This window comes from Streptomyces lienomycini (assembly GCF_027947595.1).
In the GTDB taxonomy this organism is placed as follows: domain Bacteria; phylum Actinomycetota; class Actinomycetes; order Streptomycetales; family Streptomycetaceae; genus Streptomyces; species Streptomyces lienomycini.
The window spans coordinates 3,984,074-4,040,158 of record NZ_CP116257.1 but is presented as its reverse complement, the minus strand read 5'-3'; the positions used below and the strand labels follow the sequence as shown (position 1 = coordinate 4,040,158).

The 56,085-nt window shown below is 69.2% G+C and carries 49 protein-coding genes and 12 pseudogenes (2 of these 61 only partly in view); 26 read left to right on the top strand and 35 right to left on the bottom strand.

The window, feature by feature from the left end; translation table 11 throughout:
• The 3 genes and pseudogenes from BJ961_RS18320 to BJ961_RS18310 form a co-directional block, all read left to right on the top strand.
• A protein-coding gene (locus BJ961_RS18320; RefSeq protein WP_271413877.1) for a MerR family transcriptional regulator crosses the window boundary here: on the top strand, nucleotides 1–218 show its 3' portion. Its footprint begins 166 nt before the window's first position; 218 of the gene's 384 nt are visible here — the last part of the coding sequence; the start codon falls outside the window, past its left edge; it ends in the stop codon at nucleotides 216–218.
• 46 nt (nucleotides 219–264) lie between these two features.
• A pseudogene (locus BJ961_RS18315) lies at nucleotides 265–531 on the top strand (IS630 family transposase); the annotation flags it as partial.
• Between the two features lie 173 nt (nucleotides 532–704).
• Nucleotides 705–1,133, top strand: a complete 429-nt coding sequence (locus BJ961_RS18310) for a hypothetical protein (protein ID WP_271413876.1) — start codon at nucleotides 705–707, stop codon at nucleotides 1,131–1,133.
• Nucleotides 1,134–1,282: 149 nt separating this feature from the next.
• Here BJ961_RS18310 and BJ961_RS18305 read toward each other — a convergent pair.
• A pseudogene (locus BJ961_RS18305) lies at nucleotides 1,283–1,978 on the bottom strand (IS110 family transposase); the annotation flags it as partial.
• A 672-nt stretch (nucleotides 1,979–2,650) separates the two neighbouring features.
• On the opposite strand from BJ961_RS18305, the gene BJ961_RS18295 reads away from it, so the two are divergent.
• Nucleotides 2,651–3,271, top strand: coding sequence for a hypothetical protein (locus BJ961_RS18295; protein ID WP_271417084.1), 621 nt, complete (start codon nucleotides 2,651–2,653; stop codon nucleotides 3,269–3,271).
• A 1,436-nt stretch (nucleotides 3,272–4,707) separates the two neighbouring features.
• On the opposite strand, the pseudogene BJ961_RS18285 reads toward BJ961_RS18295, so the two are convergent.
• Both BJ961_RS18285 and BJ961_RS18280 read right to left on the bottom strand, forming a co-directional pair.
• Nucleotides 4,708–5,088 (bottom strand): annotated as a pseudogene (locus tag BJ961_RS18285) (hypothetical protein); the annotation flags it as partial.
• Between the two features lie 32 nt (nucleotides 5,089–5,120).
• Nucleotides 5,121–6,032 carry a LysR family transcriptional regulator gene (locus BJ961_RS18280; protein ID WP_271413874.1) on the bottom strand — a complete coding sequence of 304 codons (912 nt, stop codon included), beginning with the start codon at nucleotides 6,030–6,032 and terminating at the stop codon, nucleotides 5,121–5,123.
• Nucleotides 6,033–6,276: 244 nt separating this feature from the next.
• Here BJ961_RS18280 and BJ961_RS18275 point away from each other — a divergent pair.
• The 5 genes and pseudogenes from BJ961_RS18275 to BJ961_RS36000 form a co-directional block, all read left to right on the top strand.
• Nucleotides 6,277–6,375, top strand: a pseudogene (locus tag BJ961_RS18275) (dehydrogenase); the annotation flags it as partial.
• 131 nt (nucleotides 6,376–6,506) lie between these two features.
• A complete protein-coding gene (locus BJ961_RS18270; protein ID WP_271413873.1) occupies nucleotides 6,507–7,130 on the top strand; it encodes an NADPH-dependent F420 reductase in 624 nt (207 codons plus the stop codon).
• Nucleotides 7,131–7,199: 69 nt separating this feature from the next.
• Nucleotides 7,200–8,159, top strand: a complete 960-nt coding sequence (locus tag BJ961_RS18265; RefSeq protein WP_271413872.1) for an SDR family oxidoreductase — start codon at nucleotides 7,200–7,202, stop codon at nucleotides 8,157–8,159.
• 8 nt (nucleotides 8,160–8,167) lie between these two features.
• Nucleotides 8,168–8,827, top strand: a complete 660-nt coding sequence (locus tag BJ961_RS18260) for an NADPH-dependent F420 reductase (RefSeq protein WP_271417083.1) — start codon at nucleotides 8,168–8,170, stop codon at nucleotides 8,825–8,827.
• Nucleotides 8,828–8,937: 110 nt separating this feature from the next.
• Nucleotides 8,938–9,423, top strand: a pseudogene (locus BJ961_RS36000) (epoxide hydrolase family protein).
• A gap of 69 nt (nucleotides 9,424–9,492) precedes the next feature.
• Here the strand turns inward: BJ961_RS36000 and BJ961_RS18245 are convergent.
• The 5 genes from BJ961_RS18245 to BJ961_RS18225 all read right to left on the bottom strand — a co-directional run bounded on the left by BJ961_RS18245 (nucleotide 9,493) and on the right by BJ961_RS18225 (nucleotide 15,374).
• Entirely contained in the window at nucleotides 9,493–10,149 is a 657-nt protein-coding gene (locus tag BJ961_RS18245; protein WP_271413870.1) for a DUF5825 family protein, read from the bottom strand.
• Nucleotides 10,150–10,178: 29 nt separating this feature from the next.
• Nucleotides 10,179–12,098 carry a RiPP maturation radical SAM C-methyltransferase gene (locus BJ961_RS18240; RefSeq protein WP_271413869.1) on the bottom strand — a complete coding sequence of 640 codons (1,920 nt, stop codon included), beginning with the start codon at nucleotides 12,096–12,098 and terminating at the stop codon, nucleotides 10,179–10,181.
• Nucleotides 12,099–12,184: 86 nt separating this feature from the next.
• Nucleotides 12,185–12,313, bottom strand: a complete 129-nt coding sequence (locus tag BJ961_RS18235; RefSeq protein WP_265592416.1) for a hypothetical protein — start codon at nucleotides 12,311–12,313, stop codon at nucleotides 12,185–12,187.
• A 17-nt stretch (nucleotides 12,314–12,330) separates the two neighbouring features.
• Nucleotides 12,331–14,151, bottom strand: a complete 1,821-nt coding sequence (locus BJ961_RS18230) for an alpha/beta hydrolase family protein (RefSeq protein ID WP_271413868.1) — start codon at nucleotides 14,149–14,151, stop codon at nucleotides 12,331–12,333.
• Nucleotides 14,148–15,374, bottom strand: a complete 1,227-nt coding sequence (locus BJ961_RS18225) for an MFS transporter (RefSeq protein WP_271413867.1) — start codon at nucleotides 15,372–15,374, stop codon at nucleotides 14,148–14,150. The genes BJ961_RS18230 and BJ961_RS18225 overlap by 4 nt, the downstream gene beginning before the upstream one ends.
• Nucleotides 15,375–16,087: 713 nt before the next feature.
• On the opposite strand from BJ961_RS18225, the gene BJ961_RS18220 reads away from it, so the two are divergent.
• From BJ961_RS18220 to BJ961_RS18205, 4 genes are all read left to right on the top strand, one after another.
• Entirely contained in the window at nucleotides 16,088–16,942 is an 855-nt protein-coding gene (locus BJ961_RS18220) for an IS5 family transposase (RefSeq protein ID WP_271416969.1), read from the top strand.
• Entirely contained in the window at nucleotides 16,939–17,343 is a 405-nt protein-coding gene (locus BJ961_RS18215) for a hypothetical protein (protein ID WP_271320152.1), read from the top strand. The genes BJ961_RS18220 and BJ961_RS18215 overlap by 4 nt, the downstream gene beginning before the upstream one ends.
• 139 nt (nucleotides 17,344–17,482) lie before the next feature.
• Nucleotides 17,483–17,719: a hypothetical protein gene (locus tag BJ961_RS18210; protein WP_271413866.1), complete on the top strand. Its 237-nt coding sequence runs from the start codon at nucleotides 17,483–17,485 to the stop codon at nucleotides 17,717–17,719.
• A gap of 135 nt (nucleotides 17,720–17,854) precedes the next feature.
• On the top strand, nucleotides 17,855–18,220 hold the full coding sequence (locus tag BJ961_RS18205) for a hypothetical protein (protein WP_271413865.1): 366 nt from the start codon (nucleotides 17,855–17,857) through the stop codon (nucleotides 18,218–18,220).
• A gap of 222 nt (nucleotides 18,221–18,442) precedes the next feature.
• On the opposite strand, the gene BJ961_RS18200 is transcribed toward BJ961_RS18205, so the two are convergent.
• From BJ961_RS18200 to BJ961_RS18115, 18 genes and pseudogenes are all read right to left on the bottom strand, one after another.
• Nucleotides 18,443–18,682 carry a cupin domain-containing protein gene (locus tag BJ961_RS18200; RefSeq protein ID WP_271417081.1) on the bottom strand — a complete coding sequence of 80 codons (240 nt, stop codon included), beginning with the start codon at nucleotides 18,680–18,682 and terminating at the stop codon, nucleotides 18,443–18,445.
• 241 nt (nucleotides 18,683–18,923) lie between these two features.
• Complete coding sequence (locus tag BJ961_RS18195) at nucleotides 18,924–19,904, bottom strand: aldehyde dehydrogenase family protein (protein WP_271413864.1); 981 nt, start codon at nucleotides 19,902–19,904, stop codon at nucleotides 18,924–18,926.
• 280 nt (nucleotides 19,905–20,184) lie between these two features.
• Nucleotides 20,185–20,621 (bottom strand): annotated as a pseudogene (locus BJ961_RS18190) (transposase); the annotation flags it as partial.
• A 238-nt stretch (nucleotides 20,622–20,859) separates the two neighbouring features.
• Nucleotides 20,860–22,368 carry a sensor histidine kinase gene (locus BJ961_RS18185; RefSeq protein ID WP_271413863.1) on the bottom strand — a complete coding sequence of 503 codons (1,509 nt, stop codon included), beginning with the start codon at nucleotides 22,366–22,368 and terminating at the stop codon, nucleotides 20,860–20,862.
• Nucleotides 22,365–23,066: a response regulator transcription factor gene (locus BJ961_RS18180; RefSeq protein ID WP_271413862.1), complete on the bottom strand. Its 702-nt coding sequence runs from the start codon at nucleotides 23,064–23,066 to the stop codon at nucleotides 22,365–22,367. The genes BJ961_RS18185 and BJ961_RS18180 overlap by 4 nt, the downstream gene beginning before the upstream one ends.
• Before the next feature lie 51 nt (nucleotides 23,067–23,117).
• Nucleotides 23,118–23,999, bottom strand: a complete 882-nt coding sequence (locus tag BJ961_RS18175; protein ID WP_271413861.1) for an ABC transporter permease — start codon at nucleotides 23,997–23,999, stop codon at nucleotides 23,118–23,120.
• A complete protein-coding gene (locus BJ961_RS18170; RefSeq protein ID WP_271413860.1) occupies nucleotides 23,999–24,910 on the bottom strand; it encodes an ATP-binding cassette domain-containing protein in 912 nt (303 codons plus the stop codon). Before BJ961_RS18170 ends, BJ961_RS18175 begins: the two co-directional genes overlap by 1 nt.
• Nucleotides 24,911–25,240: 330 nt before the next feature.
• Nucleotides 25,241–26,053: a class I SAM-dependent methyltransferase gene (locus BJ961_RS18165; RefSeq protein ID WP_271413859.1), complete on the bottom strand. Its 813-nt coding sequence runs from the start codon at nucleotides 26,051–26,053 to the stop codon at nucleotides 25,241–25,243.
• A 16-nt stretch (nucleotides 26,054–26,069) separates the two neighbouring features.
• The gene (locus tag BJ961_RS18160; RefSeq protein ID WP_271413858.1) at nucleotides 26,070–27,626 is read right to left on the bottom strand and encodes an ABC transporter ATP-binding protein; all 1,557 of its coding nucleotides are present in this window, start codon (nucleotides 27,624–27,626) and stop codon (nucleotides 26,070–26,072) included.
• Entirely contained in the window at nucleotides 27,614–28,444 is an 831-nt protein-coding gene (locus BJ961_RS18155; RefSeq protein ID WP_271413857.1) for an ABC transporter permease subunit, read from the bottom strand. The genes BJ961_RS18160 and BJ961_RS18155 overlap by 13 nt, the downstream gene beginning before the upstream one ends.
• Complete coding sequence (locus tag BJ961_RS18150) at nucleotides 28,441–29,385, bottom strand: ABC transporter permease (RefSeq protein ID WP_271413856.1); 945 nt, start codon at nucleotides 29,383–29,385, stop codon at nucleotides 28,441–28,443. Before BJ961_RS18150 ends, BJ961_RS18155 begins: the two co-directional genes overlap by 4 nt.
• A gap of 6 nt (nucleotides 29,386–29,391) precedes the next feature.
• Complete coding sequence (locus BJ961_RS18145) at nucleotides 29,392–30,765, bottom strand: ABC transporter substrate-binding protein (RefSeq protein WP_271413855.1); 1,374 nt, start codon at nucleotides 30,763–30,765, stop codon at nucleotides 29,392–29,394.
• 579 nt (nucleotides 30,766–31,344) lie between these two features.
• Nucleotides 31,345–31,895 (bottom strand): annotated as a pseudogene (locus BJ961_RS18140) (ABC transporter ATP-binding protein); the annotation flags it as partial.
• Nucleotides 31,895–32,146 (bottom strand): annotated as a pseudogene (locus BJ961_RS18135) (5-methyltetrahydropteroyltriglutamate--homocysteine S-methyltransferase); the annotation flags it as partial. The pseudogenes BJ961_RS18140 and BJ961_RS18135, both read right to left, overlap by 1 nt.
• Before the next feature lie 78 nt (nucleotides 32,147–32,224).
• Nucleotides 32,225–32,716: a hypothetical protein gene (locus tag BJ961_RS18130; RefSeq protein ID WP_271413854.1), complete on the bottom strand. Its 492-nt coding sequence runs from the start codon at nucleotides 32,714–32,716 to the stop codon at nucleotides 32,225–32,227.
• Nucleotides 32,717–32,899: 183 nt separating this feature from the next.
• Nucleotides 32,900–33,403, bottom strand: coding sequence for a helix-turn-helix domain-containing protein (locus BJ961_RS18125; protein ID WP_271413853.1), 504 nt, complete (start codon nucleotides 33,401–33,403; stop codon nucleotides 32,900–32,902).
• A 321-nt stretch (nucleotides 33,404–33,724) separates the two neighbouring features.
• A complete protein-coding gene (locus BJ961_RS18120; protein ID WP_271413852.1) occupies nucleotides 33,725–34,171 on the bottom strand; it encodes an SRPBCC family protein in 447 nt (148 codons plus the stop codon).
• A gap of 298 nt (nucleotides 34,172–34,469) precedes the next feature.
• Complete coding sequence (locus BJ961_RS18115) at nucleotides 34,470–36,221, bottom strand: FG-GAP repeat domain-containing protein (protein ID WP_271413851.1); 1,752 nt, start codon at nucleotides 36,219–36,221, stop codon at nucleotides 34,470–34,472.
• Between the two features lie 131 nt (nucleotides 36,222–36,352).
• On the opposite strand from BJ961_RS18115, the gene BJ961_RS18110 reads away from it, so the two are divergent.
• The 5 genes from BJ961_RS18110 to BJ961_RS18090 all read left to right on the top strand — a co-directional run bounded on the left by BJ961_RS18110 (nucleotide 36,353) and on the right by BJ961_RS18090 (nucleotide 41,015).
• Complete coding sequence (locus tag BJ961_RS18110) at nucleotides 36,353–37,639, top strand: IS256 family transposase (protein WP_271321273.1); 1,287 nt, start codon at nucleotides 36,353–36,355, stop codon at nucleotides 37,637–37,639.
• Between the two features lie 46 nt (nucleotides 37,640–37,685).
• Nucleotides 37,686–38,276, top strand: a complete 591-nt coding sequence (locus BJ961_RS18105; RefSeq protein WP_271413850.1) for a hypothetical protein — start codon at nucleotides 37,686–37,688, stop codon at nucleotides 38,274–38,276.
• 1,093 nt (nucleotides 38,277–39,369) lie between these two features.
• Nucleotides 39,370–39,555 carry a hypothetical protein gene (locus tag BJ961_RS18100; protein WP_271413849.1) on the top strand — a complete coding sequence of 62 codons (186 nt, stop codon included), beginning with the start codon at nucleotides 39,370–39,372 and terminating at the stop codon, nucleotides 39,553–39,555.
• Entirely contained in the window at nucleotides 39,552–40,250 is a 699-nt protein-coding gene (locus tag BJ961_RS18095) for a restriction endonuclease (RefSeq protein ID WP_271413848.1), read from the top strand. Before BJ961_RS18100 ends, BJ961_RS18095 begins: the two co-directional genes overlap by 4 nt.
• A gap of 252 nt (nucleotides 40,251–40,502) precedes the next feature.
• Entirely contained in the window at nucleotides 40,503–41,015 is a 513-nt protein-coding gene (locus tag BJ961_RS18090) for a hypothetical protein (RefSeq protein WP_271417080.1), read from the top strand.
• On the opposite strand, the gene BJ961_RS18085 is transcribed toward BJ961_RS18090, so the two are convergent.
• On the bottom strand, nucleotides 40,948–41,763 hold the full coding sequence (locus BJ961_RS18085) for an IS5 family transposase (protein ID WP_271413847.1): 816 nt from the start codon (nucleotides 41,761–41,763) through the stop codon (nucleotides 40,948–40,950). The two genes, BJ961_RS18090 and BJ961_RS18085, sit on opposite strands and share 68 nt — an antisense overlap.
• 291 nt (nucleotides 41,764–42,054) lie before the next feature.
• Between BJ961_RS18085 and BJ961_RS18080 the strand changes: the two genes are divergently transcribed.
• The 4 genes and pseudogenes from BJ961_RS18080 to BJ961_RS18070 all read left to right on the top strand — a co-directional run.
• Nucleotides 42,055–43,422 (top strand): hypothetical protein, encoded by a 1,368-nt coding sequence (locus tag BJ961_RS18080; protein ID WP_271413846.1) that lies wholly within the window; start codon nucleotides 42,055–42,057, stop codon nucleotides 43,420–43,422.
• A gap of 302 nt (nucleotides 43,423–43,724) precedes the next feature.
• Nucleotides 43,725–44,231, top strand: a complete 507-nt coding sequence (locus BJ961_RS18075; protein WP_150157660.1) for a hypothetical protein — start codon at nucleotides 43,725–43,727, stop codon at nucleotides 44,229–44,231.
• 19 nt (nucleotides 44,232–44,250) lie between these two features.
• Nucleotides 44,251–44,373: pseudogene (locus BJ961_RS35995) on the top strand (Mobile element protein); the annotation flags it as partial.
• A 7-nt stretch (nucleotides 44,374–44,380) separates the two neighbouring features.
• Nucleotides 44,381–44,687: pseudogene (locus BJ961_RS18070) on the top strand (HNH endonuclease); the annotation flags it as partial.
• Between the two features lie 360 nt (nucleotides 44,688–45,047).
• On the opposite strand, the gene BJ961_RS18060 reads toward BJ961_RS18070, so the two are convergent.
• Nucleotides 45,048–45,395 (bottom strand): hypothetical protein, encoded by a 348-nt coding sequence (locus BJ961_RS18060; protein ID WP_271413845.1) that lies wholly within the window; start codon nucleotides 45,393–45,395, stop codon nucleotides 45,048–45,050.
• Between the two features lie 440 nt (nucleotides 45,396–45,835).
• Here BJ961_RS18060 and BJ961_RS18055 point away from each other — a divergent pair, with 440 nt between their 5' ends.
• A complete protein-coding gene (locus BJ961_RS18055; protein ID WP_271413844.1) occupies nucleotides 45,836–46,612 on the top strand; it encodes a hypothetical protein in 777 nt (258 codons plus the stop codon).
• 266 nt (nucleotides 46,613–46,878) lie between these two features.
• Here the strand turns inward: BJ961_RS18055 and BJ961_RS18050 are convergent, their stop codons facing one another.
• From BJ961_RS18050 to BJ961_RS18040, 3 genes are read right to left on the bottom strand one after another with little or no spacing between them, the layout of a single operon-like run.
• On the bottom strand, nucleotides 46,879–47,619 hold the full coding sequence (locus BJ961_RS18050; protein WP_271413843.1) for a hypothetical protein: 741 nt from the start codon (nucleotides 47,617–47,619) through the stop codon (nucleotides 46,879–46,881).
• 22 nt (nucleotides 47,620–47,641) lie between these two features.
• Nucleotides 47,642–48,646: an IS3 family transposase gene (locus BJ961_RS18045; RefSeq protein WP_271413842.1), complete on the bottom strand. Its 1,005-nt coding sequence runs from the start codon at nucleotides 48,644–48,646 to the stop codon at nucleotides 47,642–47,644.
• Nucleotides 48,647–48,666: 20 nt separating this feature from the next.
• Nucleotides 48,667–49,050: a hypothetical protein gene (locus BJ961_RS18040; RefSeq protein ID WP_271413841.1), complete on the bottom strand. Its 384-nt coding sequence runs from the start codon at nucleotides 49,048–49,050 to the stop codon at nucleotides 48,667–48,669.
• Nucleotides 49,051–49,113: 63 nt separating this feature from the next.
• On the opposite strand from BJ961_RS18040, the gene BJ961_RS18035 reads away from it, so the two are divergent.
• A protein-coding gene (locus BJ961_RS18035; RefSeq protein ID WP_271320373.1) for an IS5 family transposase occupies nucleotides 49,114–49,931 on the top strand; the annotation gives its coding sequence in 2 pieces (ribosomal slippage) (nucleotides 49,114–49,471 and nucleotides 49,471–49,931; 819 coding nt in all).
• A gap of 415 nt (nucleotides 49,932–50,346) precedes the next feature.
• On the opposite strand, the pseudogene BJ961_RS18030 reads toward BJ961_RS18035, so the two are convergent.
• A pseudogene (locus BJ961_RS18030) lies at nucleotides 50,347–51,921 on the bottom strand (Helicase associated domain protein); the annotation flags it as partial.
• On the opposite strand from BJ961_RS18030, the gene BJ961_RS18025 reads away from it, so the two are divergent.
• Nucleotides 51,883–52,023: a hypothetical protein gene (locus BJ961_RS18025; protein WP_271417284.1), complete on the top strand. Its 141-nt coding sequence runs from the start codon at nucleotides 51,883–51,885 to the stop codon at nucleotides 52,021–52,023. The pseudogene BJ961_RS18030 and the gene BJ961_RS18025 sit on opposite strands and share 39 nt — an antisense overlap.
• Nucleotides 52,024–52,199: 176 nt before the next feature.
• Here BJ961_RS18025 and BJ961_RS18020 read toward each other — a convergent pair whose 3' ends face one another.
• From BJ961_RS18020 to BJ961_RS18010, 3 genes and pseudogenes are all read right to left on the bottom strand, one after another.
• The gene (locus tag BJ961_RS18020) at nucleotides 52,200–52,988 is read right to left on the bottom strand and encodes an SDR family NAD(P)-dependent oxidoreductase (protein ID WP_271413840.1); all 789 of its coding nucleotides are present in this window, start codon (nucleotides 52,986–52,988) and stop codon (nucleotides 52,200–52,202) included.
• 207 nt (nucleotides 52,989–53,195) lie between these two features.
• Nucleotides 53,196–54,438 (bottom strand): annotated as a pseudogene (locus tag BJ961_RS18015) (IS256 family transposase).
• 154 nt (nucleotides 54,439–54,592) lie between these two features.
• Nucleotides 54,593–55,414, bottom strand: coding sequence for a nuclear transport factor 2 family protein (locus BJ961_RS18010; RefSeq protein WP_271413839.1), 822 nt, complete (start codon nucleotides 55,412–55,414; stop codon nucleotides 54,593–54,595).
• Nucleotides 55,415–55,544: 130 nt separating this feature from the next.
• On the opposite strand from BJ961_RS18010, the gene BJ961_RS18005 reads away from it, so the two are divergent.
• Nucleotides 55,545–56,085, top strand: the 5' portion of a protein-coding gene (locus tag BJ961_RS18005) for an ATP-binding protein (RefSeq protein WP_271413838.1). The gene runs 1,706 nt beyond the window's last position; 541 of the gene's 2,247 nt are visible here — the first part of the coding sequence; its start codon is at nucleotides 55,545–55,547; the stop codon falls past the right edge of the window.

Genomic DNA, 56,085 nt, shown 5'->3' with positions numbered 1-56,085 from the left:
GACTGCCCTCCCAGATCATCCGGGACATTCTTCCCTGCACCGCACCGACGCCTCCCGAAGGCGAGTGCACCCAACTCCTGGCCCGCGTCCAGCAGGTCCGCGACGAACTCGCCCGTCAGGAGCAGCAGATCACTCAGCGCCGCGAGATGCTCGACCGCTACCTCTCGGGCACGGCGACCCCGGCCGGCCTCGGCGGCCAACCCGTCTGCTCCGCCTGAAGCGACTGGCATCTGGTGTCCGATCAAGCCAGGAAAACCTGGCATTAAGGTCGAACTGTGCTTCACCCCGACCTACGCCTCGTGGGCGAACCCGATCGAGGCGCACTTCGGACCGCTGAGGCAGTTCACCATCGCCCACTCGAACTATCCCAACCAGACCGCGCAGACCCGGGTCCTGCACGCCTACCTGCGCTGGCGCAACGCCAACGCCCGCCACCGCGACGGCCTGGCCGCCGAACGCAAGGAACGCGCCCGCATCCGCAGCGAGAAAGGCATCCGCTGGGGCGGACGCCCCCTCACCGTTACAGCCTGAACAACCCGGCGAACCTACGCGGTCAGAGCACTAGCGTTGTGACCGCATGGGTTTCGCCGGGTTGGTCGTGTACTGCTCAACTCCTCGTCGATCCGGTGCTGATGATGCGCGGAAATCGGTGCAAGGTGACACCTTCCTGATCCATACTCTGTGGCGGCAGCTTCGGGGAGGACATGTCCTTGCAGCACAGCAGTGGGATTACACGAGCAGTCGGGCGAGCAGCGGTCGTTGTCGTTGCCGCTGTCCTGATGAGCAGTTGTTCGTCGGACGATCCAGCGCAGGCCAAGGAGCGACAACGGGATTACTGCACCAAACTGGGGACCTGGCAGGACACGGCACACGCCACGACAACCGGCGAGCCAGACGCCGATGCCGGTGACGGACAGAGTGTCCAGTCGCCCGAGTTCGACAACACCGAATTGGCAGGGCATGCGGTCATCGATGCCTCGAAAAGGCTTGACCGGGCAAGCCTGGAACACGGTGGTGCCGACATCGTCGATGACACCGTCAACGCGGTCGGCGGCGACATCGGGGCTGAGGGTCGTGCAGTGTCTTACTGCGACAGCTCAGGCTTCGAGACCTTGGTCGGTTCGGCTGGCTAGTGCTGTGAGCGCATGGGGTTCGCCGGGTCGTTCAGGCCGCGGCGGCGAGAGAGCGTCCGCCCCAGCGGATGCCCTTCTCGCTGCGGATGCGGGCGCGTTTCTTGCGTTCAGCGGTTAGGACGCACGGGTGGCGGGCGTTGGCGTTGCGCCAGCCGGTCAGCCATCCGCGGTGCCTTCGGCCGCAGCAGCGTGACCAGCCGCCGCCTGCCGGCCTTGCGCATCTGGGCCGGGGACCCGAACCGTTCCAGCAGCGTGAGGACGGCCGGGTGCTGCAACCGCGGCCCAAGGACTCGTTCCAGCGACGGATGGATCTGGGTCAGCAGGCCGTGGAGCCGGTTCGCGACCCTGGTGGCCTCGCCGGCCAGGTCGTCGTCGAAGCCGACGATCATCTCCAGCTCGGCGATCGTCTCGTCCTCGCCGTCGATCGCCCGCAGTGTGTGGGGCATCGCGCGGGCCGCGTCCGCGATGATGAACGCGTCCCTCGCGTCCGTCTTGGCCTCGCCCGGGTAGAGGTCGGCGATCCGCCGCATCGTCAGCCCCGGCAGATAGGCGACCGGGCAGCCCATGTCTTGCGCAACGGCCAGCGGCAGGGCGCCGATCGAGGCCGGCTGGTCGACGACGACCAGCACCGTTCCGTGCTTGGCCTGGAGTTTCGCGAACAGCTCGCAGAGCTTGGGTTCGGTGTTGGGTAGGCGTTTGTCGAACGCCTTCTTGCCGGCCGGGGTGACGGCGGTGGCGTGGTGTTCGCCCTTGCCGACGTCCAGGCCGAGGAAGACGTCGATGTCGCCGGTGTCGATCACGTGCAGGCCCCTCCATCGCGCTTTGGTCCGGCCTTGCCTCGGCATCGAGCTGCCACATCCACGTTACGGAGAGCTCTTCCGACTCGGGTGAAGCCGGTGCTCAAGCCCCTCATCAGCGGTCCGTCGATGCCTCCGGGCCCGGTGACACCACCCCCCGGATCATCAACAACAAGGGGGGAAGTCACGCCGGGCCCGAAGGCCGGTAGCCCCATTGCGGAGCCATGGAAAAGGTAACGGGGGGCTGGGAGGGTGAGCGGTGTGCCGATTGTTGTGCACCGGCGGTCTGTGTCGGGCGGCCGGAGAGCCACCGTGCACCGTGACGGCCGCGACGAGTTCCTCGGCACCGCCTACAGCGATCACGACGTGGTGATGTTCATCGAGGAGGCCGGCATCACCGACCCGGTGTACATCCTCGACGAGCCGCAGTGAATGGAGTGGCGTGATGCCCCGGCCCACGACTGCGGCGCCGCATGACAGCCGGGCCGGCCCGAAGAACACCAGTCGGGTCGTGAACGCTGCCCGAGCCGATGCTCACCACACCCGCGCCAGCCCCGGGCTTCGGCCGGCCTGAGCGGCGGAGCCGAAGTGGGACGGTTCTCCAGACACCTTGGAATGTCTCATCGAGATGCGCTTCGGCAGACGTGAGGACTCGAGCCACGCTCAGAAATAGCGATGCACCTCCACCGCCTGACGCGCGACACTGGGGACGTGCTGATCATGGACGCTGTGCTGGAGACCTACGACGCCACCGACTTCGCACTGTGGCCCGTTGCCGACCCGCCTGCGAAACATCTCCTGTCTCTGTCCGGCCGACTGTCCGTACGAGAGACCGGTACCGCCATGGCAGTTTTGACCAGCTACAACAAGAGCCATCACAAGGCCCGGGCCCGAGGCCCCGAGGACAGCACGGGGCAGGTCAGCCAACTGCTGAGCACTGACCAGGTCATCGCTCCCGGCGGCATCAGGATCCAGGACACTTCGACCGGAGTGACCGCACCGCCCGGCTGCTGCTTCGGCCTGGAGAACTGGCGAGACTGGCTGGACTTCATGAACGCTGAAGAGCCCTGGCTCGGCCACGACCCCACGCCGCGCACCGAGCACACCGGGACGACCGTCCATCTGTGGCCTGACGCAGAGCACCCGGCCGGCGCCCCCATCGCACTACCATTGGCCCGGCTGCCCGAACTCCTGGGCTCCGTACAAGCCCAGCTCATCGCTTTCCTGGCCTCCGTCGAAGAGTGGGCCACCCGGTACGCCCCGCCCCTCGCCGACGCCTTGGTCGCGAAGCTCGACGAAGACCTCACCATCGGAGCCCCACTCCGAGACGGCCAGAGCTGAACCCCGCCTGTCCAGGCGCCGCCCTGCTGGGGGCCATGTGGCTCATGAGACACAGCGAGAGTCTGGAGAAGGACGGCTACCGTGCCCAGCTCACCCACTGGGCCGATGGCCGGGTACTGCTGCTCTCGCGGCAGGGCACGGACATGGCGAACGCCTTCACGTAGATCCGAGTTGCTGCCCTGGCGCGGCTGCCCGCCGACACGGGTCTCGACGGGGAGGGGGGACGGGGTACGTGCGGAGTGTGCTCCGGCGCCCCCGACGCCTATCTGTGCTCGACCTGCGGTTCGGGCCGAGAAGCCGAACGTGGGACACGCTGCGCCGCTGTGTACTGCGCGACCGCCTCGCCACCGAATTCCGTACCAGCCGCGGCGAAGTGCCCGCAGAAGTCCGGCCGCTGCTCGAGGCGTTGGTGCGCGTCCCCAGAGCGCGTTCGATCCTGGTCTGGCTGGACAAGCCGCGCGCGGCGGAGCCGCATGCCCGCGTCGCCTGGTCGATGACGATCTCCCGCTCACCCACGAGACGCTTGACGCGGCCGGGCCCGGGCAGGGCCGGCATCGCTGCGAGCCACTCTGGTCGACCTCGGGGTCCTTCCGGCACGCAATGAGTCCCTGGCAGGCTTGCAGTCCTGGCTGGAGCGCGCGCTCACGCCGCTACCGGCACAACACCGCCGCACCCTGCACATCTACGCGGAATGGGCCCTCTTGCGACGGGCCCGACGGCGGGCGGTCCGGGGCGCTTCACGCTGGCCAGCGCGGCAGAGGTACGCACTGCCATTCGCTGCACTGCCGCGTTTCTCACCTGGCCGGACCACCACGGCCTACTGCTGGCCTGCCTGACTCAAGCCGACATCGACACGTGGCTGTCTCAGCGCCGGGATCGCCGCCAGGTCCGGCTGTTCCTGCGGTGGGGCTCACGAGCGTCGTCTCACCGGGAACTTCGAGATCAGCGACCGTCCCCGCGATGAACCCCACTGCTGGTGGAGCGAGTCCGAGCACTGAACGCACCTGCGGCGCTGTCTGCATGACGAGGCCCTGCCCCTCGATGTGCGGGTGACCGGGGCCCTCATGCTGCTGTACGGAATGCCGATCACACGGATCGTCGTTCTCACACGGTCGGACCTCACGGGCGGCAGCACGCCGCATCTGCGCATTGGTGAGCATCCCGTGCCGCTGCCGCTCGCCCCGCCCGCCCCGTCCACCAGCTTCTGCAGCGTCAGGCCGACCACGCCGAGCCGTTCTCGGCGGTGGGTCGTATCACGCCGCGTCCGGGCTGGCTTCTCCCCGGCTACGCCGCTGGAACCCACCACTCAGCCCCGGCCCTCGCGCGCAAGATGCGTCTCCATTGCTTGCCCGCCCGCCCCAGCAGGAACACCGCTCTGCTCGCGCTGGCCGCGGACCTGCCCGCGTCAGTGCTCAGCGACACCCTCGGCATCAGCATCAGTGCAGCCCTGCAGTGGACCCGCAGAGCAGCCCGCGACTGGAACGGCTACCTAGCGGCTCGTCGTACGGAAGCCTGGTGGGAACGCCTGTCCATGGCGCGGTGAGGCGGCCCGCCATGGAGACGGCAGGGAGGAGGAAGAACAGCGGTCCGTAGCCACCCAGTGGTGTAGTGAGGGCGGTGCCGGCGAAGGGCGCGAGGGCTGCGGCCGTGGTGACCGGTGCGGCAAGAAGCCCGGAAAGTCGGCAGTAGTGGGTGGCGCCCAAGCGATCGGTGATGGCGGTCGCTTGCAGCAGCGTGAGGTTGCCCGGCCATGCCGGCCACGACCGATACTGCGGTGAGCAGGGCTAAGGGCCGGGGACGACAGCGAAGGCGGCGGTGTGGTCAGGAACGAACAGAGCAGCCGAACTGCTCAATCACGCTCTGAAGAAGCGTCGGCCGCAAGCTTCCACATTTCGTAGTTCCCGCATTCTGCCGTGATCTCGGATGCCGCCTGAGCCGCGGCGAAGAAGTCGTCGGCCAGCGGCGAGGTGCGCGATGCCGCCATTGCGACGAATACCTGGTCGGGCGCCAGGTCCGGGACGGGCACGTAGCTGATATCCGGACGTGAGAAGAACACGGTCTCCGAACGTCCCACGAACGAGATGCCGCGGCCGGCCGCGACGTGCTCGAGCTTCTCCTCCACGCCGCGCACCCGGAGTCCGGAGTCCGGGTGCGGGCGCCGGGTGGGCTGCGTGCTCGCGTCGGCATGCCAGATCAGCGGCTCACCGGCCAGGTCGGCCTCGGTGACCTGATCCTTGCCGGCCAGCCGGTGATCGGTGGGCAGCGCCACCATGAGGGGCTCGGTGTAGAGCGGAGTCAGGCGCAGGCCCGTCTCGTCGATGGGCAGCCGCACATAGGCGACGTCGACGCGGCCGTCGAGCAGCATCGAGCCCTGGTCGTCCCATTCCATGCGCTGCACGTCCACGACCACGTCCGGATGCTGCGCCTCGAACACCCGCGTCGCGGGGATGACCGGGATGCCTGCCCGGAAGCCGACCACCAGCCGCTGGCCGCCGCGTTGTGCCACGGAGACTCGGCGCCGGACCGCGTGCGCGGAGGCGAGCAGCGGGCCCGCGTCGTCCAGCAGTTGTCGGCCCGCGTCGGTCAGCGTGACGCCGTGACTGTCCCGGGTGAACAGCGAGGCGCCGAGATCCTGTTCCAGTGCGCGGATCTGCCGGCTGAGCGCCGGTTGCGCGATGTGCAGCTCATCGGCGGCGCGGCCGAAGTGCAACCGGTCGGCGACGGCGACGAAGTAGCGCAGCTTGCGCAGGTCCAGATCCACGGGGCCTCCCGGTCCGGCAATGCCTTAAGGGTATCACCGCGGTTGAAACAGGTCTTGGACACACGATCAGGCTGGTGACATCGTTAATTGGGCCGGGACAACTCGGTTCAAGAATTGGGCATCGTCGTTCGGCGGCTGGGTTCAAAACAAGGATGAGCACATGCGCATCAAGAAATGATGAATTGAGCCCCTACCAGCCCCTTCCTTTCCCGTTTCGGAAATTCATCAATTCAAAGGAGTGGCCGTGGGAAAGCTCGATGCCAAGGTAGTGGTGATCACCGGTGGGTCCACCGGCCTGGCACTGGCCGGGGCCAAGCTGTTCGTCGCCGAAGGAGCGCACGTGCCTTCGCGATGTTCACCAGCTTTGACCAACTGCTCGACTTCGCCGCCCAGGTGATCGAGCGCACCGGCCGGCTGCGACCTCCCAAGAGACGATCACCCAAGAAACGACCATCAGGAAAGAGAGCACTCACCATGAGCAACATCAGTTTCATCGGTCTCGGGGGCATGGCCCACGCCATCGCCGCACGCGCGGTCTCGGGCGGCCACTCCGTCGAGCTCATCGGCCGCGACCCGGCCAAGGCCAGGGGCCTGGCATCCGAACTCGGCGCCGGTGCCACGGCGGGGACGTTCGGCACGGTCCCCGCGGGCGACATCGTCGTCCTCGCGGTGCCGTACACCAGCGCTGTGCCGGTCGTCGCCCAGTACGGAGACGCCCTGGCCGGCAAGGTCGTCATCGACATCTCCAACACCTTCAACGCCGACGCCACCGGGCTCGTCACCCCCGACGGCACATCCGGTGCGCAGGAGATCGCCAAGGCGGCCCCGTCGAGCGCGCATGTCGTGAAGGCGTTCAACACCGTCTTCGGCCACGTCCTGGTTCAGGAGCGCCCGTTGGACGTGCTCTACGCCGGAGACGACGCGGGCGCCAAGGCGAACGTGTCGGCCTTCATCGAGAGCCTCGGACTGCGCCCGCTCGATGTCGGCGGCCTGGAGATGGCTCGTTGGCTGGAAGGGATCGGGCCGCTGCTGATGGGCCTGGCCCGTAACGGCGCGGGCACCTTCGACATCGCCCTCAACGTCGACCTGCCCGGCTGAGCGCACCCCGCATTTCCGCTTCTTCGGCGCCGTACCACTCACGCCGCATCACTCACCAGGAGGAGTAACGTGCACGTCTTCGTCACCGGCGGGACCGGCCACTCCGGTTCGCACATCATTCCCGAACTCATCGCCGCAGGGCACGAGGTCACCGGCCTGGCCCGGTCGGACACGGCCGCGGCGACCCTGTCCGCGCTTGGCGCGAAGGTCCGCCGCGGCGACCTCCGGGATCTCGACGGGCTCAAGGAGGCGGCCGCGGACTCCGACGGCGTCATCCACGTCGCGCACAGGCAGGACCTGCTTCCGTCCGGCGGGATCGACGCCGTGGCCGCCGCCGAGCTCCCGATCGTGCTCGCCTACGGCGAGGCACTCGCGGGAACCGGAAAGCCACTGGTCGCGGCGGGGAGCATCGGCTCGCCCGGGACCGGGCGGAACCTGGGCAGGCCGTCCACCGAGGAGGATCCCGCCCTCCCCGTCGGCGATGAGCACAAGGGCACCCTCCGGGCCCGTAACGTCGTCGAGACCGCGGTCATCGGCCTCGCCGAGCGGGGAGTCCGGTCTTCGGTCGTACGGATCGCCAACATCGCGCACAGCACGGCCGATCGTGCCGGCTTCCTCCCCACACTGATCGCCCTGGCGAAGGAGAAGGGCTTCGCCGGGTACCCTGGAGACGGCACGAACCTGTGGAACGCCGTACACATCCGCGACGCCGCTTCCCTGTTCCGCCTGGCACTGGAGAAGGGCCCGGCCGGCCGCTACTGGCACGCGGTCGAGGACGGGGGCATCCCGGTCCGCGAGATCGCGGAGGCCATCGGCAACCGCCTGAGCCTGCCCGCGGTGAGCGTGCCCCTGGACGAACTGATGCTGCCGGGGCACTTCGGGTTCCTCACCAACATCGTCACGCAGAGCTACCCGACGTCCAACCTCATCACCCGCAAGACCCTCGGCTGGGAACCCGCCCAGCCCGGCCTCCTCGCCGACCTGGACAACGGCCACTACTTCCCGTCATCCGACGTCCCCGCAATCTGATGACCACTGTGGGATTCATCGGAAGCGGGTCCATCGGCAGCACGATCACGCGGCTCGCCGTCGCGGCCGGACACCAGGTCGTGCTCAGCAACTCGCGCGGTCCCGGGTCGCTCGCGGACACGGTCGCGGAACTGGGTCCCCAAGCGTCGGCGGCGACGAGCGAGGAGGCCGCGGCGGCCGGTGACATCGTCGTGGTCACGGTGCCGGTCACGGCCTTCCCCGCCCTGCCCGCCGCACCGCTGGCCGGGAAGACGGTCATCGACACGTGCAACTACGGCCCCGAGCGCGACGGGCACATCCCCGAGCTGGAGGGCACGTCGCTCACCTCGAGCGAGCTGCTGCTGCGATACGTCCCGGACGCCATGCTGGTGAAAGCGTTCAACAACATCTACTTCAAGCACCTGTTGTCGCTCGCCCGCCCGGCGGGGGCGGCCGACCGCTCGTACCTGCCGATCGCCGGGGACTCCGGGCCGGCGAAGGCGGCAGCTGCCGAGTTCATCGATTCCATCGGGTACGGCGTGGTGGACGCGGGACTCCTGGCCGACAGCTGGCGGCAGGCGACGGGCACACCGGTGTGGGGAACCCCGTACGGGCCGCCCTCGAACGAGAAGGGCCGGCCGACCGGCCCGGACGCCATCCGCGCGGCGCTGGCCACCGCAACGCGGTAATCAAGTCGGCGTGTGCCGCAGTATGGTCCGGTCGCGATCATGCTGCGCCGACTGCGACCGATGCGAAGACAGAATCACGACCAGCACGTGAGCACGGTCAGGAGGGGCACATGACCGACCCGTCGCCGGAGATCGCGGTGCCCGACGCAGAACTCGAAGACCTGCGCGCGCGGCTACGCGCCACCCGGTGGCCCACCGGGTGGCCCGTCGACGGCTGGGAAGCGGGCGCCGACACAACTGAGGTGCGCCGCCTGGCGGAGTAGTGGGCCACCGGCTATGACTGGCGCACCCACGAGGCGCGGATCAATGCCCTGCCGCACCACACGGCCGCCATCGGCGGCACGCCCGTCCATTGCCTCCGGTTCGACGGCGAGCAGCCCGGCGTCCTGCCGATCGTCCTGACCCACGGCTCGCCCAGCACCTTCCTGGAGCTCACCGACCTCGCCCGGCGTCTCGCGGAGCCGCCGCAGCACGGCGGCGACGCGTCCGACGTGTTCACGGTCGTCGCCCCCTCGCTGCCCGGCTACGCGTTCCGCCGCAGCGCCCGGCCCTCCCGAGGCCGCTGCGAGGGCGCTCGACCAGGTCGCCGCGGCTGAGCACGGCGTCCGGGTACACCGTGCCGCCGGCCGGCGCTTCCTCCTCGGCCACGATCGAGCCCCGCTCCTTCAGATGGCGATCGACTGCTGGAGCCACCGGCTGACACGGTACGGCAGCCACCATGCGTACGGGCCGACGTCTAGGACGAGGTGTTCGGAGCGGAAGTCGGCCAGCGCGGCCTGGTCGACGGTGTCGGCGAGGGCGCCGTAGTCCAGCAGGCGGACCGCGGTGTCGTACTCGGGTTCGTCGGCGGTGAAGCGGCTCAGCTCTCCCCAGCGACGGTCGCGGATCTGCAGGAAGCCGGGGCCTTTGCGCCACAGGCACTTGCACAGGTAGTGACCGCGCTGCCATGAGCGCAGCGACTCCCCGGCGTCGGCGGGGCCGTGCAGCGCGGCGGGCGGCTGGAGATGGCTGAGCCGTCGCCAGGTCTCCCCGTCCCTCGGGTCGAGACGCAGTTTCCACTCGACCATGACCGCCCGCGCGGTCAGGTCCCGAACCAGGGAGAGCCCGTACACGGCGGCTGCCGGGTCCGCGCCGGTGGAGAGGTCGACGGGGGCGGGCAGCCGCACACGGCGCGCGCCTAGCTCCCACAGGCGTGCAGCCTGGCCGCGCGCCGGGCCAGGCAGGGGCACCTCGCCCAGGAACATGCCAGGCAGCTCGCACGCGACGGGGTCGTAGTCGCGCCAGGCGAGGACCGTCGTCGGCGCGGCGAGGGTGGCGGTCATCGTGCTCCTTCGAAGCGGGGCGGGAGGGGTCAGGCCGGCTCGGGGACGGCGGCACCGTCGGGGGCGTCCTCGGTGTGGATGTGTCGCATGAAGTCCAGGCGCAGCAGGTCCTCGTTGACGGCGGCCGGGGCGATGTGGACGTACTGTCCCGCGTCGGCGAAGACGATGCCGAGGGCGAGCCAGGTGTCGAGGAGCCGCCGGACCCCGTCCTCGTCGCGGGTCGCCTCGGGGACGTGTGCCGCGGCCTTGCGGGTGAGGGCCGACACGTTGTGCGGCTGGTCGAGGAGGCGGAAGAGGGCGAGTTCGAAGGGGTCGGTGAGCTCCTTCACCCGCCAGTCGAAAGCGCGGCGACGGCTGACCAGGACGATGCGATCGCCGTGGTCGTCGTGGGTGAGCCGGGCGTCGGTGTGGTGCTTCTTCCAGTCGGCGAGGGCCTTGTTGAGGGCGCTGACGGTGGGTTCGCCGATGCCGCGGGCGGGCGCCTCGAAGACGTACGCCATGCCGTACAGCTCTTCCTCGGGCAGGTCGTAGGTGAAGCGGTAGTGCGCTTCGGGGAGCAGACCGATGAAGCCCAGTTCGGGGCGTTCGAAGTAGGGGCTGAAACGCTCGATCGCGATGCGCGCGGACAGGTCGACCGGTGGGTCCAGGTGTTCCAGGGCCGGTATCTGGGCGATGACCGGGTCGTAGTCCTCAGCACTCTCCCCGGGGAATCCGTGCAGGTAGTTCCAGGCGACGGAGAGCCCGGTCTCGGCGCCGTCGCGCAGCATCCGCACGTTCTGGCAGCCGCTCACACCCTTGTCCATCAGGTCCAGCACGCGGCTGTTGAGGCTCTCGATGCCGGGTTGCACGTAGATGAGGCCTGCGTCGGCGAGTGTGCGCAGCTGACTGCGCCTCATGTTGGCCTTGATCTCGATGTGCAGGCGCAGGTCGTAGCCGCTCTCGATGATGCGGGGCAGCACGGTGGTGAGGTAGCGCATGTCGAGGATGTTGTCGACGACATACATGTCGAGGACCCGGTGGCGACGGGCCAGCTCCATAATCTCCTCGTAGAAGGTGTCGGGGCTCTTGGAGCGGAACTCCATGAAGGAGCCGTTGAGCCCGCAGAAGGTGCAGTGGTGTTTCTCGCCCCACCAGCAGCCCCGCGCCCCCTCGACGACGAGTTTTGGCTCGACCCAGTTGCGGGCGACGGACGAGGCGAGCCTTTCGAAGTAGCCGCTGTAGTCGGGCGGCAGGATCGCGGTGGGCGGCAGCGGGCGGGTAGCCATCGGGTTGGCGACATGCACGCCGTCCGCGTCGCGGTGGCACAGGCCGGGAATCGAGTCGAGCGGGCCGCCCTCCGCGAGCGCGCCGAGGAGTTCGGGGAAGGCTGCCTCGCCCTCGCCTCGTACGACGTGGTCGACGAAGGGGAAGTTGCGGTGCACGGTGGCGCCCTGTTCGCCGTCGCAGTTGGCGCCGCCCATGACGGTCACGATGTGCGGGGCGAGCTGCTTGACGCGGCGGGCGGCGGCGAGCGCGGCTGTGTTCTGCTGGAAAGTGGAGGTGAACCCGACGACATCCGGCTCGCTCGCCACTATCTGCCGGGCGATCATTTCGACGAAGTCCGATGCGATGCGGTGCAGTTCGCGGGTCATTCTCATCCGCTCGGACTTGAGCTTGCCGCTCATCGTCGCCACGAACTCGTCCTCGCGCCAGGCCGGGTCGTCGTACAGGGCGGAGGAGAAGACCCAGTCGCCGCAGCCCATGAAGTAGGAGGAGAGGGCGTAGTACTCGTAGTCGTCGCCGGTGAACTCGGTGCGTTCGGTGATCCAGTCGGTGAACATGAGGTTGGCGTGCAGCACCTCGGCACTGGCACCGGGCACGCGCTCGTCCACACTCCGTTTGAGGATGCCGAGGGCTAGGGACGGCAGGTCGATGGGCGACCAGGGCATGTTGACCAGCAGTACGCGCATGGGCGCTTCTCTCCTGACGTGGTGCGGGGGCGGGCGACGGTGCGGGCCGGTCGGCCCCGGGGCGCCCTGGGGCCGACCGGTGAGGATCAGTCCTCGACGGTGTCGTCGCCGTCCTCCGCGTTGCGGAACGGGACGGTGATCGTGATGCCGACGCTCGGCTTGCGGTTCGTCTCGTCCTCGGCCAGCGGGTCGTTGTGGATGACGTCCTTCTGCATGGGTTTCTCCTTCTCTCTCAGTGTTCGACTGTGTGGTGCGCCGACCCCTCTCCGGCCGGAGCGGGGCGTCTGGGGGGTGGGGTGGTGCGGGCGGTGCGCCGGAGCGTGCGGTCGAGGAAGCGCACCGCGCGGCGCAGGACGGTCACGTGGTCGCCGCCGTCGTAGCCGTCGTGCCCGGACTCGAGCCACAGGGACTCGTGTGGGGTACCGGCCGTGTCGAGGGCGGCGAGGTAGGAATGGATCTGTGCGGGCGGGCACTTGGTGTCGTTCGTGGCGGCGACGATCAGGAGCGGATCGCGGACGCGTGCGGCGTAGCGGATCGGCGAGCTGTGCGCGTATGCGTGCGGCACCTGTGCGGGTGTGCCGCCGAACAGCCGCTCGTCCAGCGCGCGGAGGGCGGGTGTGGCGGCGGCGTGTGCGGCGGCGTAGTCGGCAACGGGTTTGACGGCGACGCCCGCCTGCCAGAGCCCCGGGCGGGTGCCGAGGGCGAGCAGGACGAGGTAACCGCCCCAGGAGGTGCCCCAGAGTCCGGTGGCGCCCGGCCGGATGAGCCCGCGCGCCACGAGGTCGGCGCGGACGGCGGCGAGGTCGGTGACCTGGGTGTGGCCGACGCCGTCGCGGAAGGCGTGCTGCCAGCCCGGTCCGTATCCAGTGGAGCCGCGGTAGTTGACGCGGGCCACGGCGAACCCGGAGGCCACCAAGGAGTGCACGGTGCCGTCGTAGGCGTCGCGGTCGTGGTCGGCCGGGCCGCCGTGGACGAGGAACACGGCGGGGTGCGGCCCGGGTGTGGACTCGGGAAAGCTGAACAACGTGTGTACCGGGCCGTCCGGTCCCGGTGTGTGTATGTCGCGCAGAGTGCCGGGCACACGGCCGTCGACGGTGCCGAGCGGGGGCAGCGGAGTCCCGGCCGTGGACCTCATGCGGGGCGGGTGAGTGCTGTCCGTCCAGAGGGTGTGCAGGTCGCCGCCGGGGCGCGGGACCGCGTCCAGGAGCGTTCCGGGCGGAGTCTGTACGGGGCCCAGAGTACGGCGGGCGAGGTCGGCGCGGCGGAGCAGGGAGCGGCCGTGCCGGTCCTGCCGGATCAGCACGGCGCCGCCGTCCGGATACCAGCGGGCGGTGAACTGGGTTTCCAGGGCGCACCAGTCGTGCGTGACGGTGCCGGTGGCGGCGGTCCAGGTGGCGAGGGTGTAGCGGTCCCCGCGCTCGCGGACGAGCAGCAGGGTGGGGTGGTCGTCGAGCGCGGGGCCGAAGCCGAGCGCCCACAGTCTGCCGTGCGGGCCGTCACCGGGGAGGGCCGCGACCTCGGTGCCGTCGGGGGTGAGGAGGGTGACGGCGCCGGGCGCGTCGGCGGTGCGGGTGAGAGCGAGGAGGCCGCCGTGCGGGGCGAGTCCGGCGAGCGCGGCGGGGCCGTTCACACGAGCGACCTCGCGTCCGGGGCCGCCGCGTGTCCCGTGCATGACGGTGGTGTGGTCGCCCAGTCCGATGCCGAGGGCGACGGTGGCGTCGGCGGTGACGGCGAGGCCGCGGGCGGTGCCGTCGGGGACGCCGGTCAGACCGGGCCGGCCGGGGCAGCCGGTGAACGGGCCGTCGAACGGCTGAAATTGCCAGTGGCCGACGCCCCGCGCGTCCTCGGCGAACCACCACACGTATGCGTCGGCGTCGATCGCGCCGTGCAGGGTGCCGCCGGGGCGGTCGGTGACGCGGCGGGCGTGGCGGGCGGCGGCATCCCAGGTGAAGACCTCGCAGCGGCCCTCTGCGTCGGCGGTGAACACCATGCGGTGCGGATCGGTGGCGCACACCTCGGGCAGCGCGGCGCGGTACACCTGGAAGCGGCTCATGCGGCGGCCTCCGCGAGGGCAGCGCGCCGGGTGGTGTGCGCGGCGAGCAGGACGAGGAGGGCGGCGCAACCAAGCGCGGGCGTCGCCGGGTTCAGCCGGCCGGCGAAGAGACCGGCCAGGACCGGGGCGAGGGCGGCGGTGGCGCCGGCGCCGGTGGCGATGACGGCGCCGACGCGGGCCTGCAGGTCGGGCTCGGTCGTCAGCAGGGCACGGGCCTGGAGGACGACGGCGGGCAGCGGCACGAGGAGGCCGATCGCGCCGAGCAGTACGCCGTACGCCCAGGGCCCCTCGGCGAGGGCGAGGGCCGCGGTGAGCGGGGCGAGGAGCCAGGTGACGGTGATGAGGGTGCGGGCGGCGCCGAGACGGGCGGCGGCCTTGGGCGCCGCGAGGGACCCGGCCAGCCCCGCGGCGCCGGTGACGGCGAGGACGAGGCCGAGCGGGAGCGCACCACTGCCGGAACGTTGCAGCACGAAGACCGCGGAGTAGTAGAGCGTCGCGGCCACCCCGTTGACCAGCGCGACCCACGTCAGCACGAGGCGCAGCAACGGCCGTCGTCGCACCAGGGACAGGCCGGCGGCGGCCGCACGCCACAACCCCTCGCCCGAAGGAGCCGCCGCGGCCTTCAGATCCGTACGCATGGCCCGTACGCAGCCGGCGACGACGGCGTAGGAGAGGGCGTCGGCCGCGAACGGCAGAGCGCGAAAGAGCTGGTACGCGGCTCCGCCGAGGGCCGGGCCGAGAATGAGTGAGCCCTGGTCGGCGGCGGCGAGCCGGGCCACGGCGCGCGGCTGGTCGTCGGGCGGGCAGATCAGGGCGACCGTGCCGCGCGACGCGGCGTCGTGACAGGCGGTGGCGAACCGTTCGACGAGGACGGCGGCCACGAGGTGCGGAAGCGTCAGGTGTCCGGCGAGCAGGGGCACGGCGACGGAGCCCATGGCGAGCGCGGCGACGACGGCGGACCAGAACATGATCGTCTTGCGCGCGCCGCGGTCGGCGGGGACGGCCGCGAGCGGCCCGAGCAGCAGACCCGCGGCCAGCGAGAGCCCGGCGACGAGCCCAGCGGTCCGCGGTGAGTGCCCGAGACCGAGGAGCAGCAGGGGAAGGACGGCGCCGGATGCCTGGGTGCCTAGTGCGTCGACGGCGTTGGCGCACCAGAAGAGACGGAAGTCCCGGGCGGACTGGTCGCGCCCGGAACCGGAAGCGCCACTGCGACCCCGGAGCAACCGGGGCCGGGGTAATCCACCGCGGGGGTCCGCCGCTCCCGCCTGTGTGAACGACTCCACGATTCCCCCGTTGGATGAAGCGATCGTGCAGGTTGTGTAGAAAGCGAAACGAGGCGGATCGTAGCCAGCGCCTCGAACGGGCTACAAGGTCGCGGATCGGTTGGCTGGAAAGCGCGAGGGGGCGCTGAGGGGGTGGGGATTCCGGGTTCGCAGTAAGGGGAGGCGTGTGTTCCGGTGCGGTCCGCGGTGAGGGCGAGGTGTGAGAGACGCGTGTGACGTGTGAGGCGTGTCGTTGGCATGCCTATGGTCAAGCGCCGAGCCTGCCGAAGCGGTCCGGGAAGACGTCGGACGGGGCCGGTGCCGGGCCGGTGCCGGTGCTTTCCCGGCCGAGGATGGCCAGTTCACGCCGCCGGGTGCCGCCATGGCATGCGTAGTGCCGCGCCCCTGCGGAGCGCGGCAGGCATCGCTGATGACTCACTTCGCCACGGCACGAGCCTCAACGACCGGGACTGCTGCACGGATGGGTGATACCTGACCTGGCTTGCTGAGAGGCCGCCCGGCTGACCACACCCCGCTCTCCGACCACCACCGGGAAGATCGAGAGATTTCAGAGGGCGTTAAGTCCCGTTCCTGATGATGTGGTGTCGCCCGTTCGTGGGTGATGGGACAGTTCCGTCCTCGTGTCATGGCGTGTACATGATGGGGTCGTGGGCATGGAACGGACGCCGTACGCAACCGACTTGTCCGACGAGCAGTGGGCGTTGATCGAGCCGCTGGTCACCGCGTGGAAGCAGGAGCGGGTGGCGCGGTCGGCGACCGGAGACCCGGGCTCCTGCGCCCTGCGCGAGGTCGTGAACGCGCTGCTTTACCAGAACCGGACGGGCTGTCAGTGGCGGCTTCTGCCGCACGACTTCCCGGCCTGGTCGGCAGTGTTCTACTACTTCACCCTGTGGCGCCAGGACGGCCTTGACCAGCGGATCCAGGAGATCCTGCGCTGCCAGGTGCGGGAACGGTCCAGACGATTAGAGGACCCGTCCCTGGTGATCATCGACACCCAGTCCGTCCGCGTGGCGGCCGGGGTGCCGAAGGAGACGACGGGACTGGACGCGAACAAGAAGACGCCCGGCAGGAAGCGGGGACTGGCCGTCGATGTGCTGGGCCTGGTCATCGGTGTGGTGATCCTCGCTGCGAGCGCGCACGACAACGAAGCCGGCATCGCCCTGCTGGACCAGGCGGCTGAGCGGTGTGGGATGCGCCTGGAGAAGGTCCTGGTCGACCAGGGCTTCAAGGACGCCGTGATCATCCACGGGGCGGTGAAGGACATCACCGTTGAGGTGGTCCGCCGCAACCCCGACGACGAGGGGAAAGGCTTCGTCCCGCAACCGAAGCGGTGGGTGGTCGAGCAGGTCAACGGCACCCTCATGCTGCAGCGGCGCCTCGCCCGCGACTACGACCACCGGCCCGACAACGCGGCCTCCCGCGTCTACTGGGCCTCCACCGCCGGCATGCTCCGCCGCCTCACCACCCCTACCCCCACCTGGCGGGACGACGTGGAGCTGGCCGCGTGAACGTCTGCGAACTCCTGCGGCTGCTGCAGACCGAGCACGATGAGACCGCTGCCCGCGCCGACCACCTGCGCGAGCAGATCGAGCGGCTCACCACCGACCTCGCCGAGACCGAAGCCCGCCTGGCCGAGCTCGCTGCCACCGGCAAGGTCATCGACGGCCTCACCCCTCCCGACCAGGCACCGGCCCCCGCGGAGACCGCCATCGCGACCGTCTACCAGCGCATCGTGACCACGTTCAACGAGCACCCCGGGGAGGTGTTCCGCGTCCGTGATCTGCATGAGCACCTCGGCCTGCCCACCGACGAGCCCTCGATCAACGTCACCCGCTCCCGCCTGGGACGACTCGTCCGCCAGGGATTCCTCGAGCAACCGGGACGCGGCCGCTACCAGAAACGGACTTAACGCCCTCTCACAAGTCCCTGCGGCGCGAACTGCTCGGCCACGCGGGTCCGTTCGCCAGGCCAGGCAACAGCCCGGGCCGGCATCGACGCCTGGGGGTACGGCTGCAACCAGAGCGGACCGCACCAGTCGCTCGACATGTGTGCCCGCCGCTGTGTTTCGCCCCGCGGCCAAGGACCCGAAACAGGACTGGCAGGAGGTCCACCTGCCCGAGCCGCAGGGTGAGACCACGCCTGCGACGGCCGAGCTGCTGGCGCCGCAGCTGCCCGCGCTCCTGCCCTCACCGCAGTTGCCCATCGACGAATCCCACCTCAGGGCCGTGGAGTTCGAGGCACTCATCTCGCCGATCGGCAGACTGTGTCTCTCCTCCGGCCAGTAGCTGAAGTTCCCCGCCGCGCTGGGCGGACGCACCGCCACCGTCTGGGCCGACGAGCGCAGCATCCACGTCTTCATCGACGGCGAACTCGCCCGCACCCGCACCTTCCAGTTCACGGCGGCCGATCTGGAGGCGTTGGTGCAGCGCGGCGGGCGGATCGCCGGCCCCGATCCGGCGACGCCCGCCCTGCCCGACGGACCGCAAGCCCCGCTCGTGGTGGAGGTCGACCGGCTGGTCGGCCGGGACGGGGACGTCGGCCTCGGCCTCGGCGGGCAGCGCGTCAAGGTCGCGGCCCCGCTTGCCGGACAGCAGGTCACCCTGCGGTTCGACGGCCAGCTGATGCACGTCATCGCCGACGGCCTCGTGGTCAAGACGCTGCCTGCGCCCATCCCACCGGAGCAACGAGCGCAGATCAGTGGGGTCCGCAGCCCGCACACCGCGATCTCCCGCCGTCGGCGCAGGCCCTGCGGGCTCAGCGCAAAGTGCCGGTGGACGGCGTGGTGATGGCCGGCGGCCGGCGCCTGCGGATCGGCCGCGCTCACGCCGGAAGGACCGTGACGATCATCATCGAGGACGCCGTTTTCCGTGTCATGGACGGTGACGTCGAGCTGTCCACCCGCGCCCGCACCAGCGACAGACCGATCAGGCAGTTCAAGGCGGTCGTGCGCCGGAGGAAGTGGCCGCCGTCAGTCGGCTCACCTTCCCTCGCGCGGAGAGGACCTGGTGTCAGCCGTTGTCGCGGGAAGCGGCTTTGGCGTGCTCGGCGTCTACCCGTGCGGTGACGCCGGTCTCGACGATGGTGCGGGTGGCGTCGACGGTGGCGTAGATCCACAGGATGCGCATCGGCTCGGTGGCGGAGGCGTTGCGGAAGCGGTGGGGCGTGCCGGTTGGGACGTAGGTGGTGTCGAAGCGGGTGACGGGGTGTTCGGTGCCGTCGATCTCCACGATGGCGTTGCCTTCGAGGATCGTGACGCTTTCCGGGCAGTTGTGGGTGTGCAGGGCGATACCGGCGCCGCCATCGAAGAGGGTCTGGCCGGTGAGGAAGACTTCGGCGCCGGTCGCCTTGGTGACGAGGGGGATGGTGCGGGCGCCGCCGCCGCGGCTGAAGGCGGCCAGCTTGGCCGGGCGCAGGACCGCGGGCTCGAAGGGGCGAAGCAGGACTGGTCGGTGGGGTGGTGGTGCACGGGGTTTCTCCAGGTGAGGGTGGTCAGGTGGCCGGGCCGATCCAGACGGTCTTGGTGTTGACGAACTCGCGGATGCCTTCGGCGCCGAGTTCGCGGCCGTAGCCGGACTTCTTGATGCCGCCGAAGGGCAGACGCGGGTCGGAGGCGACCATGCCGTTGACGAAGACGGCGCCGGTCTCGAGGAGGCGGGTCAGTCGGCGGGCACGGTCGAGGTCGCCCGTCCACAGGGCGGCGCCGAGGCCGTACTCGGTCCGGTTGGCCAGGGCGATGGCCTCGTCCGTGTCGGCGACGCGGGTGATGGCGGCGACGGGGCCGAAGGTCTCCTCGTCGAAGGCGGCCATCCCGGGGCGGGCGTGGTCGAGGACGGTGGGCGGGTAGTAGCAGCCCGGCCCGTCGGGGATCTCGCCGCCGAGGAGCAGGTGGGCGCCGGCGTCGACGGTGCGGCGGACCTGGTCGTGCAGGGTGTCGCGGAGGTTGGAGCGGGCCATGGGGCCGATCGCAGTTTCGGGGTCGGTCGGGTCCCCGACCTTCAGTTCCGCGGCGGCGGTCGTGAAGGCGGCGACGAAGGCGTCGGCCACGGCCTCCTCGACGATGAAGCGCTTGGCGTTGACGCAGGATTGGCCGACGTTGACGTAGCGGGCTCTGACGGCGGTGGCGGCGGCGGCCTCGATGTCGGCGTCGGCGAGGACGACGAAGGGGTCCGAGCCGCCGAGTTCCAGGACCTGCTTCTTCAGGGCGGCGGCCTGGGCGGCGACGATCGCGCCGACCTCGGTGGAGCCGGTGAGGGTGACGGCCACGCCGAGCGGGTCGTAGACGACGGCGCTCTCGGTGGCGTTGGAGGCGACGGGTCGGTCGGCGAGCTGCTCGGGGGCGTGCTCGGCGTAGTACTCGCAGGTCATCGCGCACTTCTCGATCTCGGCGTGCGCTTCGGTGATCGGCTTGCCCATCTCGGCGGTGATGAGTGCCGCGTAGTGGTCCGTGTCCTCGCGCAGGACGCGGGCCATCTCGCGCAGCAGGGGGGCGGTCGGTGATGTTACGTCGACGCCAGGCGGCCTGGGCTTCGGTCACCGCGCCGAGGATGCCGTCGACCTCCTCGGCGGACTGCGGGGTGTGACGGGCGAGTTCGGTGCCGGTGGCCGGGTTGGTGGAGACGATCATCAGGCGGTTACCTCGGTGTGCTCGACAGTGCGGCGGATCCTGGGGGCGAAGCCGGGGGTGCCGGGGGTGCCGCCGATGTCATGGGTGCGGGTGGCGGGATTGTCCGGCGCGGTGCTGACGGCGCTGTTCGACGAGGTGCTGGCGGTAGCCGCCGTCGCCCCACACCTTGCGGACGCCGCCGGGATGGTCGGCGGCGGAGTCCTGCATGCTTGCCGCGGTGACCAGCACGGCAAGCGAAGGTCCGAGGGTGTCCCATCCTTCTCCCGTAGCAGCTGCCGGAGCAGGCCGATGAGCTGGGCGAACACACCCTCGTCCGCCCGCTTGGCGAAGTAGCCGTAGACGGTGTTCCAATGCGGGAAGTCGTGCGGAAGGTAGCGCTACTGGGCCCCGGGGCGGTCCACATACAAGATCGCGTCCATGATGTCGCGCAGGTCGTCTTCCGGCGGCCGGCCGAAGTCCGGGGCCCTGCCGCGGCGCTCGAGCCGCCAGGCAGAGAGCACCGGCTCGATCAACTTCCAGCGGGCATCGGACAGATCACTCGGACACGGGCGTCGCGTCGGCATGCTTGCGGCGTACCGCCGCGGACCGAGTGCGCCCAGGCGCACAGCGACCCAACGGAAGCACGCTTCCGTGAAGGCCGGGCGTTCTGGGATGAGGCAGGCACAAGTCACTTCCCGCCTCACCTGCCACCCCACCCGACCAGCAAAAATCAATCCGCATCTCCGGCAGCACGAGCACCACAACCCGACGGCCTAAAGAATCGCCCGCCTAATACACGATAATCCAGATCAAAATGCTCCTTTAGTCGCCGGGGGCGGTGTGTATGGGAAGCAGGATGCGGAAGGTGGCGCCTTGACCGGGGGAAGTGTGGACTTCTATCCGGCCGTGGTGGGCGGTGACCAGGGAGTGGGCGATGGACAGGCCCAGGCCGGTGCCGCCGGTCTGGGTCCGGCCTCGGGCTGTGTCGGCGCGGTAGAAGCGATCGAAGATGCGGGCGGCCTGCTCGGCTGTCATTCCGGTGCCCTGGTCGCTCAGTTCGAGGATTGCCAGTGCGTTGTGTGTGCCCACGCCGATCCGGACCGAGCTGCCGGCAGGGGTGTGTGTGATGGCGTTCCCGATCAGGTTGGACATGACCTGGCGTAGCCTCGCCTCGTCTCCCAGGACGGGGGCAGCGCCCGGAGGACCGCCGCCGGGGCCGGTCAGGGTGGCTGCTCGGTCGGGGGCGAGGGCCCTCAGGTCGTGCAGAGCATCGGCCGCCAGGGTGCGCAGGTCCATTGGGGTCAGCTTCAGTGGCAGCTGGGTGCGTGCGGTGGGGTCCTCATCCAGGCGTGCCAGCAGCAGTAGGTCCTCGACGATGCGCACCAGGCGGGCTGATTCGCGCTCGATGCGGTTCATCGCGGTGTCGACGTCCGTACGCTCGGGCATGCCTCCCATGCTGTACAGCTCGGTGAATCCTTTGATCCCGAACAGGGGTGTACGCAGTTCGTGGCTGGCGTCCGCGATGAAGGTGCGCATCCGGTCGTTGGTGGCCGCCCGTGCCGCGTCGCCGGTTTCGATCCGGTCCAGCATGCCATTGAGGGCTGCGGCGAGGCGCCCCAGTTCTGTACGGGTGGAGGCCAGGTCGGGGACCCGCCTGGAGAGGTCTCCGCCGGCGATGGCGGCCGCGGTCGTCTCGATGCGCCGCAGGGGACGCAGCCCGGCGCGTACGGCGAACCAGCCGATGACACCCAGCAGGATCAGGACCAGGGAATCGATCACCAGCATCCGCAGTCCCAGGTCCCGGATCGTGCCGCTCACTGCTTCCAGCGAGCCGGCCACAACGATGCTTCGCGTTGAAGACGTGTCCCTGTCCTGTCGCGGCAAGGAGCGCACCGGTTGGGCGATCACTCGCCAGTCGCTGCTGCCGCCCGACGCCTGAAAGGGGGCACCGCCGCGGGTCGCGACCGCTGTCGTGTCCAAACGTGGCAGTTTGGGTGCATCGCCCACCGCAGAGCGCAGGGTCTGCGACAGACTACCGTCGGCGTTCAGACGGGCCACGTAGACGTCGCCGGTCATCTGACGCTCCACTGCATCGCGCACCCGCGGTGCAGTGGCTTCGGGATCCTTGCTGAGATCGGAGAGCTGCGCTGCCGCTGCGGCGGCCGTGCGCAGCCGCTCGTCCAGCTGGTCCACCAGCTGCCGCTGGAGGAGCGTGATCAGCAGGGCGTTGCTGGCGAGGAGGGCGGCCACGACCAACAGCAGGCAGATGATCACCAGACGGGCCCGGAGCGACAGACGTGCGGCGCCGCGGAGCATTGACGTGATGGTCATGACCTGGGCCTGCGCAGGACGTAGCCCGTGCCGCGCACGGTGTGGATCAGCTTGGTCTCTCCGGTGTCGATCTTCCGGCGAAGGTAGCTGACGTAGGAAGCCACGATGGAGTCATCGCCGCCGAAATCGTAATGCCAGACCTGATCCAGCAGCTGTTCCCGGGACAGGACCTGCCCGGCGTTCTCCATCAGCACGCGCAGCAGACTGAACTCGGTCGGAGACAGGGGAACCGGCACGCCGCCCCGGGTGACCTGATGGCTGTCGGCGTCCAGTTCCAGATCGCCCACTGTGACGCGGTTGTCGGGTTGATGGCCGCTGGTGCGGCGTAGCACGGCTTGGATGCGCAGGACCAGCTCCTCCAGGTTGAACGGCTTGGTGACGTAGTCGTCCCCGCCGGCCCGTAGCCCGCTGATCCGGTCCTCGGCCGCGTCCCGTGCGGTGAGGAAGAGGATCGGCGGATGTCCTGCAGGCACGTCCGGGCGTGCGCGCAGGCGGCGGGCAACCTCGAAGCCGTCGATGTCGGGCAGCATCACGTCCAGCACGATCAGGTCCGCATGCTGCTTGCGCACCGCTTCCAGCGCCTGTGCGCCGCTCTCGACCGAGGCCACGTGGAAGCCGGCCAGCTGCAGACTCGCTGACAGCAACTCGCGCAAGGTGGGCTCGTCCTCAACGAGGAGCAGGCGTTGTTTCGTCGTCATGGCATCTGTCCCCGACCGGTGATCTACTGCACTCCCAGTGTCCCTGCCGCCTCAGGCATCGCGCTTGCGGAACACGACGAACGCCACGGTAAGCAGTGCGGCCACGCACCCGGCCATGATGCCGAGCCCGGCCCAGGGGCCCAGTACTTCCGGATCCCGGACAGCGGTGATGATCTGTCCACCAGCGATGGGCGGCCAGAACTTCGAGACCCAGTCTCCGAGCGCGCCGGGCAGCGCGGGCGCGAACGCCTGGACGATGAGCATCACGCCGAACAGTGTCGTCACCGTAGCGGTCGTAGAGCGGATCACCGCGCCCAGAGCCAATCCGAAGAGGGCGGCCAATGCCAGATATACGCCACCGCCGAAGATGCCGCGCAGTGCCACACCATCCGCCAGCGCCAGGTGTGGAGCGCCCGCCCCGGACAGCGAAGCCTGTCCGATGAGGAACCCGGCGAGCGACACCACGATCCCGACCGGCAGTGCCACCCCCAGTAACACCAGTGCCTTCGATCCCAGGACCCGCGCCCTTTGCGGCACGGAGGTGAGGGTGGGCACGATCGTGCGCGCCCCGTATTCGGAGGTCATCACCAGGCCGCCCAGCAGGCCGAACGCGATCTGCGCCACCAGGTAGCCCATGAGACTGGTCGCCAGCGGATCGAAAGCGGCCTGCTCGTCGGGCGGCAGGTCCGGGTACTCGCCACCTGCCGACGAACCGTTCAGGGCGGCAAGGCCCACGGCGAAGGCCAGCGCGCCCAGGATCACGAACAGGGTCGACCGCATCGTCCGGATCTTGACCCACTCGGCGTGCAGGCTGTGCCAGAAGGTCGCCCGGCCCGGCCCCGCACTGTTCGACGCGGACCGCCTGCTGCCGACGCGAGAGAGGAGCTTCACCAGAACCGGCGCTGACCCGGGGCGCGTGCGGGGGCGGCTCATCAGTTCGTCTCCTTGTCTGCCTGGTACTCCACCGCATCGCGGGTCAGGTCCATAAACGCCTTCTCCAAGGACACCTGACGCGGGAACAGCTCGTGCAGCTCCACTGCGCCCGCCGCGGCCAGGGCTCCTATGGTGGCGGCTTCCAGGCCGGTGACCACGAGCGTGTCGTTGTCCTCGGCCCGTATGTCGGCGGCGCCGGTCAGCATCGGCCGGAGCGTCTCGGCCTGCGGGGTGCGCACCAGGACCTCGCGCTCGGAGTGCGCTTCGATGAACTCCTTCATCGTGGTGTCCGCGATCAGCTTCCCGCGCCCGACGACGATGAGATGGTCCGCAGTCAGTTCCATCTCACTCATCAGATGGCTGGACATCAGCACGACGCGTCCCTCGGCCGCCATTCTGCGCATGAGCGAGCGGATCCACACAATGCCCTCAGGGTCGAGACCATTGAGGGGCTCGTCAAAGACCAGGACCGGCGGATCGCCCAGCAGCGCGGCGGCAATCCCCAAGCGCTGGCGCATCCCGAGGGAGAAGGTCCCGGCCCTGCGCCGCGCAACCTTCTCCAGTCCCACTTCGGCCAGTGTCTGGTCCACGCGGCTGCGCGGGATGCCGTTGCCGGCCGCAAGGGCCAGCAGATGATGGAAGGCAGTGCGGCTGGGCAGCACCGAGCCGGGATCCAACAGTGCCCCGACCGCCTTGAGCGGAGCGGGCTGGGCGCTGTATGGCCGACCCTGCACGGTCGCGGTGCCCGAGCTGGCAGCGTCCAGACCCAGAATCATCCGGAGGGTCGTCGACTTGCCCGCGCCATTGGGCCCCAGGAAGCCGGTCACCTCTCCCGCACGGACGCCGAAGGACAGATCGTCCACGGCGAGGACCTCTCCGTAGCGCTTGGTCAGTCCACATACTTCGATCATCAAATCTCCACAGGCCAACGGTGGCAGAGATGCCCGCGATGACCACGAGCACCGCGCCAGCGTCGTCTGCGGACATGCGAGCGCATGGGCGAACATGAACGCTGCATGACACTCCTGATCCGGTGACCTGCACCGATCGGATCGTGGGGTGCCTTCGAAGCATTACCTCACATAAAACTCACACGAAGGGGCCGCTGCCGCCGAGGCAAGAAGGCCGCAGAAGTCCTACGCGCGCGTCGACGCGGTCATTCGTCTACCACCTCTGTCGCCGGTCAGGCGGGGCGCCCGCCTCTCCCGGCTCCGGCGCCCGCCCCTGTCCAAGACACCGGTTCAGCGCAGCGCGGCCACGAGTGAGTCGCTCGCCGAGCACCAGATCTGGCGTGCCTCGCTGAAGCCCTGCTCGCGCAGCGTGTTGAGGTGCCACTGGACGGCGGTGGGACGGTCGGGCCGTGCGCCGACGGGCAGGGGTTGGCGTGGGTCGCCGAGCAGGGCGAAGCGGCGGGCCGCCGGTTCCGCGAGGGTGGGGTCGTCGGCGACCCGGCCCCACCAGGCGGCCCAGTCGAGGGCGCCCTCGTCGCGCTGCCGTTGTTGGCGTGCGGTGAGCAGGGCGTTCATCGCTGCGTTGAGGCGGGGCGCGGACTCGTCGTGCATGTGGTCGGCGTTGAGGAACACGCCGCCCTCGCGCAGTAGTCCGGCGAGGGTGCTGAAGAGGCGGCGCAGTGGCTCGGTGTCGAGCCAGTGCAGGGCGGTGGCGGTCACGACGGCGTCAAAGGTGGTGTGGGGGAGGCGTGCGGTCCAGTTGGGGTCGGTGAGGTCGGCTTCGGTGAAGGTGACGCGGTCGTCGTCGGCGAAGTGGCCGCGGGCGATGGTCAGCAGGGCCGGGTCGATGTCGACGCAGACGGTGCGGGCGTCGGGGAGCGCGCGCAGGACGCGGGCGGTGATGCTGCCGGTGCCGCAGGCGAGGTCGAGGACGAGCGGGGTGGGACCCGCCACGGCCTCGACGGCGTCGGTCATCACGCGGAAGCGTTCCTCCCGGTCCGGCATGTACCACTCCTGCTGGAGGTCCCAGCTCGTCTGCCACTGCTGCCACTGCTGCCAGTCGGTGGAAGGGGAAGTGGAGGCGGGGATGGGGGTGGTCGACATGGGCGGGGTGTTCCCTTCACTGGTGGGTGGCGGTGGCGAGGTTTCGGGACCGCAGCAGCAGGCGGGTGGTGTGGGCGGCGGGGGAGGTCAGGACCGTGGCGGTGTCACCGCTCTCCACCACCCTGCCGGTGTCCAGGACGACCAGATCGTCGGCGAGTCGCTCGACGTGGGTGAGGTCGTGGCCGATCCACAGCACGGCTGTTCCGCTCTCCTCGCGCAGCCGCGTGATCTCGGCGGTGACCAGGCCGGTGTTGACGGCGTCGAGGGCTGTGGTGATCTCGTCGCAGATCAGGACGTCGGGTTCGGCCAGCAACGCCCGTGCCAGGGCCGCACGTTGCAGTTCGCCGCCGGACAGGGAGGCGGCGTGCCGGGTCGTGTGCTCAGTAGTGAGGCCGAGCCGTTCCCACAGCTGCCGGGCCTGCCGTTCGGCCTCGACCGGGGTGAGGCCGCGCAGGCGTACGGCGGTGCGGGCGACTTGGTCGAGGATGGTGCGGCGGTCGTCGAAGGAGTTGCGCACCTCCTGCCAGACGTACTGCACGCCGCTGATCTGTCGCGTGGTGCGGCGCCGTAGGACGGGCAGCGGCTCGCCCTGGTGGGTGAGGTGCCCGCGGTGGCGTTCGTGCAGTCCGGCGAGGCAGCGGGCGAGGACGGTCTTGCCGCTGCCTGAAGGACCGACGACCGCCGTGCAGCCGCCCTCGCGTACGCGCACGGTCACGTCGTGCAGGACCTCGCCCCGGTGGCCCGGGTGCAGCCACGCGGTCAGGTTCCGGGCCTCCAGTACGGCCCCGGCCGGTTTCGTGGGTGTGGCCCGTGGCGGGGGAGGGGGTGGTGCCGCCGGGGCGGGGAGAACGTCCTGTGTGGGGCCGGTGGCGGTGACCCGGCCGTGCTTCAGCAGGATCGTACGGTCGGTCACCGCGCGCACCAGGTCGTGGTCGTGGCTGAGCAGGAGCAGGGCGTATCCGTCGGCGGTCAGCCGGGTCAGCTGTTCGGCCAGCCGTAGCCGGGCCACTGTGTCCAGACCGGTGCTGGGCTCGTCGAGGACCAGGACGCGGGGGCCGCAGGCCAGGACCTGGGCGAGGGCGACGCGCTGTCGCTGGCCGCCGGAGAACTGGTGCGGGAAGCGGCGCCGAGTCGCCTTGTCGTCGGGCAGGCCGGCGGTGAGCAGGGCGGCGGCCGCGTGGTCCGTGGCGGTGGACTGGTCACGACTACCGTGGGCCGGCCGGTGCAGCCGGGCGAGTTCGGTGAGGACCGAGCCGATGCGCCGGGCGGGGTTGAGAGCGTGGGACGGGTGCTGCGGCATGTACGACACGACGCCGCCCCGGACGGTGTGTGCGGTCCCCGTCGGGCCCCCGTCGCCCACCACTTCCACGCCGGCGACCCGTACCGTGCCGCTCAGCCGTACGCCGGGCGCGGCCTCGCCCAGCAGAGCCAGCGCTGCGGTGGTCTTGCCGCTGCCGGACGGGCCCACCAGAGCGGCCACCTCGCCGGGCCGAACAGTGAAGTCGACCCCGTCCAGGAGCCGGGCCGTGCCCGCGTGGGCGGTGAGTCCACCGACCTCGATCACCGGCTCCACGCCAGCACCCTCTTCCGGTTCCTCGCCACGCCCGGCAGCAGCCCGTCCGCCAGCAGGTTGACGCCGACCACGAACATCACCAGCATCAGCGTCGGTGCCAGCACCGCCCACGGCTGCACGAACAGTGCCTCCCGGCTCGCGGCGATCACCACACCCCAGTCCGGCGAGGTCGGGTCGAGGCCGAGACCGAGGAAGTTGGCGGCGGCCACCGTGAACACCGCCCCGCCGACCCGGGTGCCGGCGTCGGCGGCGGCCACCGGAAGCACCACCCGCCCCACGTGCCCGAACAGGACCCGCGCCGCAGACTCACCCTGCAACCGCATAGCCTCGGCGACGGGCCCACTGGCCGCGTCCAGCGCCGCCGCCCGCAACAGCCGCGCCACGGCGGGCACGTTCAGCACCGCCACGGCCAGGGTCACCGCGACCGGATGGCCGCGCCAGCCGACCCCGACCACGCTGATCACCAGCAGCGAGGGCAGCGGCAGCAGCAGCTCCACCGGCCGCATCAGCAGATCGTCCAGCCACCGGCTACGGGCCGAAGCCGCCGCCAGGCCGAGTGCGGCGCCCACGGCGACGGCCAGCGCCACCGCGGCACACGCCACGCCCAGCGTGCTCGCCCCGCCCCGCAGTACCAGTGTCAGCACGTCCCGCCCCAACGCGTCCGTGCCGAGGGGATGCCCGTCGCCGAGGGCGTAGGGCATGCCGTCGGAGGGAATGGCGGCGTCCGTCACGAACGGGCCGACGACGGCCGCGGCGACCGGCACCACCAGCAGCAGTGCCCCGACCGCCGCCCGCCGGGTACGTCCACCGGTACTCATCGCAGCACCTCCGTACGGGGAGCCAGGCGGTGGCTGACGAGGTCCGCCGCCAGATTGAGCAGACACGCCACGGCGGCCAGGGCCAGGGTGAGGGCCTGCACGGTGGGCACGTCCCGGTTCTGCACCGCCTCGACCAAAGCGGTCGCGGTACCGGGGACGGCGAACACGGCCTCGACGACGAGTACGCCGCCCAGCAACTGGTCACCGGTCCGGGCCAGTTCCTGTACGCCGGGCACGGCAGCGTTGGGCAGTACGTGCCGCAGCACCAGCCGGGTCGGCGGCACCCCGAGGCGGCGGGCCTGCACCGTGTAACCCGCGTCCAGCGCGGTGACCGTACCGGCGCGGATCTGCCGGGACAGTACGCACACGGTGCGGGCCAGCAGGACCGCCACCGGCAGCACGAACAGCTCCGGCCGCTGCCACCACCCGTCGTCTGCGCCCACCCAGGTCGACGGCAGCCAGCCCAGCCGCAGCGCGAACACCCCCACGAGCAGCAGTGCGAGGACGAAGTCCGGTACGGAGGTGAGGGTCAGGGTCACGGCGGACACGACCCGGTCGGTGCGGCTGCCCGCCCGCAGTCCGGTCAGCAGACCGACTCCGACGGCGAGCGGCACCAGGAGCACGATCGTCACGGCAGCCAGCGCGGCCGTCACCGGCACCGAGGACGCCAGCACCTCGCTCACCGGGCCCCCACCGACCAGTGACGTCCCCAAGTCACCGGTGACCAGTCCGTGCGCCCAGTCGACGAACCGCTCGACGGCCGGCCGGTCGAGCCCCATCTGCTCCCGCAGCTGCGCGACCTGCTCGAGGCCCGCCTGCTCGTTGAAGTCGACGGTCGCCGCGTCACCGGGCAGCAGATCGGTCAGCAGGAAGACGATGACACTGAGCACGGCGAGCTGGACGAGCGTCCACCCCGACCGTCGCAGGGCATAGCGCAGCATCCGGCGTCAGGCCAGCCACACCGTGTCGAACCTGGCCCAGTCCACCGTGTTGGGCGGGGCCTCCTTCACCCCCTGGACGCTGTGGGAGACGGCGTTCAGCCACTCGGGATGCCCCCACAGCACGAGACCGCCCCGATCGCGCAGGGTCGTCTGCACCGACCGGTACCGGGCGGTGCGCTCGTCGTCGTCCACGACGGCTCGCGCGGCGGTGAAGGCGTCGTCGAAGTCCGCGTGTTTCCAGGCGCTCTGGTTCTGCGGGGCGTCGGTGAGCAGCCGTTCGCTGATGTAGGTGGGGATCGTCATGGCGCCGCACCGGTGGTTGGTGACGGTGCCCTTGTCCAGGGCGTCCGTGAAGTACGACTCGGGCGGCCCGTTGACGACCTCCACCTTCAGCCCGGCCTCCCCGGCCTGCTCCGTGAACAGGTGCGCGGCCTGCGTGAATCCGTCGGCGGCGGTGGAGGTGTAGAAGGTGACCTTCTTGTTGTACAGACCGGTGCGCCTGAGGAGACGGCGGGCCTGAGCCACGTCCCGCTCGCGCTGTTCCAGGCCGTCGGGGTAGTAGGTGTAACCCTTGCCGTACAGGTCGTTGCCGGTCTCGGCGCGACCCGAGCAGACCACCTCCACCAGCCGCTTCCGGTCCACGAGCAGCTTGACCGCCATCGTCGCGTCCGGGTCGTCGAACGGCGCCCGGTCCGTCTTCAGCGCAAACCCCTGCACCCCGCTGCGCTTGGTGGCCACCACCCGTACCCGGCTGTCATGGGCGACGGTACGGGCGAAGGTGGGTGTCATCTCGTGCGCGAAGTGCACCTCGCCGCTGCGGACGGCAGCGGCGCGGGCCTCGCTCTCCGCCGAGAGGATGCGTATCTCGTCCAGGTGCGGGGCGCCGTTCCAGTGGTCGTCGAAGCGGCGGCCGGTGAAGGTGCGCCCGGCGGTGAAGGAGACGAACCGGAACGGGCCGGTGCCGACGGGCTTGGCCGGATCGTCCCAACCGTCGCGGACGATGGGCGTGCCGGTCATCGCGAGCTGGCTGGGCAGTTCGGCGTTGGGCCGGTCGAGGGCGATCTCCACGCCTCGCTTGCCGACCTTGCGGCAGTTGGCCAGGTCGATGTGGGACAGGGAGTTCTTCGCCAGGTGGTCTGCGGCATTCGGGTCGAGGATGCGGGACAGGCTGTACAGCACGTCGTCCGCGCTGAGCGCGTGCCCGTCGTGGAACCGGGCCTCGCGCAGTTCGAACCGCCACACCCTGGCCTCGTCGTCGCTGGACCAGGAGCGCGCCAGCCGCGGGACCGGCCGCAGGGTCGAGTCCAGCTCCACCAGTTTGTCGAAGACGGCTTTGTGCCGGGCGATGTCCACGAACTGGCGCTGGGCGTGCGGGTCCATGGTCTCCTTCACGCCCGCACCGGGAAACGCCGCGCTCAGCGTCCCGCCCCTTTTGGGCGAGGAGGAGCCTGAGCCGGCGGACGAGCAGCCCGGAAGAAGCAACCCGGCGCCGGTGGCGACCGCCGCGGCGAGCACACTCCGGCGAGTGGGGGTGACCGGCATGTGGACGTACCTTCCTGCCTGTTGTACTCCAGAACCACGGCACACGCATCAAATCCGCAATTGCAACTACTATGCAATAGGGCTCGTTGTGGAACTGATCACTCGGCTCCGCATTGCCGTCGTGCGTCATGCGTGGCGGTCTGCCCGCGGTCGCGGCGACGAGTTGGGGCTCGCCGACCAACTGGGCCTGCACATGACCGACCTCTTCCGCCGTCCCACAGCCCTGTCGGGAGGCCAACTGAGCATGCCCCGCTGATCCGTGCGGTGGCGGCCCGCCCGCTCAACCTCGTCTGCGACGCGGCGAGCTCCGCGCTCGACCCGGCCGCCGTTCGTGCGACGTTCGGGACGCTCGCCTTCTCCTGGCGGAGCATCTCCCGTCGGCTCGGGGGCCACTTCCGGTGCGCTTCGGATACGCGGCTCTTCGGGGAGGAACGTGACCTGCGGGGCGCCCGTGCGCGGATGGGTGGCGACTTCCGCCGCGACTCCGTAGACGTCGGCCAGGAGCCGGGGGGGGGGAGGAGGATCTCGGCGGGCGGTCCGGAGGCGGTGACTTCGCCGGCGTGCAGGACGTAGAGGCGGTCGCAGTAGTAGGCGGCCAGGTTGAGGTCGTGCAGGGCCAGCAGGACGGTGGTGGGCAAGCGGCGCAGGGTGCCAAGCACGGACAGCTGGGGGCGGATGTCGAGGTGGTTGGTGGGCTCGTCCAGGACGAGGAGGGTTGGCTGCTGGGTGAGGGCGCGGGCGATGAGGACGCGTTGGCGCTCGCCGCCGGAGAGCCGGTCGAAGGGGCGGTCGGCCAGGTGGACGGCGTCGACCGCGACGAGGGCGGAGTCGATGAGTTCGGCGTCTTCGGGGGTGTCACCGGCGAGGAGGCGTATGTGCGGAGTGCGGCCCATGGCGACGACCTCGCGGACGGCCAGGTCGAAGTCGGCGGCCGAGTCCTGGACCACTGCCGCCACGGTGCGGGCCAGAACCACTTGGTCATCTCCAGCGGTGCCACCTCCTGGGTACCGCGCGCCATGGCGAAGTAGCCGTCCAGAGCGTCGCGGGCGACGGCGGCGCGGTGGCGCTGAGGGATCGCCCCGACCATGACCGTGGCGTCCAGGACGTGGTCGTGGTACGAGAAGTCGCCGGTCGGCACCTCGTCGATGCCTGCGTCGGACAACTGCAGCCAGTTCGTACGGCGCAGCTCGGCGGCCGTGGCGCGGAGGGCTCCGGCGGTTCGTGCCGCGTCTTCTTCGAGGCCGAGGGCGTTGGCGGCCTGTTCGAGCGTCGTGTCCTGGCGGGCTTCGTGGGCGGGTCAGTACGCGGCTCGTGCGGCGGTCACTTCGAGTTGGCGTGCTGCCCGCAGGGCTGCCAGCGGTGAGGTCTTTGCCGGCGTTTCGATCTCTGTCACCAGTTGGGCCAGCAGGTTGGTGAAGGTCTCCGGCAGCGGGATGGCAGCCTGGTCCACTTCGGCGGTGTGCGTGTCCCAGTCCTGCGCGCAGATGTCCGCTGTTCCTCCGGCCGCCTCGGCCAGCGCCTGATCACCGACCTGGTCCCAGTCCAGGTCGTGTGCCGGGCCGGTCCAGCCGCAAGAGCACACCCCGCGCAGGGCGGCCGCTCGCGGCACGCGCGGGTAGCGGCCGTCGTAGGCGCTCCACTGCGACACCGCATGCCCGCCGCCTCCGGAACTCATGTCGAAGAACACGGGCGCCGGCACGGAGCCGTCGGCGAGCAGCACACCGACCGCGCCCTCATGGGAGGTCCCGAACTCCTCCGTCGTCCACGTCTCCCGCTCACCCTCACCCATGCCGCCCCTCCAGCGTGTCCTTGTGCCCCGGCACGCCCCCGGAGGGGGCGCTGGCCACGACGATGCCGTAGTCACGGCGAGCCGTACGACCGGAATCACGAAAGAGGGACCGTTCACCATGGGGCGCTCGTAAAGCCGGCCCGAGGTGCCGCCTGTTCTGGTAGGTCAGGGGGAGGGCGAGCTCTACGCGGGTGGGTGCTCGGTGGCGGCCTGCCGCAGGGGGCGGAAGTAGTCCGGAGAGCCACCGAGGATGCCCAGCAGCAAGACGAGGGTGGGCCAGTCGCAGGGCTCGTCGCGTTCCAGGATGGCGGTGACCTGAGGGGCATGTAGCCGCCAGCGTGAGTGGACGCAGATCTGCTGCAGGGTCGGCTGGCCGGCCCGCACGTGGAGGGTCCGCAGGGCAGTAGCCAGTTTGCGGAGGGCCTGCGCGCGGTCGCTCACGCCGGCCAGGGAGTCGATGTCTCTTCGGTCGTCGACCGTGGAGCGCGGGGGCCGGCGACGCAGTTGTTCGGTCTCCCAGGCCCTGCGGACGATCGCGGGGTCGGCCTCGCAGGTCTTGGCTAGGCGTTCGGTGATGGCCCAGGAGGGGACACGCTGGCCGCTGAGGATGCGGCTGAGGTAGGACGGGGAGCACCGGGCGCGGCGGGCGAGGTCCTGCAGGGGGATCTCGGAGGCACGGGCCAGCATGGACAGCAGGGGGCGCGAGGGTGTTGTACGCGGGTCCAGTGGCCTCGGCTTCCGGGGGTATCGTGCCGTCGTTCGGGCTGCTCGTGCTGTAGTGCCGGGCGGGATCGTTCGACAACGCGCTCAGGGACGCGGGGAGGGCAGGGCCTGGGCAAGTTCCGCTACGTTGCCGAGCAGCCCTTCGCCCTGCTCCACCACTTCAGACGTCTCGCCGTCCGATGGGAACAGGGTCTCGAACTCCACAATGCTTTCCTCTCGTTGGCCAGCATCCTGATCTGCTGGGGGTCACTCAGGAAGACCGGGCCGTGAACCTGGCACCAGCTTCTAGGAGTGTCGGCTCACGACTGAGTTGGCGTATGAAGCGAGATCGTGAACCAAGATCTGCAGGCGTCGTCTTCTGAGCGTGTCCAGAAGGGGGAGGGTGTGCCGGTAGATCGCTGACCAGGTGATGTCGGTGCCGCCATCAGGTACTCGGGCCAGGTCCACAGACCCCCGATGAGACTCGAACGGCCCCGCGGCCTGTTCGTAGCTGAACCGCTGGTCGGGGACCAACTCAACGATGCGCTCGCGGCAGAACACACGGCCAGTGCGGGAACTGATGGTGCGCATGTCACCCACGCGTACCGGTCGGTCGACACTCGCAGGGACATCCCACTCGACGTCGGCGTAGGCGGACCATGACGGCCAGGATTCCGCATCCAGGAGCGCCACGTAGACGAGGGCAGCAGACGCCGATGAGTGTGAGAAAGCGGTAAGAGCGAGGGACGACACCTCAGCAAGGGTAGACCGCGCCTCGCCATGACCGTGTTACGACCCCAGAGGGAGGGGGAGGGGCCACGGATAGCCTTCCTCGTGCAAAAGCTTCAATGGTCCTCGTCATCAGCCTTGACGTACGTGCTGATGGCACACCCTGGCTCGCCGGGTTCCGGCCCGTCCCCGATCCGAGAGACCCGCCCCCGCCGGTATGTGGTGTACCGGCGGGGGCATGCCTCATGTCGGACTGCAGGGATGCGGCTGGCTCGCCGCAGTGTGAGGGACCCTCAGCGTATTCGGCGAGGCAATGGGCCTGTTAGCTGAGTGTCTCGAAGTCGAGCCAGCCGTTGGTGCCGACGGGGATGGGTGTTCCGTGGCCTGTGGTGGTTACTGCTGGGTAGAAGTTGAGGCCCTTGGCGGTGTCCGGGCTGGTGGCCCACAGGTCTGGCTTGTTGTCGTTGTCGGCGTCGCCGCCTGAGGTGATGAGGGGCCGGTTCGCAGGTGTCCAGCCCTCGCCGATCTTGATGCGGGTCTCGCCTACTCCCAGTCCTTCTCCGGCGGGTCCGGTGCCGGGGTAGAGGAAGAGGTCGCCGGTGCTGCGTTGGCGGGCGAGGAAGTCGACGTGGCCGTTCTTGTCGAAGTCTCCGGGGGCGATGAGGTCGTAGTCGGGCCAGTTGCCGTCGCCGATGAGGACGGGTTCGGTGGTTTCGTCGAGGTGGTAGTTGCTGGCGCCGTAGTAGAGCCAGAGCAGTCTGCCTTCCTTGACGACGAGGTCGGGGAAGCTGGGGACGTCCGTGGTGCCGTCGTTGTCGACGTCGAGCGGGCCGTCGACGTCGCCGATGGCGATGACTTGGTCGGCGTTGCTCCAGTGGCTGTTGGCGGGGTCGTAGACGGTCAGTTCCTGGCGGCCTGTGGAGCAGGTCCCGCTGCCGGTTGCGACTTCTTCGCCTGTGGTGCTGCAGGCGAAGCCGTAGCCGTTGTTGGGGTAGAGCTGGAGTGTTTTGCTGCCTGCGGGTCCGCTGAGGGAGATGAGGTCTTCGTATCCGTCATCGGTCCAGTCGCCGCGGTGAGTGATGGATGCGCCGTTGAATCGGGTGGAGCTGCCTTCGGAGTAGATGCTCACGGTTCCGTTGCCGGTGCCGGAGTACTGCCGGAGTATTCCGTCGGTGCGTACTCCGTACATGTCGCTGTTGCCGTCGCCGTTGAGGTCGCCGGGCTTGTCGGTGATGTTGAGGCTGTTGACGTAGAAGAGGTAGACAGCGCGGTCGGAGGTGTTGTTCCCCCGGTCGACACTGCGGGCGTACAGGCGGTGTGACCCGGCCGATGAGGGCGTGACTTTGACGCTCGTGGATCCGCCGAGGGCTGAGGGGGCGGCGGTCCGTACGGTGGGGTCCCAGTCGGTCCAGTACTCGTACTTGGCGACGTCCGCGATGCCGCCGTTGCCGATGGAGAAGGTCCCTTCAGTACGGACGGAGCTGGTGTTGTCCGGCCAGCCGTCGGAGCCGTCGGGAAACTGGGTGGATGACAGGGTCGGTGGCTGGCTGGGCCGGGTGCCGTCGAACTGGAAGTGGCATTGGGTGCTGGGGGCGCTGGAGCTGGTGCCGTCTTCGGTTCTGGCATACCACGAGAAGGTGCCCGCATCGGTGACGCCGGCATCCTTGAGCAGCGTGGCCAGCTTGGTTTTGGCGACGACCAGTCTGCCGACCGTCCCGGAAGTGGTGGACACTCTGGTGCGGACCTCGTTGCTCGCTCCGCCGTGGCCGGTGGGCCACAGTACGAAGAGCGCTTTGACACTTCCGCCGTCGGCGTCGCGGAACGTGCCGCCCAGGGTGATGTCGGTGTTCCCGATCACCGTGTACGGGGTGGTCGCTCCGCACTTCGCGCCGGTGTCCGGGGAGGTGTAGAGACCTGTGGGAACGTCGGGAACGGTGTTGTAGGTGGTGGACAGAACGGCTGACTTGGCGTCGAACTTCTTCCAGCCGTACACGTCCGACTCGTTGGTGGCCGCCAGTTCGAACTGCAGCGTGTTCCACTTGCCGGCTACAGCGTCCTTCGCCCCGGCTGTCACGTTGAAGGCAAGGTTGCCGGCCGGGCAGCCGGAACCCCACCCCTTGGCGTCGGTGACGGTGTCCAGCTTCGCGCGCCGGGTGGGGGTCTGTACGGTAACCGGTGTAACTCCCGAGCAAGAAGCGGAAGTTGATGACTGACGTGATGCGTGAGACCGGTACCGAGAGTGGCGTCGGCGAGCTGGCGGCCGCCGTGGATGACGAGCTGATCGGTCAGCTGGTGACCCGAGCTCAGGCCGACGGGTTGAAGCTGACCGGTGAGGGCGGCCTGCTGCAGCAGCTGACCAAGCGGGTGCTGGAGTCGGCGCTGGAAGGTGAGCTGACTGATCACCTGGGTCATGAGCACGGTGAGCGGGCCGAGGGCGGGCGGGAGAACTACCGCAACGGCCACCGGTCCAAGACTGTGGCCACCGAGGTCGGCCCGGTCGGGATCTCCGTCCCGCGGGACCGGGCGGGGTCCTTCGAGCCGATGCTGGTCAAGAAGCGACAGCGGCGTCTGGGTGGGATCGACGAGATGGTGCTGTCACTGTCGGCAAAGGGTCTCACGCACGGTGAGATCTCCGCGCACCTGGCCCAGGTGTACGGGACCGAGGTGTCGAAGTCGACCATCTCCACGATCACCGACAGTGTGGTCGCGGGCATGGTGGAATGGCAGAACCGGCCGCTGGACGCGGTGTATCCGGTCGTCTTCATCGACTGTGTGCACGTCAAGGTCAGGGATGGGCAGGTTGCCAATCGCCCGGTCTACATGGCATTGGCCGTGACCGCCGAGGGGACCCGGGACATCCTGGGGCTATGGGTTGGCGATGGCGGCGAGGGAGCCAAATACTGGCTCCAGGTCCTCACCGAGATCAAGAACCGGGGCGTGCGCGACGTCCTGATGCTTGTCTGCGATGGGCTGACCGGACTCCCCGACGCGGTGAACACCGTCTGGCCTGCGACGATCGTGCAGACCTGCGTGGTTCACCTGCTTCGTAACAGCTTCAAATACGCGGGCCGGCAGGACTGGGAGAAGATCGCTAAGGCTCTCCGGCCGGTCTACACCGCGCCCACGGAGGATGCCGCCACGGAAAGGTTCCTGGAGTTCTCGGAGGAATGGGGTGCGAAGTACCCGGCCATCGTCCGGCTGTGGGAGCGGGCCTGGGCGGAGTTCGTGCCCTTCCTTCAGTTCGACGTCGAGATCCGCCGGATCGTGTGCACGACCAACGCGATCGAGTCCGTGAACGCCCGAATCCGCAAGGCCGTCCGTGCTCGCGGACACTTCCCCACGGAACAGGCCGCCCTGAAGTGCGTCTACCTCGCAGTAATGAGCCTGGACCCGACCGGGACCGGAGCGAAGCGTTGGACCAGGCGATGGAAGCCGGCTCTCCAGGCTTTCGACATCACCTTCGACGGCCGTCTCACCGCGGCCCAACTGTAACTACCACCCCACGAGTTACACCACTCGCTGTACAGACCCAAGCGGTATGTCGGACCCTCGCTTCAAGGCGCAAGCTGAGGCGGCTAAAAAGGCTGCAGATGTCGAAAAGAGAAAGAAGGATGGAATCCTCAGCAAAATAAAGAAGGGTGGTAGTGTCGTCGGTGGATGGGTCGCCGACAAGGGGAAGAAGATCGCCCAGAGCTTTAGTGGTGACACCACAGGAATGTGTTTGAGTGGATCAGCGGGTCTTGGATTCGGAGCGACGGCATCGGTGTGTTTTGTCAGCACAAGGAGGCCCGATGGAAAGACCGACTTCGGTCTCAGCTTGACCAAGGGATCGGAGACACCGTCCGTCGGGCTCAATGGTGGCGTCTCCTTCATGAGCAGCAACGCCACGGACTTCGAGCAGCTCAGAGGAGACGGCTGGGGCGGCACCCTCACCGCGGCATACGGTGTGGGTGCGACAGCCAGCCACGAGAGAGCGATCGGTGCTACGAACAGTCGCGGTGAGCCAGTGGGTGCCACTAGTGTTGGCCTCGTCGGAGGCTTGGGTGTCGAGGCGGGCGCAACCACCTCGCATGGTACGCGTGTTGGTCGAATTGGCGATATATCCAAGTGGATATTTGGTATGGGATGAATCAGGTCGACGTGATTGAACTTGCAGGGCGTGTCTCTTCCGATATGAGTGTGGGTCAGCTCGTGATCTCGGGGATTCTGTTCCCTCTAGGGCTAGTCACCGTTCTTAATATCGGACAGGCGGCGGATCGAATATTTCTGTTCCTGGCGGGTGTTCTACCGGGCCCTACTGAAAGGGCTAGCCCGAGGTCGATACGGTTTGCCGCTGGGATCATCACCTTCCTGGCACTGGTGGGTGCGGTGGTCGAGATTCGGATGGGTCTCACCTGACGCGAGGACCAGGCGAGATCAGGGAGACGGCCACCAGGCTGTCTCCCTGATCGCGCGTCCGGGGCAGGACCCGATGAGGCGCTTCAGTTCCTTTGGCCGTCTACCTGCTCAGGTATTGTGAGCGGTCTGGAACGTATCGAGTGTGCTGGCGCTCGCGAGTGCTGGTCTCACCGAGGACCTGCAGCCCGTGGTGGATTTTGCTGACGCTGGACATTCCGGCCATGCGCACGCTGGACGCCGCGGCAGCCCGTAGCGTGGGCCTGCGGTCCGGTCACACCGGGCCTTCGCCGGACGCTGTTGCTGTTCAGGAGAGTACTGGCGCGGCTTGCGCGCACTCTGCTGATACCGACCGAACGCGCAGAGCGGGCCGCGAAGGCGCGCGCCTCGCTGCAGGCGTGGAAGGGCCTACGCCCCCACGGCAGCCCAGGAGCGGGGCCTCGACCGTGAGCTGGAGTGCCGGCTGGCCCAGGCGGCCGGCCGCTGAACGACGTTCTGTGTACGGCGCGGGCGGCCGCCGCGCGGTCGCGCGGCTGTCTCCACCAGGCGTACCCGGGGAGGCCACCGCCTTCGTCCTCTGGAAGGCGGCCGGAGCAATGGGGCGGGGCCCCACGCCGTGCCTGACCTGGCCTGTTCTCTCCTTTCTTGATCACCCGGTGTGGTGATTTGCTGACGCGTTGTCAGTGCTGCCTGTCAGCATGGGGCGCTGTGCGGTGAGTTGTGACGAGGGGGAGGCGTGCATGTCTTGGGTGAGGCCGTACGTGCGCTCTGACGGGACTCCGGTCCGCGGGCATTCACGGTGGGCTCCGGGGGCCAAACGGGAAACGATGATCTTCGCCGTGGTGGCCCTGGCCGTGGTCGGGCTGGGCAACAGCAACAGCTCGACGGGGGAGGGGAGCACCCTGCGGCCGCAGTCCACGGTCCAGTACCCGATCCGCTTCGACCACGCCCCTGCCGCCCAGGCGCCGCAGCCCCGGCCCACGGTGTCCTACCCGATCCGGTGGGAGCGGTGACCCGGCGACGGCCGGTGCGGCGGCGCAGCCGGCGGCCCGGCCGACGACAGCAGCAGCGCGATGTGCAGCTGCTCGCCTTCGCCGTGGTGACGGCGGCCGGTATCGGGCTGGTGGTGATGGTGGTCAACTGGCTGCTGGCCCACTGGTGGGTCCTCGTCGTCGTCCTGGTCCTCGCCGGTCTCGCGGGCGCCGGCTGGCTCTACAGCCGCCGGCAGAGCGCCCGGTGGGAGGCGGTGCGGGCGCAGGGCCTGCGCTACGGCCTGCCGCAGCTCGACGCGCTGCACCACACCCGCTTCGAGGACGCCATACGGGACCTGATGCAGCGCGACGGCTGCCGGGACGCCCGGCGGGTCGGCGGCCGCGGCGACCTCGGCGCCGACGTGAAAGCCACCGACCCGTACGGGCGGCGCTGGGTGATCCAGTGCAAGCACCGCCGCAACGGCGCCCAAGGCTCACCGGTCGGCACACCGGACCTCCAGGTCCTCAACGGGACCGCCCGCCAGGTCCATGGCGCCGACGTCGCGGTCATCGTCACGAACGGCCGGGTGACCGGCCCGGCGGTCACGTTCGCCAAGCAGCAGCGGCTGCACGTCGTCGACCGCCAGACGCTCGCCGTGTGGGCGTCCGGTTCCCGTCCCCTGTGGGAGTTGCTGCGGGCGGTGCCGCCCCCGCGCCGCCCGACGTCGCTGAGCTGAGTCATTACCTGCGCCGACGACGGGACGGCCCTGCCGACAGTGCCTCAATCGGGTTGTCGGGTTTTGTGTTGGCTGATCCGGCTCCTGCCGCATTGTCAGTGCCTGGTCGTACCGTCGGTGCAACGACCTGAGAGGCCGTTCTCTTTCCGAACCTCGTGTGACGTCTTCGCTGGTCAGGCATGAAGTAGCCGCTGCCGCGGGATTCTCGGCGTGTTGCCGGGTGAGAGGTCGTGGGGGTGGCGGATGCCGTCGATGCGGGCGGTTTTGGAAGCGCGGCAGAAGGCCGCAGCCGCGCAGGTGAAGGAACTCGAAGCCGAGTTGGAAAGAGTGCGGGCGGCTCTGGCGGACGCCGAGGAGGTGCACCGGTGCCGGGTGATCGGCCTGGAGCAGTATCTGGAGGCGCTGGCTGAGGAGGTGTCCGCCGACGTGGCCGGCGAGGTGCCGCGGAGGAAGCCGGTCGGACCGCGCCGGGCGGTGCCTCACCGGCGACACGCGAGTGAGGTGACGGAGTTGTCGCCGGACTATCAGGCGTTGATGGCCGCCGCGGTCGATGCGGGAGGCGACGGACTGGGTGCCCGGCGGGCGGCGGTGGTGCTGGGCTGGGACAGTGCGTCCGCCTCTCGCGTCGAAGGTGCCAGGGCACGGCTGAAGCGACTGGTGGAACGGGGCTGGCTGGTCGAGGCGAAGCCGGGCAGGTTCACGCTGCCCCTGTCGCTGCCGGGCCAAGACGCTGCGGGTGCTGGACGGCCAGGCGGCGGCTCATAAGCGTGGTCATCGACCACAGAATGACGGCCTCGCTGGTATCGATGCGGCGTTCGTAGTCCCGGACCAGACGCCGGCTGCGCAGGCACCAGGCGAAAGACCGTTCCACGACCCAGCGGCGGGGCAGCACCTCGAAGCCGCGGGTGTCGTCGCTGCGGCGGACGATGTCCAGGACGACGCCGAGCTGTGTGGCACTCCAGTCGACGAGGTGGCCGGTGTATCCGCCGTCGGCCCAGACCCGCGCCAGTCGCCCGAAGCGTCCCCGGGCCGCCGGCAGGAGGATGCGGGCGGCGTCCCGGTCGGTGGTCGAGGCCGGGGTGACCAGCACGTTCAGCAGCAGACCGAGCGTGTCGGTGAGCAGGTGCCGCTTGCGCCCGTTGACCTTCTTGCCGGCGTCGAAACCCCTCGAGGTGAGCGCGACGGTGGCGTCCGCCTTGACCGACTGCGAGTCCATGATGGCCGCAGTCGGCTCCTGATCACGGCCTTCGGCAACACGGACGGCATCACGCAGCCGGTCGTGCAGTTCCGCCACCAGCCCCGCATCCCGCCAGCGGGCGAAGAAGGCGTACACCCGCGGCCAGGGCGGGAAGTCCGAGGGCATCGCCCGCCACTTGATGCCGTTGTCGACGAGGTACCGGATCGCGTCCATCATCTGCCGGTGGCAGTAGCCCTCCGGCCGCCCGCCCCGTCCGGCCAGCCAGCCCGGAACGGGCAGAAGATCCCGTACAAGGGCCCACTCGGCATCGCTCATGTCCGAGCCGTACCGGGGCCGGCGCTCCGGCCGGTCGGCTGCGTTTCCGAACCTGTGGGCGAGGCAGTCACACCCAGGAGTGGACCAACTGGACCCGGCAACCGTGACCACGCGACACTTCGACAACAGGGCCTCTTGCTCCTCGCTGGACTCGACATCCGTGAGCTACCAAGAGGCCCTTCTTCCATGCATCCCCGCCGGCAGACTCACCCGGACCGGGTCCCTGTTCGAACCCCGCCGACCACCCGAGCGGATAGAGAACAGCCAGTGAGACGGTGAGGGCGGTGTGAGTTGGCGAATGTCGTCTGGCACAAAAACTTCCGGATTCTCCTGGATCTGACCCGGGACGACCTGGACCATCCGGAGCTCCCCGGCCTGTGGGACCTGATCTACGCGACGGACCGCTTCTACGGCCGCCGCGGTGTGCCGGTCAGCGAGCGGGACCTGCAGTGCGGCGGAGTGTGCCGCGACATGGGCGTCGAAGCGCCGATGCACTTGCGGATGCGCGGCGGCCGGCGCGAGGCCGTCCACGAACGCCGCGAGGACGAAGAACGCCACACCGCCCCGATGAGCGACGAACACAAGGCCTACCAGGAACGCATCCTGCGTGCCGCGCACGAGGGCGGCTTCGGCGGCGACAACGAGGTCCGCACCCGAATCGGCCGCACCTGGATCCAGACCGACACCCTCGTCGAAGGAGCCGACGGCCGCCGCATCGGCTGGGAAGTCCAGCTGTCCACCATCGACGAACGCGGCCTGCGCGGCGTCCGCGCCCGCGCCGGCAAGGCCGCCAAGAACGGCATCACCCCCGCCTGGCACACCGACCGAGCCGCCTACGCCCAGCACAACGACACCCACTGGACCCGCAGCGACCGCCTCCCTGCCGACCTCATCGCCCGCAACGGCGACCTGCGCATTGTCTCCGGCTTCCGCGTCCTCGACTTCTGGCACTGCGACATCAGCGCCGTCTACCCCTGCCCCCACGGCGTCCGGCGCTGCGGCAAGGCTCACGCCACGGCCAAGCCCCGCGACGTCTTCTTCGACGACATGGTCCGCAAGACCGCCGCCGGCACCATCGTGCCCATTCAGTTCCGCGTCGGGAAATCCGTGCACCGCTACTGGGTGACCAGCGCCGACCGCGACCGCCTGGAGGACCTAGACAGCGACGACACCCGCCTGCCACCCGAACGTGAGACCACGCCCGCGACCGGCGCCAGCCGCAACCGCCCCACCTGCCAGCCGACTCCCGTCCTGGCCACTGAACAGACCCCGCCTACTCCGGAAGACCTCCCGCCGGCCTGCTCTCTCCTGACCGCGCTGCCGCCACAAGCCGCCGCACCGGCCGCTGAGACCGCGCCGTCAGACCTCACGACGGTGCCTCCAGCCCTCGGACAGCGCGAAGACCACACCCCGCAGGCGACCGACACCACGACAGGACTACCCACTGAACTGATCACACTGCAGCAGGCAGCCGACGCCGCCCACCACAAGCTCCAACGGCTCGATGACCACCACGAGCGGGACCTCCAACGCCAGGCATGGCGCCAAGCCGCAGAAACCGTGCAAGCCGCGGTGACACGCTACGCTCGCACCAAACGCCTCAACCGGCACGAGGTCGAAGCACGCCTGCGCCGCCTCGTGCGGCACAGCCCGCGGTAGACCAGAACCACTGTGCAGACCTGGCATACCGGCCCGCTGGACAATGCGATCTCGGTCGACCTTCCTACCGGATGAAGAACTTCGCTGCGCCTGTCGGCTACGCAGGGGTGTGCTGTCCGGACCGTCGCGGCTACGCCCGTCGGTACATCAGCCGCACGGTACCCGGACAAGCCTCAGCCTCAACGCTCCGGCACGGGGGACCGCTCGGGCTCATCCCAGATCACAGCCCGATTAAGATGCCTTCACGCCTTCTTCACGCGACGGATGCTGCTGATCACAGCACAACCGTTCAAGGGGGCGACATGTTCAAACGAGACCCGGAGAGAGCCGCAGAGCGGGAAGCCAAGCGGGCAGAGAAGAGACAGCAGCGCGAGGAGTGGGCCGCCAAGCGGAAGGCGGAGAAGGCAGCCCTCGCCGAATGGCGCCAGACTCACCCGGCGGAGAAGACCCTCAACCAGGCATGCATGATGCACCTCTGGCCCGGGTCCAAGTTCGGCCAGACTGATCTCGGGCCCATCCTCGGAGGACACGCCGAGTTCGTCGATGCCGGCGCTCACAAAGCATGGACGGCCACCCGCCTCGTCGCGGGCGTAGCCACCATGGGCGTGACCGCCGCAGCCACCGGCCGCAAGAACAAGGGCGCCGCCGTCATCAACGTCACCTTCGGCAATGGAGCGGCTCAGACATACAACGTCAAGCCCGAGAGCGCCACCCTCCGCGCGGCGAACCAGTACGTCACCGCCTTCAACGCCCTCGCGGCCCAACTCGCCGCCGAGGCAGATCATGAGGGCGGTGCCTCGACCAGCTGAGTACGGGGGCGCCCGTATTGGCACCCACCACACCACCCACAAGGAGCGGGGCAGCGTGATCCGCCGTTACATCATTTGGCGGAACCGCCACACCGACGACCAACGCCTACAGGAGGCCGTCGACAGGGCGAACGCTGCCTGACGCGGCACTAGCCGAGGCCTGGGACAGCGGCGCCTCAGCGTGGTCGGCGCAGTGCCGGGGGGTGTACGCCAACGACCTGGGCGCGGCCACGAGTCTGGTCGCGGTCACGGCTCGTTCGAACCGGTCGAAGTCGGACCAGGACACGGTCGATTGGCTGCCGCCGGCGGCGGAGGCTCCGCTGTCGGTACGTCGCGGAGTGGGTGGGCACGAAGCTCCGCTGGGCCCTGTCGGCGGACGAGACCGAAGTGGCGGCGCTGCGCGAGGTTGCGGACCGCTGCCCGGAGCAGACCGTGACGTATGAGCCCGCCCCGTGACCGGGTGAGGCCGGACATGGTCCTGTTCGCCGAGGCTGGGACAGCGGTGCCAAGAGGTGTTCGGCGCAGCGCCCAGAGGTGTACGCCAACAACCCCGGAGCCGCCACCAGCCTGGTGGCGGCCACTGCCCGCTTCAACCAGTCCAAGTTGACCAGGACCCGGCCGAGGGGCTGCCGCCCGCGGGTGAGGCGCACTGCCGCTTCCGGTGTCCGTGGGATCGGGCACTGAGCCGCCCTTCCTCGGCACATGGTGCGACGGTCGGCCGACGTCTCGTGAGAACGCCCAGCGCAGTGAAGCGACAGTCAGCACACGACAGAGTCCCGCACGGGTGACGATTCGTGCGGGACTCTGCTGCTGTACTCAGAGGATGTACGCTCCGGACGCGTACAATTCGTCCGCCACGGCCGCCAGCAGCTCGTCACTGGCCTTCTGCTCACACAGCGCCCCCACGTCGACCGCGAACTGCCTCACCGTGCTCGTCGAGGGCGTCACGTCCCCCTCGGTACCGTCGGCAGCCTTGGCGTTCAGCAGCAGCTCCTCAGCCGCCGACCACCGCTCGCTCTCGTCCATCTGCCCGACCCAGGCCGAACACGAGCGGGCACCCGGCGCGGGTGCGCGCTGATCGTCGCCGTCGCCCCCGCCGCCGCATGCCGTCGCGAGCAGCACCACGGCGGCCGCCGCCACGGTCAGTTGCACTTTGCGCATCATCCCCACCCTCCTGCCGGGCCTCCCCAACCCGTGCGAGGTCATTGAAGCACTCCGCCGACTTGCTGGCCCTCACCACATCTCCCGTCGCAGACAGGTTCCACTCCACGTCGTTGTCGAAGAGCACCCGGTACGGGCACGGAGACACCTACTGGCGCACCAGCAGCCCCGGCGTCCCGGCAGGCACGTCGTAGTGAAAGCGACAGTCCTCACCCTCCTGTTCCAGGTCCTCGTCGATGTATAAGTCGTGCAGCCGCCGTACCGCCTGCACGTGGTCGCCCTGCTGCAGGCTGACTCTCGCTTCAGCGCCAGCGCCTTCTCGTTCCGGAGTCCGTGAGACCGGGCCCTGAGCCGCTCTTCCTCGGCGCGTGGTGCGACGGTCGACCGACGTCTCGTGAGAACGCCCAGCGCAGTGAAGCGACATCACCGCGCCCGAGGACGGGGTGCCGCTGCTGTTCCTGGAGAGCGACAACTGCTTCGAGTCGGCGCAGGTCCTCGCCGCGAAGATCGACAAGTACATGCGGTTTGGCCAGCGGAAGGTGAAGGACGTCGACGGCCGTGGGCGGTCGATGTGGCGCACCCGCTGGTGGGTGCCCGACGGCCGCCGCGGCGACCGGCCGCACCCGCCGTTGCTGCTCGTCTTCAACCGGATCGGCCCGCGCAACCCCCACACCGTCATCGCGCAGCTGGCCGAGCTGACCGAGCGGCATTGGAAGGGCACCTGGTACGAGGGTGGCTTCCACATGTACGAGGGCAAGCTGCCCATCGTGGCCACCGGCATGAAGCAGCTGAAGGAGCATGGCCCGGCCGGAGCGGTCTTCCGGCGCTTCGGCCGACCGCACCACCGGACACTCATCGAGGCGATCGGCAACCCGCGCAGCGAAGCCCACGACGCCCGCAAGCAGGCCGAGTACGCCGCCCGCCAGCGGGAGCACCAGGAGGAGCTGCGCCGCATTGCCGCACAGCACAGGGCCGAGCGGGAGGCCCGCCGTCCAGTGTGCGCCGACTGCGGCACCCGGTTCACCGACGAACGGTGGAAGGCCATCGAGCCCGCAGGGTGGGGCTCCCCGCGCGAGACCCACCCGCACCTGTGCGACGACTGCAAGCAGCGCGTCATCATCGCCAAACGCCAAGCTGAGCAGGCCGGGCCCGAGCACCAGGAGCACGACCAGGCCGTGCCCGAGAAGAAGACCGGCCGCTGGTTCTCCCGCCGCACCTGACCCCGGGCAAGCCTCCGGCCGGCCCCGTGGGCAAGCCCCAAGCTACCCTGGGCTTGCCCACGGGGCCAGCGACGACGTCAGGGGTGCACATACCGGTATACCGGGAGTCGGCACTGCTCCTGTACTGCGTTCATAGCCGCGCCGAGGCCTCCGTCGGCACCGTCTGGGCGCCCGGCAAATTTGGACTTGAACCAGCCGCATGGCCCCTGCACGGCAGGGCGTGCTGAGGTTCACGACGGCGGGGTCGTTCGGGGCCCGTGCGCCGGCTATCCGGCTTCGGTCGCGGCGTCGGCTTCAGTCTCCTGCTTGAGGAGTAGAACTTCACCGCAGAGGATGTAGACGTTCAAGGCGCACATGTTGGCTGCCCGGAGCGCGACGTCGGCGTGCACACCCTTGCTGGTGAGCTTGTCGAACGCGGCGAATCGGGCGTGGATGCCTTCGGCCATGGCGGTCGTCGCCTCGGAGACGTTCTTGCTCTCGTTCGCGATCTTGATGAACTCGAATAGGCGGCTCCGATAGGAGGCCTGGTCGAGCTTGTAACCTGCGGCGGAGGGCTCTGCCTGAGCCGGGAGGACCTGGCCGACCACTGCCTCCAGGATCCGGCGGCAGGTGGCGAGCGCCTGCGACAGCTCCTCACCCGCCGGACGGGTGTGGTCCTGCTCAGCTGCCTCGTTCAGGCGGCGGTAGACCGTGTTGAACCGTTCTACGAGGTCCGGCGCGTGCACGCTGAGCAGACGGTCCACCACGGCCTTGTAGCCGCCGAAGATCGAGTCGTTGATCGAGCTGTAGCCGAAGCGCCGCTCCCACTCGCACAGATAGGCGAACGTCCGGTGCCTGGCCAGCTCCTGGACGTTCCTGAGCCTTGTCGCGTTCTCGAAGGAACTCGGCGACACATTGCCGGAGGCTAGTTCCGGCTCGAGCATCCTGAGCACATACTCGATCTCGCTGAGGGAGTGTCCTGCGATGAGGGACTCGGGGTTTTTCCTGTCCAGGGCGGAAGATTTCAAGTCCAGTGAGACGGTCGTGACGCTATGAGGTTTGTGGTGCGGGTTCCTGGCGCTTGGCCGGGTCGTTGATCCAGGCCGTCTGGGGTATTGCGGGTGGTCTGGGGCGGCGGCCGAAGCGTTCGGGGTGGCGGGCGTATGCCTGGGCGAGGGTGATCGCGCGCTGGTCTCGGACCTCGTCGGCGGTCCCGAAGTGGACGGAGGCGGGCGTGTGCCAGCCGATGCCCGAGTGCCGGTGCTCATGGTTGTAGTACGTGATGAACGCGTCGAACCACTCGCGTGCGTGGGCCAGCGAATCGAACCATTCGGGATAGTCCGACATGTACTTCATGGTCTTGAACTGGGCCTCGCTGTAAGGGTTGTCGTTGGAGACCTTCGGTCTCGAGTGCGACCGCGTCACACCCAGATCGATCAGTAGTTGGGAGACCTTCTTCGACGTCATCGAGGTGCCGCGGTCCGCGTGCACGGTCTGGGGCACGATGCCGTTGCGGGCGATGGTCTCGCGGATCAATTCCCCTGCCCGCACCGCCGATTCGGCCCGCTCGACGGTATGGCCGACGATGTACCGGCTGAAGATGTCGATGATCACATAGGCGTGATACCAGACACCCTTGACCGGTCCGGCCGCCTTGGTGATGTCCCAGGTGAAGACTTGCGAGGGCCCGGTGGCAACCAGCTCGGGCACCGCTTTGGCGGGATGGGTGGCCTGCCGTCGGCGCTCGCCGGACTGATCCTGCTCGCGCAGGATCCGGTACATCGTCGAGACGGAGCAGTGGTAGCGCCCGGCATCCAGCTCGCGGGCCCAGATCTGTGCGGGTGCCAGTTCGGCGTACTCGTCGCCGTTCATCAGCTCCAGTACCGCAGTCCGCTCTTCGGCCGTCAGGGCCGATGGCTGCACCTGTGGGGCACGTTCTCTGCGTGGTGGCGGGGGCCGGAGCCGACGGTAGTGCGTGGCGCGGGAGCGGCCGGTCAGCCGGCAGGCGGCCGTGATGCCCAGCTGAGTCTCGACGCCGGTGAACGCTTCGTCCACGACAGGGTCGGCGGCAGGCTTCAGTCCGCGCTCTCGGAGATCATGTCCAAGAGCGCGGAAGCTTTTCCCATCACCTCGAGTGCGGCCTTGTTCCGTGCCAGGTCCTTCTGCAACCGCTCCACCTGCTGGCGCAGTTTCTCGTTCTCCACCTCCGCGGCGGACTTCTTCGCACGGGCCGGGCTGGTCCGGCGGTCGACCAGGTTTTCCAGGGCCCCGGCATCCCGGGCAGCCCGCCACTCCTTGACATGCGAGTGGTAGAGCCGCTCCCGGCGCAGTACCGCACCCTTCTCGTTCCTGGGCGCGGCGTCGTACTCGGCGACGATCCGCAGCTTGTACTCCGAGGTGAAAGTGCGGCGCTTCGGCCTCGGCGCCGGGTCGGACCCGACGGGCTCTGTGCTGGGCATAAGAGGTCCTAACAGAAGTTGTTGATCATGTGACTTTCGGCTTGGGTGGTCGTTGGTCCGTTCGTGGGGAAACGACAGTCGCGGCCCTGGGTCGTGTCGGATGAACTGTGGTCGCTCATCGAGCCGTTGCTGCCCGTGCCGGGTCCGAAGCTGGTGGAGGGCAGGCCGCGGGTCCCGGACCGGCAGGCACTGTGCGGGATCCTGTTCGTGCTGCACACCGGCATCCAGTGGGAGTACCTGCCCCAGGAGCTGGGCTTCGGCTCGGGGATGACGTGCTGGCGGCGCCTGGCCGCCTGGAACGAAGCCGGCGTGTGGGACGGACTGCACCTGGTGCTGCTGCAGAGGCTGCGGGCCGCGAAGAAGCTCGACTGGTCCCGGGCGGTGATCGACTCCTCCCACGTACGGGCCGCTCGGCGCGGCCCAAAAGCGGGCCCAGCCCGGTCGACCGCGCACGACCGGGCAGCAAGCACCACGTCCTCACCGACGGCCAGGGCATCCCGCTCGCGGTGTCGCTGACCGGCGGAAACCGCAACGACGTCACCCAGCTGCTGCCGCTGCTGGACAAGGTTCCGGCCGTGGCCGGCGTCGTCGGCCGGCCCAGACACCGGCCAGACGCACTCCTCGCCGACCGCGGCTACGACCACGACAAGTACCGCCGCCTGCTGCGACAGCGCGGGATCCGACCGGTCATCGCCGAACGAGGCGTCGAACACGGCTCCGGCCTGGGCGTCTTCCGCTACGTGATCGAGCGCACGATCGCCTGGCTGCACGGCTTCCGCCGACTGCGAATCCGCTGGGAACGACGCGACGACATCCACGAAGCCTTCCTCGGACTCGCCACCTGCCTCATCACCCACCGCCACGTCCAACGCCTTTGTTAGGACCTCTAAGGGACGGTTCTCCTGTCGTGCCCTCTCAGGCTAACCCCGCAGAACGGGATGTCTCACCCAAGGCTGACAGAGAGGGAGGCGCTCACGGTTCCGCTGGCGGAGAGCTTCAGACAGGAGCTCGGTGATGCCAGCCCGGCGGAGGGCCACGCAGACAGCAGTGATCGCGGTCGTGACGACCGCCAGTATCGCGGTGATCTCTGAGGTGGTCATGTGAAGGGGCGGCCTTTGGCGTCAGTAGAAATAGTTGGAGGTGAGGCGCGCACTCACATCCACTACGCCTCGATCCACCCCCGTGTGCACCCTCATCCCACTGTTTTTGGTATCCGCCTCCCGCCGCCTGCCAGGCTCGGCTGGAGAACGCGGACATCCCGGAACCGTCGCGATCCCGGGGTCTCGCTGTCGGGTGTCATGCCCAGGCGATGCCCAGCTCCCGCAGCGCCTCCAACTGCTCCTGGGTGAGCTTGTCCCGCCGGGTCTTGGTGTTGGAGACCCACACACCCAGCTTCACGGCCACCGGCTCCTCCTGGCCGTCGACCGTGATCTCTTCGCTGTGCCCCCTGGGCACCGGCCGGTCGCCCTCTCGCTCGACCCACTGTTTGAGGGCTGCCAGGCCGCGCTGGAATGCCTGCTGCGCCTTGTTCGGGCCCTTCGTCGCATGCGTGGCCGCCGCAGCGGGAGACGGCGCCTGAGCGGGCGTGATGCCCAGCCGGGACAGCCGCTCCTGTTGCTTGGTCGACAGCTGCGCCCAGGTGCCCGGCTGCTTCTGCCGCTGGAGCCACCGTCCGATGTCGTCGCCGTCCATGAGCACGCCGGGTGCGATGTCGGGCAGGTGGCCGTCGGCGTCGACGAGGTCGGCGAGGACGCGGTAGTGGCGTTGCCAGTCCAGGGGCCACGGGCAGTCCCAGTCCGGGTCGATCGCGGTGAGCTGCGCCGCACGCTGCTCCGCCCGCTTCGGGTCCTTGCCCAGGCCGTTCTTCGCGCCCTTCCGCCGGAGGTTGGCCATGTGCTGCCCGACCGGCACCATCGCCTCGCCCTCGCCCCAGAGGGCGTCCTGGCGGGGGGCGAGGTGGCCGGTGGCCCGCCGGTAGGAGCGCAGTGCGGCGAGCTTGGTCTCCCAGGCTTCTTCGCCGGGCTCCCAGACCGTCCCGGCCTCGGGGGCGTCTAGCAGTTCCTTGCGGTGGGGATCGAGTTCACCGGCGCGCAGCGCCTTACGCTGCTGGTGCACCCACCGCCCGATGGGGAAGTCCTTGGTGACGCCGACCTCGACTTCAACGTCGTAGGGCACGGCGTAGAGGCCGGTGATCTTGTTCTCCGCCCGCCAGCGCAGCAGTGCTTGGTAGCCCTCCAGCCACACCAGGGACTCCGGCCGGTACACCCTCGTGCGCAGGAACGCCGCGATGGTGGCTGCGTCCCGGGGAGAGGAGGAGTGCAGCAGCGCCGACTCGACCGCACCATCGGTGTCGTCGTGCTCCTGGTCCTCGCCCACCTCGCCGCCGGCCCCGACGATCCGCCCGTCTTCGTCACGCCGGAGGTGCACCTTGCGCTGCCCGTGGGTGAGGGCGCGGGAGGCGAGCTGCTCGACGAGTCGTTCATCGTGGGAGCGCAGGCCCTGGAGCACGGCTACGAGGGGGCGGAAGCTGGCGGAGGCGACCATGTCGGTCGGGTCCTCGCCGGGCTGGAGGAAGACGGGCACGATGATGCGGGCGACCTTGGTGGTGCCGTCGCGGTTGGGCCGGAGCGCGCGGCCGATGTTCTGCACGATCTCGACCTGGGAGCCGCGGGTGTCGGCGAAGCAGATCGCCTCCACGCCCCGCTCGCCGGTGATGTCCACGCCTTCCCCGAGCACGCGGACGGACGCCAGGAACGCGCGGTGGACCCGCCGGCCCGAGGCGTCGATGCCGCCTGCGAACTGGCGCAGCACTTCGCGCCGCTCGGACACGAGGTGGTCGCCACACAGCCACGCCGACCACACTCGGACGGGCTCATCGTCCGCGACGCCGGCATCAGCGACATGATCCAGGTCCTCACCGGCCTGGTCGAGAACGGCGAGTTCACGCAGATCCTGCAACGCCTCGAGGACTGACCCCGCTCAGCCCGCCCCTCTCATTCTGAAACGATCAGTAAGTCGCCGCAGCCGTGCCGCCCGACCTGCCCGGCGCTTCCCCGCAATGACACTCCAACGGGCGTGGGGCCGGCCGACAACCTCGCAACCTGGCAGGCGAGCAGGGCACGCCATCCCCTGGTGGGGTGCGTCCGGCCTCAAATGGTCTTGTGCGCGCCACCATCGACCAGCCAGTTGGATCCGATGACGCTGGGCATCGTCGGAGACGCGAGCAGCAACACGGCTCGGGCGATCTCCGCCGGGTCGATCAGCTGGCCGGTCACGATCCCGGCGTGCTCAGGCAACATCTCCAGCATCTTGTCGTGATCGAGATTCATGCGGGCTGCCAGCTCCGCGCCGAAGCCCTCCTTGTCGAGGAGCGCGGAAGTCCGTGTGCCGGACGGGGTGACGACGTTGACTCGCACTCCCGATCCCGCCACCTGTTCGGCCAGCCCGCGGGAGAAGGAGTTCAGCGCGGCTTTGGCCGCCGAGTACGACAGCGGCGCCCTGCGGGGGTCGCGGGCGTTCTGCGAACTGATGTTGACCACCGCGCCCCGAGAGCGCGTCAGAGCCGGCAGGGCGGCCCGAGTGGTCTCAACGGCAACGTTGAGGTTCAAGGCGAAGGTGTCCGACCAAACGGCCGCCGTGCCTCCGAAGGGGTCGGCAAGTGTCTCCTCGGTCGGCACGCCGCCTCCCGCGTTGTTCACCAGCACATCAAGGCGAGGGTCCAAAGCGAGTACCTCGTCGACCACTCGTTGGGGGGTACCCGGTGACTTGAGATCGCCGGATACGAACGTGGCACCGGTGGCCTTAAGTTCAGGTGTGCTCCTCCGGGACACACCGACTACGTCGGCGCCTTCGGCGCGGAATGCCGTGACGATCGCCAGGCCTATGCCTTTGCTTGCCCCTGTGACAAGGACACGCTTGCCCTTGAGATCCAGATCCACGGGATTCTCTCCTGTTGGTGAGTGCCGCCTTGGCACAGCGACGGAATATACGGTTCACGCTAGCCGGGGAGGTGGATGGACCCTGCTCATCCACGTGGAAATGAGAGGCATTGCCGGCCGAGCCGTCTCACATGACGGCTCGGCCGGTTCATACCGGACTTCACTGGCGGGTCTGTCAAGCGCGCGGTGTAGCCAGGGTGGTTGGGGTTACTGGCGGGCTGCCGCCAGGCGGCTGTCGAAGGTGATGTCGAAGGCGTTCAGTGCGGTCTTCCAGTGCATGGTCCAGCGGGCCTGTCCCTTGCCGGTGGGGTCGAGAGACATGATCGTCATGTAGACGCATTTCAGGGCGGCCTGCTCGTTGGGGAAGTGGCCGCGGGCCTTGACCGCCCGGCGGATACGGGCGTTGACCGACTCGATCGCGTTGGTGGTGCAGACGATGCGGCGGATCTCGGTGTCGAACCGCAGGAAGGGAGTGAACTCCTCCCACGCGTGCTCCCACAGCTTCACCTTCGCCGGATACTTCCTGCCCCAGGGGTCGGCGAACTCGGCGAACCGTTTCAGGGCGGCTTCCTCGGTCGCCGCGGTGCAGACGGGCTTGAGGAGCCTGGCGATCTTGTCCCAGTCCTGGCGGGCGGCATAGCGGAAAGAGTTCCGCAGCAGGTGCACGACGCGGGTCTGCACGATGGTCCGCGGCCAGACGGTCTCCACCGCGTCGGGCAGGCCCTTGAGCCCGTCGCAGACCAGCATCAGCACGTCGTTCACACCGCGGTTCTTGATCTCGGTGAGGAGGTGCAGCCAGTGTTTGGCGCCCTCGCCGCCGTCCCCGGCCCACAGCCCGAGGATCTCCCGCCGGCCTTCGGTGGTGATGGCCAGGGCCAGGTAAATGGGCCGGTTGGCGACCGCACCGTCGCGGATCTTCACGTGGATGGCGTCGATGAAGACGACCGGACAGACCGGGTCGAGGGGCCGGCTCTGCCATTCGGCCATGCCTTCCAGCATCTTGCCGGTGATGGTGGAGATGGTCTGGCGGGAGACCTCGGCGCCATAGACCCCGGCCAGGTGGGCCTGGACTTCACCGGTGGTCAGGCCCTTCGCGGCCGGCGAGATGACCATCTCGTCGACGCCGGTCAGGCGCTTCTGCCGCTTCTTGAACGATCTTCGGCTCGAAGGAGCCGTCGCGGTCGCGGGGCACGGTGATCTCCACCGGCCCGACATCGGTCAGGACTGTCTTGGAGCGTGTGCCGTTGCGTGAGTTGCCGCCGTCCTTGCCCGCTGGATCGTGCTGGTCATAGCCGGGATGATCAGTGATCTCACCTTCCAGGGCGGACTCCAACAGCCGCTTCGTCAACTGCTGGAACAGCCCGCCCCCGCCGGTCAACTGCAAGCCCTCGGCCTGGGCCCGGCCCACCAGCTCGTCGATCAACTGATCGTCCGCCCCCTTCGCCGGCACAGTCTTCGAGGGCTCAACAGCCTCGGGCTAAGCCACGTTCTCACTGCTCATCGATGCATCCTCCATGATCGGGAGTTACACCGAACGATTTACAGTCCCCCGACACGGCAGAGGTGAAGACCGAGCCCCTCCGCCGTCCTCGACGCGTCCCTGCCTACCGCGTACGAGCTCGTTCAGCCAGCGCCGCGGCCAGGCGGGTCAGCGATGTGTCGAGTTCGTCGGCGGCGACGACCGGCATTCGCATCAGCTGTGCCGGGTGTGTGACCGCTGCCCAGTCGTAGGTCTGGGTCACCTCGGTGCGACCGTCGTCGGTCGGCGTGAGCTTCCAGGTGAAGCGGTGCCCGGACGGGCGCTGTCCGGGCTGTCCGGGGGCCCAGCCGAGGAGCTGGTTCTCGGTGAAGGCGACGACGCGGTTCTCGATCCGGTAGTCGCCGTGCTCCTCGCTGTGCATGGTCATCATGAAGGTGTCGCCGACGGCGGCGAGCGGCTGGGAGATCTCGGCGCGCCGCAGTCGTCCGGTGACGTCGAGTTCGGGGTGGCGGCGGGGGTCGCGGAGGACGGCGAAGATCCGGTCGGCCGGTGCGTCCAGTACCTGGGAGACGGTGGTGTGGGTCGGGTCCTCCATGGTGACCGGGTCCGGGTAGAACCGGGCCCAGGCGATCCGTTCATCGCGGGTGGTGAGGATGACCGGCCCGCGCAGCAGAACCGTCCCCCCGGTCGGGGCGGTGCCTCGATACTCCCACTCCGACCACAATTCGTCGCCGTTCTGGGCGTGGCGCAGGATCTCGGCATGGAGGTCGGGCAGCCCCGCCAGGATCTTCGTCCAGTTCGCGGCGACCTCGCCGGAACCGATGAATCCTTCGGCCGGTCGCAGAGGTCGTTCGGCGACGTAGTCCTCGGTGAAGCAGCCGGCGATCCGTTCCGGGACATGGGAGTTGATCGCGTCGCGCAGTGATTGAAGGGCCTGAGGGAGCATGGCCTGGATCTCCTAGCGGTGGTTCGTCCTGTCATGTCGATCATGAATATCGGAGGTGCTGTCCGACAACCGGACACTGCCGGGACAACGCCCGGACAGCCGCCCGGACCCGGGGGCCATAATCGGCATCGTGAACGATTCAGCAGGACCGGCACGAAAGGCGATCAGCTTCGCTGCGCTCTTGCGGGATTTACGGGAGGCGAGGTCGCTGACCCAGCAGGAACTGGCCGCCGCCGCCAGGCTGTCCGTCGATGCGGTCAGCTCGCTGGAACGCGGGCGACGGGCCCAGCCCCAGCCGCACACCGTGCGGATGCTGGCCAGAGCGCTGCAGCTCCGGGAGGCCGACCGCATGGCGCTGCTGTCCTCCCTGGGGCGGGCCGGGAACGTGGCGCTCGAAATGCCGTCCCGCAAACGGACGCCCCGCACGCCGTCGCCGTCGAGCGTCGAGGTGGTCGGCCGTGACGACGAGGTCGCGGAAATCGTCGACGTCCTGGGCACTGCGCCGGGCCGGCTGGTGACGCTCACCGGTCCGGGCGGGGTGGGCAAGACCACCGTCGCCCTGGTAGCCGCTGATGTGCTGGCCGCCGAGCGCCCGGGCGCCGTGTACTTCGCCGACCTCACCGACACCGCTGAACCCGACGACGCCCTCGCGGCCGTGGCCCACGCGGCGG

What these genes read in the sequence shown, in the direction of transcription:
- BJ961_RS18075 (WP_150157660.1), top strand. Translation starts at nt 43,725, where the DNA reads ATGTTCAAACGAGACCCGGAGAGAGCCGCAGAGCGGGAAGCCAAGCGG.
- BJ961_RS18130 (WP_271413854.1), bottom strand. Translation starts at nt 32,716, where the DNA reads ATGGGTGAGGGTGAGCGGGAGACGTGGACGACGGAGGAGTTCGGGACC.
- BJ961_RS18060 (WP_271413845.1), bottom strand. Translation starts at nt 45,395, where the DNA reads ATGATGCGCAAAGTGCAACTGACCGTGGCGGCGGCCGCCGTGGTGCTG.
- BJ961_RS18010 (WP_271413839.1), bottom strand. Translation starts at nt 55,414, where the DNA reads ATGCTCCCTCAGGCCCTTCAATCACTGCGCGACGCGATCAACTCCCAT.
- BJ961_RS18170 (WP_271413860.1), bottom strand. Translation starts at nt 24,910, where the DNA reads ATGATCGAAGTATGTGGACTGACCAAGCGCTACGGAGAGGTCCTCGCC.
- BJ961_RS18125 (WP_271413853.1), bottom strand. Translation starts at nt 33,403, where the DNA reads ATGCTGGCCCGTGCCTCCGAGATCCCCCTGCAGGACCTCGCCCGCCGC.
- BJ961_RS18235 (WP_265592416.1), bottom strand. Translation starts at nt 12,313, where the DNA reads ATGCAGAAGGACGTCATCCACAACGACCCGCTGGCCGAGGACGAGACG.
- BJ961_RS18085 (WP_271413847.1), bottom strand. Translation starts at nt 41,763, where the DNA reads ATGAGCGATGCCGAGTGGGCCCTTGTACGGGATCTTCTGCCCGTTCCG.
- BJ961_RS18090 (WP_271417080.1), top strand. Translation starts at nt 40,503, where the DNA reads ATGCGGGCGGTTTTGGAAGCGCGGCAGAAGGCCGCAGCCGCGCAGGTG.
- BJ961_RS18270 (WP_271413873.1), top strand. Translation starts at nt 6,507, where the DNA reads ATGAGCAACATCAGTTTCATCGGTCTCGGGGGCATGGCCCACGCCATC.
- BJ961_RS18100 (WP_271413849.1), top strand. Translation starts at nt 39,370, where the DNA reads ATGATCTTCGCCGTGGTGGCCCTGGCCGTGGTCGGGCTGGGCAACAGC.
- BJ961_RS18165 (WP_271413859.1), bottom strand. Translation starts at nt 26,053, where the DNA reads ATGTCGACCACCCCCATCCCCGCCTCCACTTCCCCTTCCACCGACTGG.
- BJ961_RS18145 (WP_271413855.1), bottom strand. Translation starts at nt 30,765, where the DNA reads ATGGACCCGCACGCCCAGCGCCAGTTCGTGGACATCGCCCGGCACAAA.
- BJ961_RS18240 (WP_271413869.1), bottom strand. Translation starts at nt 12,098, where the DNA reads ATGCGCGTACTGCTGGTCAACATGCCCTGGTCGCCCATCGACCTGCCG.
- BJ961_RS18245 (WP_271413870.1), bottom strand. Translation starts at nt 10,149, where the DNA reads ATGACCGCCACCCTCGCCGCGCCGACGACGGTCCTCGCCTGGCGCGAC.
- BJ961_RS18150 (WP_271413856.1), bottom strand. Translation starts at nt 29,385, where the DNA reads ATGCTGCGCTATGCCCTGCGACGGTCGGGGTGGACGCTCGTCCAGCTC.
- BJ961_RS18310 (WP_271413876.1), top strand. Translation starts at nt 705, where the DNA reads ATGTCCTTGCAGCACAGCAGTGGGATTACACGAGCAGTCGGGCGAGCA.
- BJ961_RS18185 (WP_271413863.1), bottom strand. Translation starts at nt 22,368, where the DNA reads ATGACCATCACGTCAATGCTCCGCGGCGCCGCACGTCTGTCGCTCCGG.
- BJ961_RS18295 (WP_271417084.1), top strand. Translation starts at nt 2,651, where the DNA reads ATGGACGCTGTGCTGGAGACCTACGACGCCACCGACTTCGCACTGTGG.
- BJ961_RS18105 (WP_271413850.1), top strand. Translation starts at nt 37,686, where the DNA reads ATGTCGGACCCTCGCTTCAAGGCGCAAGCTGAGGCGGCTAAAAAGGCT.
- BJ961_RS18195 (WP_271413864.1), bottom strand. Translation starts at nt 19,904, where the DNA reads ATGGCCCGCGTCCTGCGCGAGGACACGGACCACTACGCGGCACTCATC.
- BJ961_RS18040 (WP_271413841.1), bottom strand. Translation starts at nt 49,050, where the DNA reads ATGCCCAGCACAGAGCCCGTCGGGTCCGACCCGGCGCCGAGGCCGAAG.
- BJ961_RS18110 (WP_271321273.1), top strand. Translation starts at nt 36,353, where the DNA reads ATGACTGACGTGATGCGTGAGACCGGTACCGAGAGTGGCGTCGGCGAG.
- BJ961_RS18220 (WP_271416969.1), top strand. Translation starts at nt 16,088, where the DNA reads ATGGAACGGACGCCGTACGCAACCGACTTGTCCGACGAGCAGTGGGCG.
- BJ961_RS18155 (WP_271413857.1), bottom strand. Translation starts at nt 28,444, where the DNA reads ATGAGTACCGGTGGACGTACCCGGCGGGCGGCGGTCGGGGCACTGCTG.
- BJ961_RS18175 (WP_271413861.1), bottom strand. Translation starts at nt 23,999, where the DNA reads ATGAGCCGCCCCCGCACGCGCCCCGGGTCAGCGCCGGTTCTGGTGAAG.
- BJ961_RS18180 (WP_271413862.1), bottom strand. Translation starts at nt 23,066, where the DNA reads ATGACGACGAAACAACGCCTGCTCCTCGTTGAGGACGAGCCCACCTTG.
- BJ961_RS18230 (WP_271413868.1), bottom strand. Translation starts at nt 14,151, where the DNA reads ATGAGCCGCTTCCAGGTGTACCGCGCCGCGCTGCCCGAGGTGTGCGCC.